Source organism: Streptomyces sp. NBC_01261 (assembly GCF_036226385.1).
Classification (GTDB): domain Bacteria; phylum Actinomycetota; class Actinomycetes; order Streptomycetales; family Streptomycetaceae; genus Streptomyces.
In genome coordinates, this window is record NZ_CP108463.1 from 461,374 (window position 1) to 519,044 (window position 57,671).

At 69.0% G+C, this 57,671-nt stretch carries 39 protein-coding genes and 5 pseudogenes (1 of these 44 running past the window's edge); 28 read left to right on the top strand and 16 right to left on the bottom strand.

Going from position 1 to position 57,671, the window contains the following annotated elements:
* Both OG226_RS01950 and OG226_RS01955 read right to left on the bottom strand, forming a co-directional pair.
* Positions 1 to 752, bottom strand: the 5' portion of a protein-coding gene (locus tag OG226_RS01950) for a LamG domain-containing protein (protein WP_329347534.1). 2,884 nt of this gene lie to the left of the window's left edge; 752 of the gene's 3,636 nt are visible here — the first part of the coding sequence; the start codon lies at positions 750 to 752; its stop codon lies off the left edge, out of view.
* Between the two features lie 454 nt (positions 753 to 1,206).
* Positions 1,207 to 1,518, bottom strand: a pseudogene (locus tag OG226_RS01955) (transposase family protein); the annotation flags it as partial.
* A gap of 246 nt (positions 1,519 to 1,764) precedes the next feature.
* Between OG226_RS01955 and OG226_RS01960 the strand changes: the two are divergent.
* Positions 1,765 to 2,135 (top strand): annotated as a pseudogene (locus tag OG226_RS01960) (transposase family protein); the annotation flags it as partial.
* Here OG226_RS01960 and OG226_RS01965 read toward each other — a convergent pair.
* Positions 2,126 to 2,599, bottom strand: a complete 474-nt coding sequence (locus tag OG226_RS01965) for a response regulator transcription factor (protein WP_329347535.1) — start codon at positions 2,597 to 2,599, stop codon at positions 2,126 to 2,128. The pseudogene OG226_RS01960 and the gene OG226_RS01965 sit on opposite strands and share 10 nt — an antisense overlap.
* Positions 2,600 to 3,679: 1,080 nt before the next feature.
* On the opposite strand from OG226_RS01965, the pseudogene OG226_RS01970 reads away from it, so the two are divergent.
* A pseudogene (locus OG226_RS01970) lies at positions 3,680 to 4,127 on the top strand (PP2C family protein-serine/threonine phosphatase); the annotation flags it as partial.
* Between the two features lie 389 nt (positions 4,128 to 4,516).
* On the opposite strand, the gene OG226_RS01975 reads toward OG226_RS01970, so the two are convergent.
* On the bottom strand, positions 4,517 to 4,753 hold the full coding sequence (locus OG226_RS01975) for a hypothetical protein (protein WP_329347536.1): 237 nt from the start codon (positions 4,751 to 4,753) through the stop codon (positions 4,517 to 4,519).
* 635 nt (positions 4,754 to 5,388) lie between these two features.
* Between OG226_RS01975 and OG226_RS01980 the strand changes: the two genes are divergently transcribed.
* From OG226_RS01980 to OG226_RS01990, 3 genes are all read left to right on the top strand, one after another.
* Positions 5,389 to 6,825 carry a carboxylesterase family protein gene (locus OG226_RS01980; protein ID WP_329347537.1) on the top strand — a complete coding sequence of 479 codons (1,437 nt, stop codon included), beginning with the start codon at positions 5,389 to 5,391 and terminating at the stop codon, positions 6,823 to 6,825.
* Positions 6,826 to 6,888: 63 nt separating this feature from the next.
* Positions 6,889 to 7,911, top strand: coding sequence for an alcohol dehydrogenase catalytic domain-containing protein (locus tag OG226_RS01985; RefSeq protein WP_329347538.1), 1,023 nt, complete (start codon positions 6,889 to 6,891; stop codon positions 7,909 to 7,911).
* Positions 7,912 to 8,045: 134 nt separating this feature from the next.
* The gene (locus tag OG226_RS01990; RefSeq protein WP_329347539.1) at positions 8,046 to 9,050 is read left to right on the top strand and encodes an alpha/beta hydrolase; all 1,005 of its coding nucleotides are present in this window, start codon (positions 8,046 to 8,048) and stop codon (positions 9,048 to 9,050) included.
* Positions 9,051 to 9,124: 74 nt separating this feature from the next.
* On the opposite strand, the gene OG226_RS01995 is transcribed toward OG226_RS01990, so the two are convergent.
* Entirely contained in the window at positions 9,125 to 10,060 is a 936-nt protein-coding gene (locus OG226_RS01995; RefSeq protein WP_329347540.1) for a helix-turn-helix domain-containing protein, read from the bottom strand.
* Positions 10,061 to 10,149: 89 nt separating this feature from the next.
* On the opposite strand from OG226_RS01995, the gene OG226_RS02000 reads away from it, so the two are divergent.
* From OG226_RS02000 to OG226_RS02020, 4 genes are all read left to right on the top strand, one after another.
* The gene (locus tag OG226_RS02000; protein WP_329347541.1) at positions 10,150 to 10,545 is read left to right on the top strand and encodes an MmcQ/YjbR family DNA-binding protein; all 396 of its coding nucleotides are present in this window, start codon (positions 10,150 to 10,152) and stop codon (positions 10,543 to 10,545) included.
* The gene (locus OG226_RS02005; RefSeq protein ID WP_329347542.1) at positions 10,542 to 10,910 is read left to right on the top strand and encodes an MmcQ/YjbR family DNA-binding protein; all 369 of its coding nucleotides are present in this window, start codon (positions 10,542 to 10,544) and stop codon (positions 10,908 to 10,910) included. The genes OG226_RS02000 and OG226_RS02005 overlap by 4 nt, the downstream gene beginning before the upstream one ends.
* 103 nt (positions 10,911 to 11,013) lie before the next feature.
* A complete protein-coding gene (locus OG226_RS02010) occupies positions 11,014 to 12,327 on the top strand; it encodes a replication-associated recombination protein A (RefSeq protein WP_329347543.1) in 1,314 nt (437 codons plus the stop codon).
* Positions 12,328 to 12,586: 259 nt separating this feature from the next.
* Positions 12,587 to 12,877 (top strand): hypothetical protein, encoded by a 291-nt coding sequence (locus OG226_RS02020; protein WP_329347544.1) that lies wholly within the window; start codon positions 12,587 to 12,589, stop codon positions 12,875 to 12,877.
* 13 nt (positions 12,878 to 12,890) lie between these two features.
* On the opposite strand, the gene OG226_RS02025 is transcribed toward OG226_RS02020, so the two are convergent.
* The 6 genes from OG226_RS02025 to OG226_RS02050 all read right to left on the bottom strand — a co-directional run bounded on the left by OG226_RS02025 (position 12,891) and on the right by OG226_RS02050 (position 19,482).
* Positions 12,891 to 13,247, bottom strand: a complete 357-nt coding sequence (locus OG226_RS02025) for a hypothetical protein (protein WP_329347545.1) — start codon at positions 13,245 to 13,247, stop codon at positions 12,891 to 12,893.
* A 140-nt stretch (positions 13,248 to 13,387) separates the two neighbouring features.
* Positions 13,388 to 14,446, bottom strand: a complete 1,059-nt coding sequence (locus tag OG226_RS02030) for an MsnO8 family LLM class oxidoreductase (RefSeq protein WP_329353296.1) — start codon at positions 14,444 to 14,446, stop codon at positions 13,388 to 13,390.
* A gap of 11 nt (positions 14,447 to 14,457) precedes the next feature.
* Positions 14,458 to 15,759, bottom strand: a complete 1,302-nt coding sequence (locus OG226_RS02035) for an MFS transporter (RefSeq protein ID WP_329347546.1) — start codon at positions 15,757 to 15,759, stop codon at positions 14,458 to 14,460.
* Positions 15,756 to 18,485 carry a class III lanthionine synthetase LanKC gene (lanKC, locus tag OG226_RS02040; protein WP_329347547.1) on the bottom strand — a complete coding sequence of 910 codons (2,730 nt, stop codon included), beginning with the start codon at positions 18,483 to 18,485 and terminating at the stop codon, positions 15,756 to 15,758. The genes OG226_RS02035 and lanKC overlap by 4 nt, the downstream gene beginning before the upstream one ends.
* 169 nt (positions 18,486 to 18,654) lie before the next feature.
* Complete coding sequence (locus OG226_RS02045; RefSeq protein WP_329347548.1) at positions 18,655 to 18,783, bottom strand: hypothetical protein; 129 nt, start codon at positions 18,781 to 18,783, stop codon at positions 18,655 to 18,657.
* A gap of 513 nt (positions 18,784 to 19,296) precedes the next feature.
* Complete coding sequence (locus tag OG226_RS02050; RefSeq protein ID WP_329347549.1) at positions 19,297 to 19,482, bottom strand: hypothetical protein; 186 nt, start codon at positions 19,480 to 19,482, stop codon at positions 19,297 to 19,299.
* A 215-nt stretch (positions 19,483 to 19,697) separates the two neighbouring features.
* On the opposite strand from OG226_RS02050, the gene OG226_RS02055 reads away from it, so the two are divergent.
* Together OG226_RS02055 and OG226_RS02060 are read left to right on the top strand one after the other, a co-directional pair.
* Entirely contained in the window at positions 19,698 to 21,176 is a 1,479-nt protein-coding gene (locus OG226_RS02055) for an Ig-like domain repeat protein (protein WP_329347550.1), read from the top strand.
* A 51-nt stretch (positions 21,177 to 21,227) separates the two neighbouring features.
* Positions 21,228 to 21,533: pseudogene (locus OG226_RS02060) on the top strand (GH12 family glycosyl hydrolase domain-containing protein); the annotation flags it as partial.
* Between the two features lie 959 nt (positions 21,534 to 22,492).
* Here the strand turns inward: OG226_RS02060 and OG226_RS02065 are convergent.
* The 3 genes from OG226_RS02065 to OG226_RS02075 form a co-directional block, all read right to left on the bottom strand.
* Complete coding sequence (locus OG226_RS02065; protein ID WP_329347551.1) at positions 22,493 to 26,728, bottom strand: carboxypeptidase regulatory-like domain-containing protein; 4,236 nt, start codon at positions 26,726 to 26,728, stop codon at positions 22,493 to 22,495.
* A gap of 80 nt (positions 26,729 to 26,808) precedes the next feature.
* Complete coding sequence (locus OG226_RS02070; protein WP_329347552.1) at positions 26,809 to 27,030, bottom strand: hypothetical protein; 222 nt, start codon at positions 27,028 to 27,030, stop codon at positions 26,809 to 26,811.
* Positions 27,031 to 27,139: 109 nt separating this feature from the next.
* On the bottom strand, positions 27,140 to 30,136 hold the full coding sequence (locus OG226_RS02075; RefSeq protein ID WP_329347553.1) for a helix-turn-helix transcriptional regulator: 2,997 nt from the start codon (positions 30,134 to 30,136) through the stop codon (positions 27,140 to 27,142).
* A gap of 154 nt (positions 30,137 to 30,290) precedes the next feature.
* On the opposite strand from OG226_RS02075, the gene OG226_RS02080 reads away from it, so the two are divergent.
* The 7 genes from OG226_RS02080 (at position 30,291) to OG226_RS02115 (ending at position 40,044) form a co-directional block, all read left to right on the top strand.
* Positions 30,291 to 30,431: a hypothetical protein gene (locus OG226_RS02080; protein WP_329347554.1), complete on the top strand. Its 141-nt coding sequence runs from the start codon at positions 30,291 to 30,293 to the stop codon at positions 30,429 to 30,431.
* A 1,077-nt stretch (positions 30,432 to 31,508) separates the two neighbouring features.
* Positions 31,509 to 33,503, top strand: a complete 1,995-nt coding sequence (locus tag OG226_RS02090; RefSeq protein ID WP_329347555.1) for a fibronectin type III domain-containing protein — start codon at positions 31,509 to 31,511, stop codon at positions 33,501 to 33,503.
* Positions 33,504 to 34,234: 731 nt separating this feature from the next.
* Positions 34,235 to 35,359 (top strand): capreomycidine synthase, encoded by a 1,125-nt coding sequence (gene vioD / locus OG226_RS02095; protein ID WP_329347556.1) that lies wholly within the window; start codon positions 34,235 to 34,237, stop codon positions 35,357 to 35,359.
* Complete coding sequence (locus OG226_RS02100) at positions 35,356 to 37,248, top strand: amino acid adenylation domain-containing protein (protein WP_329347557.1); 1,893 nt, start codon at positions 35,356 to 35,358, stop codon at positions 37,246 to 37,248. The genes vioD and OG226_RS02100 overlap by 4 nt, the downstream gene beginning before the upstream one ends.
* 41 nt (positions 37,249 to 37,289) lie before the next feature.
* Entirely contained in the window at positions 37,290 to 38,315 is a 1,026-nt protein-coding gene (vioC, locus tag OG226_RS02105; RefSeq protein ID WP_329347558.1) for an arginine beta-hydroxylase, Fe(II)/alpha-ketoglutarate-dependent, read from the top strand.
* 8 nt (positions 38,316 to 38,323) lie between these two features.
* Positions 38,324 to 39,382, top strand: coding sequence for a Gfo/Idh/MocA family oxidoreductase (locus tag OG226_RS02110; protein ID WP_329347559.1), 1,059 nt, complete (start codon positions 38,324 to 38,326; stop codon positions 39,380 to 39,382).
* Positions 39,379 to 40,044, top strand: coding sequence for a PIG-L deacetylase family protein (locus tag OG226_RS02115; RefSeq protein WP_329347560.1), 666 nt, complete (start codon positions 39,379 to 39,381; stop codon positions 40,042 to 40,044). Before OG226_RS02110 ends, OG226_RS02115 begins: the two co-directional genes overlap by 4 nt.
* 26 nt (positions 40,045 to 40,070) lie before the next feature.
* Here OG226_RS02115 and OG226_RS02120 read toward each other — a convergent pair whose 3' ends face one another.
* Positions 40,071 to 41,459, bottom strand: a complete 1,389-nt coding sequence (locus tag OG226_RS02120; RefSeq protein ID WP_329347561.1) for a condensation domain-containing protein — start codon at positions 41,457 to 41,459, stop codon at positions 40,071 to 40,073.
* A gap of 87 nt (positions 41,460 to 41,546) precedes the next feature.
* Here OG226_RS02120 and OG226_RS02125 point away from each other — a divergent pair, with 87 nt between their 5' ends.
* A complete protein-coding gene (locus OG226_RS02125; protein WP_329347562.1) occupies positions 41,547 to 42,308 on the top strand; it encodes a class I SAM-dependent DNA methyltransferase in 762 nt (253 codons plus the stop codon).
* A gap of 501 nt (positions 42,309 to 42,809) precedes the next feature.
* On the opposite strand, the gene OG226_RS02130 is transcribed toward OG226_RS02125, so the two are convergent.
* Positions 42,810 to 43,061 (bottom strand): hypothetical protein, encoded by a 252-nt coding sequence (locus OG226_RS02130; protein ID WP_329347563.1) that lies wholly within the window; start codon positions 43,059 to 43,061, stop codon positions 42,810 to 42,812.
* A gap of 138 nt (positions 43,062 to 43,199) precedes the next feature.
* On the opposite strand from OG226_RS02130, the gene OG226_RS02135 reads away from it, so the two are divergent.
* The 9 genes and pseudogenes from OG226_RS02135 to OG226_RS02175 all read left to right on the top strand — a co-directional run bounded on the left by OG226_RS02135 (position 43,200) and on the right by OG226_RS02175 (position 57,330).
* Complete coding sequence (locus OG226_RS02135) at positions 43,200 to 44,504, top strand: MFS transporter (protein ID WP_329347564.1); 1,305 nt, start codon at positions 43,200 to 43,202, stop codon at positions 44,502 to 44,504.
* Positions 44,501 to 47,698, top strand: a complete 3,198-nt coding sequence (locus OG226_RS02140; RefSeq protein ID WP_329347565.1) for an AMP-binding protein — start codon at positions 44,501 to 44,503, stop codon at positions 47,696 to 47,698. Before OG226_RS02135 ends, OG226_RS02140 begins: the two co-directional genes overlap by 4 nt.
* On the top strand, positions 47,695 to 48,432 hold the full coding sequence (locus tag OG226_RS02145; RefSeq protein WP_329347566.1) for a phosphopantetheine-binding protein: 738 nt from the start codon (positions 47,695 to 47,697) through the stop codon (positions 48,430 to 48,432). The genes OG226_RS02140 and OG226_RS02145 overlap by 4 nt, the downstream gene beginning before the upstream one ends.
* A 116-nt stretch (positions 48,433 to 48,548) precedes the next feature.
* Entirely contained in the window at positions 48,549 to 49,301 is a 753-nt protein-coding gene (locus tag OG226_RS02150) for a nucleoside 2-deoxyribosyltransferase domain-containing protein (protein WP_329347567.1), read from the top strand.
* A gap of 39 nt (positions 49,302 to 49,340) precedes the next feature.
* Positions 49,341 to 49,782 (top strand): annotated as a pseudogene (locus OG226_RS02155) (aminopeptidase N); the annotation flags it as partial.
* 467 nt (positions 49,783 to 50,249) lie between these two features.
* Positions 50,250 to 51,032, top strand: a complete 783-nt coding sequence (locus tag OG226_RS02160; protein ID WP_329347568.1) for an SAM-dependent chlorinase/fluorinase — start codon at positions 50,250 to 50,252, stop codon at positions 51,030 to 51,032.
* A gap of 2 nt (positions 51,033 to 51,034) precedes the next feature.
* The gene (locus tag OG226_RS02165) at positions 51,035 to 52,834 is read left to right on the top strand and encodes an asparagine synthetase B family protein (protein ID WP_329347569.1); all 1,800 of its coding nucleotides are present in this window, start codon (positions 51,035 to 51,037) and stop codon (positions 52,832 to 52,834) included.
* Between the two features lie 21 nt (positions 52,835 to 52,855).
* Positions 52,856 to 54,385 (top strand): amino acid adenylation domain-containing protein, encoded by a 1,530-nt coding sequence (locus tag OG226_RS02170; protein ID WP_329347570.1) that lies wholly within the window; start codon positions 52,856 to 52,858, stop codon positions 54,383 to 54,385.
* Positions 54,382 to 57,330, top strand: a complete 2,949-nt coding sequence (locus tag OG226_RS02175; protein WP_329347571.1) for a condensation domain-containing protein — start codon at positions 54,382 to 54,384, stop codon at positions 57,328 to 57,330. The genes OG226_RS02170 and OG226_RS02175 overlap by 4 nt, the downstream gene beginning before the upstream one ends.
* The last annotated feature ends 341 nt before the right edge of the window (positions 57,331 to 57,671 follow it).

A 57,671-nucleotide genomic window follows, 5' to 3' on the forward strand; every position in this document is an offset into this window, starting at 1 on the left:
GGCAGCGGCGTCCCGTCCGTCGGCTCCGGGTCCAGGGTTTCGGCTTCTGCCGAAGTGGCCACGCGGGAGAGCTGAGTGGTGACGTCGGTGGCCGGAGTGTCACCGGCCGAGTCCCACATCCGCCCCGCCGGGCTCTCGAAGACCGGGGTGCCATCGTTGTCGCGCGCAACGAACCCGCCGTCCGCCGTCGGCGCGATGTCCAGGCCACTGCCCGACACCGTCATCCTGATCGTCGCGAGCGCCGGGTTCTTTGCCGCCTCCGCGGTCTTGACCACGAGCACCGAGGTGTAACCGGAGTCCAGCGCCGTCAACTTCAGATCCACGTCCGGGAGAACGCTGGCATAGGTGGCGGTGGCGCCGTCGATCCGGGGCTCGGGGAGCCCGGTGGGCCAGCCAAGCCGCAGCGCGTGCCCCTCGTCCTTCAGCGTGACCAGCCCGTCGCCGCTGCCGCCCCCCGAGAAGGTGAGACCGGCTGTGGTGTTCGCCGCCCGTGCAGAGCCGTCGGCTTCGCGTACGAGGGTGGTGTCGATGGGGGCCCAGGTTCCGTCGTCCCTGCGGGCGCGGACCGGGGCCGCGTTCATCTCCTGGGTGAAGGTGCCGTCCGGGTTGGCGAACACCTGGGACGACTCGGTGGTCGCCGCGTCCACGGTGACCCGGTCGCCGGTCTTGGCAGCGAGGGAACTCGCCTGCGACTCCGGAGTCCTGTCAACCGCTGCCGAACCCGCCTTGTCATCGGCGAGCGCCGGAGTCACCCCGGCCACCGGAACCGCACACGCCAGGAGCAAGACGGCTATCGCCCCATTCCGCACCGCCTGACGCCAGCCATGGCGCTGTTGTTGTGAAAGCACACCCCACCCGTTTTCTTAACCTTTTCTTACAACTAGCTGTGAGGATCATGTGTTGATCGATCATCAAGGTCAAGAGTGTCGGGTATCACGTTGACCCTGCTCCATCTCGCCGGTAGATAGCCCTGGTTGGGCTGGTAGCCATTGATGAGGAAAATGCTGCTCATCGGTCTGCTGGCCAAGCTCCACCGGGTCCCTGCGCCGTCTTCCCTGCCAACTGGTGGCGCGTCGGGCGGAGATCGACTGCCGCTTGCAGTGCGGTGACATCTACCCAGGTCGGCACTACCCCGCAGCAGCACCGCCAGATGTCATGGTTCGCAGTGCCTGCCCTCGATGTGGGACGGGCTTTGACTGAGCGTTTTCAGCGTTGACGCTCCAAGGTGAGGACGGCGGCGATTGACGTCATTCGATTCGGGCTGCACCGGGATCTGCGGAAGATGCGCCACGACTTCAGCCGTGCAATGCCGCGCTCGACCGGTGCCCGTGCCGCCGACAGCACACTGTTGACGGTCTGTCGGGTGGGTGTGAGGTCTCGGCCGGGCGGGCGTCTGCGGGCTGTCGTCACCCATGGGCCGGCGCCCATGTAGGCACGGTCGGCGAGGACCGGGACGCCCTGCCCGTGCACGGCTCGCTGGAGGACGCGCCACCGGTGGTCGGGGTCAGCCAGAGCAGGCCGGCACGGGAGACACCTCGTACATGTACTTGTGAATTTGTCCGCCGCCTGGATGTCCGCTGCAGACCGATGCCGGAGAACCTTCAATGCCCGGAATAACCAGATCTGCCGCATGGACAGCGGGACGGGAACGACAATACGCGAACCCGATTTCGACCCAGATTCGACCCCAAGGTTTTGTTTAGTAATTATACATAGTCTCTGACCTGCGAAAATAAAGAGCGGCAGACGAGTCAGGCTGTACGCCGAGTCATCGCCCGCCCTGACGGCACACCGCTGTGGTTCTCCCGCGCGACACCCGGCCGCACACATGACCTGACCTCGACCCGCGCCCACGGCATCGTCCAGCCCTGCCTGACCCGGCAGATCCTCGTGCTGGCGGACGGCGCCTATCAGGGGACCGGTGCCACATTCCGCACCCCGTCTACCACCACAGCGAACAGCCCGAGCACTACCAGCAGTTCAACCGCGACCACGCCCAACTCCGAGCCCCCGGCGAACGCGCCTTCGCCCGGCTCAAGTCCTGGCGCACCATGCGCAGAGCACGCACCTCCACCCGCCGCATCAACCGCAGCGTCCAAGCCATCCACATACTACTGACATGCCACTATTCAGGACGAAAGAGACCCAATGGGAGGAACGTCGAGCTGGGCGGCGGCAGGGTCGATGGCTCCGCGCGTGACGCACTCTCGCGACTGTCGTCCGTCGCCCGTCCCGGCTGAGGACCGGGTCCTTCCGCCGCCCATTCGGTGTCAGCGTCCAGACGCAAGGCATACATGAGTAATTGCATGCGGCTGCGTGCACCGGTCTTGGCGCGAATTCGTCGGAAGTAGGTGTCGACGGTGTGCCGACTGATCTGCATGCGTTTCGCAATCGCGTAGTACGTCAGCCCGTTGGCCATATGCGCCAGCACCCGCCGTTCCTGCCGGCTGAGCGACGTCGAAACACCATCGGCGATTTCGTCCATTCGCATACCGCCTTCCTGGTCGTCGAGCGAGTGCCATCGCCCCTCGGCGGAGGGCTTACACACCGCACATCTCGCACGCAGAGGTAGGGGACCCGAGCCGGCCGTACGAAGCATCTCGTGCGTTCCGCGCGCTCTTCGCAAGTTGAATCCTCACAGAGGAACAGGTTGCGGGGTCTCGACCGCCCCCTCATCAAGCTGCCGGACAACAAGCGGACAAGCCACGTAACGGGAAAAGGGAACAAAGGGCTGCAGCTGTCGATGAAGTCATGCCTGACTCCGGCCTGGATGTCGTAGAAGCACCTACCGTTGCCGATCTCCCAGGCTCCGGACAGGGGGAGGCCGTCGAGACAACAACGCGGCTCCCCCAGCCTTCGGTCTCAACCACTTGAGCACCGCCACCAGATGCCCGCCCTACTCCGCGCCGACTTCCGTGCCATCAACTTCGACCACCGTCCGTCGCGACACTCATACCGGACCGCGGTCACTACGGTTACTTGGAGCAGTCGGCCAGGGCGAACCAGGCCCTACTGACGTTCTGCGGCTCCTTCGCCCGAGAAGGCGCTGCCACAGCCGTCACCGGACCTCGGCGGACTCGCGCAGCACCTCTCCGAGCGACCGGCGGGCCAGGGCGAGCCGAACGGACGACCCCACACCCGCAAGCGACTCCGGCTTCTCGGAAGGAGTAGGGCGCCTCAGTACGTCCGCCACCGAGGGGCCATCAGCAAGTCCTGCGACGAGTTCCCATCCATGGTCATGCACCGGCGAACTGACTGGACGGGTCGTGTCCAAAGCGGATCCGCCCAACTCGAAACAGCCACCGTTCCGGTCGTCCCGGCCAAGGAACGTACAGGCCATCTACTGCGCGACGACACCTATCAACGTCTCGCGGTTTGGTCCGGCCGCAGGTCAGAGTGATGCTGGGGCGCCGCTGGTCAGCAAACTCCCAGCATGAGTCAGGAGATCAGTACGTTGGCGACCCAACTCGTCCGCGGGATGGGCCGTCTCTTCAAGAACTGCGAGTGCACCCGTCAGAACCGGTGCCTCCACCCGTACGCCATTCGCTATCGCGACGCAACAGGCCGCCAGCGAGAGGAGACGGGGTACGCAAACCAGACAGCCGCCATCGACCGACTGAACCAGGTCTACGACGAAAAACGCAACGCCCCGCGCCAGAGGGCCGGTCTCAAGCGCGAGATCGGGAAGCAGTGCTTCGACTGCGTCATCGACCGGGACACCGTACGGATCTCCGTCACCCGCCATGGGCCACGATGTCGACGCCGCGCTGCTGGCCACCCTCCTGGTGGGCGCCCTGCGCCGGGCCCGGCAGGCCGGTGCCGACCTCGCCGAACAGGCCCGCCAGGCCGACCAGGCCATGCGTGAGCATGGCCGTCAGAGCTACGTCACCGGTCAGCTTCTCCGCATCAGCCTGATCGACGGCACAACCGAGTTCATCAACGCCGGCCACCCCTGGCCACTGCGCATGCGGAACGGCGAAGTCCAGGAGATCACTCCGAAGATCGACATGCCGTTCGGCTTCCACGACCCTCACACCTACCGGGTCCAGTCACTGGACCTGCAGCCGGGCGACCGGCTGGTGATGCTGACCGACGGCATGCTGGAGCGCAACGCGAACAGCCTCGACCGGGCACCTACGTGGTGGTCCCGGCCGCCGAGGATGTCGCCTCACGCCTGAGCGAGTCGATCATGCTGTGGTTCCGAGCCAGAGTGCAGAACTGGCGTCTGCTCCCACGGGTATCGGCCGCCGCCGGCCCGGGGGACCACTCCTGACGAACCAGCTCGTACGAGGGTGTCGGACCCAGTGACCCGGGTGGACCCAGCTCCCGGCGCGTTCCGTGTCCACCAGAGAAAACACGGGCCCAGGGACCCTGGTTCTGGGGCGATGGCCGGATCCGGCCGCGCGATGACACAGATGACATCAGGTCGGCCGGACTGTTCAGGCCGGGATACCCGGTACAACCTGACCGTTGGTGATCTGAACGATGGGACGGTCCACTGAGCAGCAGATCTGCTTCACAGGCCTCGGACCGAGATCATCCGGTCCACGGCTGTCTGAACCTTCGGCAGGAACGCCGCGATGGTCTCGCTGTTGGGTTCCTCGCCGAGCTGGTCCAGCGCGGTCGCGCGGGTGAGGACTACGTCGGGCTGGTGGACCAGGCCTGCCGCCCAGACGTCCAACTCCGCTTCGGTGCCCCCGTCGCCGGGACCGTAGTTGATGTACAGAACAGGGAGCTCAGCGGAAGAGTCCAAAAGGGTACGAATGTCCGTGACGGTTACCTGCGGCGCTGGCCGGTCGACGGTCGGTTCCATGGTGTGACGCTCCTCCGGCTGATAGTTGAGTCAGCCTATGTCAGCTGCGGTGATCAAACTTCGGTGTCACAAACCGGCGTTGGTCAACCTTCAGTGGCAACCGGTCAAGATCCGTGGCCGCACAGCCGACCGAACCGATGCCCTTTGTTATCCAATCGAGGTGTTTGACAACGAACCCGGCCGTTTCGGCTTTTTTGACAGTGAACCTGGTCGTGCGGGGTGAGCACGCTGGGCATGTTGGATGGCCGTACCGGCTGGGGCGGACGGGGCCGTGCCGTACGTCGAGGTGTCGTGCAGGGATGGTCGGCGCGAGCGTCGACGGCGTCCGCTGTTGGACTGCGTGTCGGTCAGGTTCTCAGCCCGCGTACGCAGGTTACGGCCGGCTTGGACGACGTCGCCACCGAGCCCGCATCGGGTGGCGAAGCAGAGGAGCGGCGAAGTGTCACCTGGTGACCATCAGGTGACCGCTGCTCGCCGGGCGATTTGTCGGATCCCACGGAACGATGGGCGACGTCACCAGGACCAGCCGCCGACACACCGAGCGAAGCATCCGAACCGCGCCGGAAGGACACACCATGACCGCCACCGCTCCCAAGGCCCCGACTGCACCAGGGGTGCGGTCCTGGTGGGGAATGCCGTACGCCACCGCCGAGCGGTACCGCCGCCCCGTGGTCGCGGACTTCGATCCGGGCCTCCGCTATGACCGCAAGGGCGTCGTCTCCGTCCAGCCCGACAGCGGCGACTGGCTCGAAGCGGACAGTGGGATGGGCGAGGACTGCCTGAACCTGAACGTGTGGGCCCCTGAGCAGCCCGCCGACAAGGCGCTCCCGGTGACCGTGTACATCCACGGCGGCGGATTCGAGTACGGCGCGAACACGCAGATCACCTCGAACGCCGCCGGTCTCGCCGCGTCGGGGCGCGTGGTGAGCGTGTCGGTCAACTACCGGCTCGGCGCACTGGGGGCGCTTTCGCTCTCGCAGTACGGCGGGCGACTCGCCGAGGCCAGCAACCTTTTCCTGCAGGACGTCATCGCCGCGCTGACCTGGGTCAAGCGGAACATCACCCACTTCGGCGGCGACCCCGACCAGGTCACGGTCTACGGCCACAGTGCCGGCGCCTACTCCACCTTCGGTCTGCTCGGGGCCTCCTCGGCCGACGGCCTGTACCGGCGGCTGGCCGGGTTCTCCGGCGGGCCCGCTCGTAGCGTCCCGGCCTGGTGGGCCGAGGAGCTCGCGCACCGGTTCGTCACCGATCTCGGCGTGGCGGACAACCCGGAGAAGCTGCTCGACCTCGACGCGGTCTCCCTGAGGGACGCCCTGCGCAAGGTCGCCCCGACGGACCTCGGAGTACGCGGCGGGGTGGACAACAAGGCCACCGGTGTCGTCCTGGACATCGGGCAGCCGGGCGCGGTGGTGCACGCCCATCCGATGGATGTCCTCGCCTCGGGCGCGCACCGCGATGTCGACGTGCTGCTGAGCATGGCGAGTGACGACATGGGTTGGTGGGTGGCGAACGACCTGGACCGTTTCGACCCGCACACCCTCGACCGCGTCGTCGACGAGGTCGCGGGGTGGCGTATTTCCCGCTCCCGCGCGAAGAAGATCGTCGACGCCCACGACCAAGGCGGCCGTACCCCGGCCGAGGTCCGCGCCGCGGTCATGGCGGACTACCTCTTCGCGCTCCCGGCCGTCCGCGGCGCCCTGGCGCACGCCGCCGCGGGCGGCAACGCCCATCTCCTGGTGATCGGGCCCGCCGAGGGCGCGCCTGCTGTGCACGGCAGCGAGATGTACGCCCTGGTCGGCCAGGAACAGCCGGGCCGCAGCGCCGAGCAGGCCGAGCGGGACACGCGGATCCGCGACATCGTCCTCGACTTCGCCACCGGCGAGCAGTCCCGTCTGTGGCCCGCCGTCACGGACAAACCCACCTCGGGAAGCGTCGGAAACCCGCCCTTCGAGGCCACCGCCCACTACCAGCAGGCCCTCGGCCTGTGGGAGGGCATCGACCGTCCCTGACGGCTGGCGGGACGCCATCCGCAATAGCGCACCAAGGGGGCGAAACAGAGTGAGGAACTCGGTATGAGCCAACGAACAGCAGCCGGCGGCGCCGCACCGGCGACGATGCGGGCCGTCGTCGTCACCCGGCCCGGCGGCCTGGACGCACTTCAGATCAAAGATGTGCCGGTGCCGGTACGCAGGCCCGGCTGGGTGCGGATCAGGGTGAAGGCGTTCGGCGTCAACGAGTCCGAAGTCACCACCCGCAAGGGCGAGTCGGACGCGGAGGTCACCTACCCGCGGGTGCCCGGGATCGAGGGCGTCGGCCTGGTCGATGACGCCGACGAGGACAGCGGACTGCGCCCGGGCCGGCAGGTGGCGACCATGATGGGCAACATGGGCCGCTCGTACGACGGCGCGTACGCCCAGTACGTCACCGTCCCCGCGGCGCAGGTCATCCCGTTCGAGACCACCCTGCCGTGGGACGTGGTCGGCGCCCTGCCCGAGATGTTCCAGACCGCCTACGGATCCCTGACCCGCGGCCTGGACCTCAAGGCCGGACAGACGCTGCTGATCCGCGGCGGTACCTCCACGGTCGGGCTGAGCGCGGCGGCGATGGCCAAGGACATCGGCGCCACCGTCATCTCCACCACGCGTCACGCCGGGCGTGCCGACGAACTGCGGGCCATGGGCGTCGACCATCCGATCGTGGACGACGGACACATCGCCGAGAAGGTTCAGGGCCTCGCACCGCAGGGCGTGGACGCCGCGCTGGAACTGGTGGGCTGCACGGCCCTGCCGGACACCTTCGGATGCGTGCGCGTGCACGGCACCGTCTGCTTCACCGGTGCCCTGGGCGGCGCGTGGGCCATCCCCGGCTTCACCCCGTTCATGATCCCCAGCGGGGTGCGGCTGACCAGCTATGCGGGCGAGGCCGCCGATCTCCCGGCCGACGTCTTCGCCCATCAACTTCAGGCCATCGCGGAGGGACGCCTCAAGGTCCCGGTCGCGAAGGTCTACCACGGCCTGGAGCAGGTCCGGGACGCCCAGGCCGACCTCGAATCCGGTACCACGCCGGGCAAGCACGTCGTCGTCCTGGACGACTGAGAACTGATCATGGGAAGCGACAAGGCCATCGCACACGTCGGCTCGATCGCCTCGATCAGCACATCGTGCGCGGTGAGTGCCCCAGCCCGGTGGTGAGTGTCGCCGCACCCTGTCGTTTCCGAAGGAGAGAACAGATGGCAGACCAGGCACCAGCAGACGACTTTGGCGCCGTGACCACCCGGCCTCCGTTGGACCCGGAACTCGCGCCCGTCGAGGAGGCGCGGGGGGCCGTCTTTCCGGCCCTGTCGGACGAGACCCTGCCAGAAATTCGACGGCAGATCGCCCAGGGTTCCCCCGGGCTGGATTCGGAGGCTCTGACGGCGGGCGGCAGAGTGCGGGTGGAGGAGCGCCAGGTACCGGGGCCGGAAGGCGAGCCGGACATCACTGTGCTGATTCTCAGCCCCGTCGAGGACCGGGGCCCCAAGGGAGGCATCCTCAGCCTCCACGGCGGCGGGATGATCATGGGGGGCCGCCGGGACCACGTGAGTCATCTCCTTCCCCATGTGATCGAGGGGAGTGCGGTCGTCGTGTCGGTCGAATACCGGCTGGCGCCGGACCACCCCGATCCCGCGCCGGTCGAGGACTGCTACGCGGGGCTGGTGTGGATGGCGAAGAACGCGGACGAGCTCGGTATCGACCCGGAGCGGCTCCTGATCGCCGGAGTCAGTGGCGGCGGCGGCCTCGCGGCGGGGACCGCGCTGCTCGCCCGTGACCGCGCCTTTCCCGCGCTCAGCCACCAGGTTCTGATCTGCCCCATGCTCGACGACCGCTTCGAGACGCACAGCAGTCGCATGGTGGACCGCGAAGGCGTATGGGACCGCTACAGCAACCTGTACGCGTGGACCTCCGTACTGGGCGGGCGGCGCGGCGGGCCGGACGTGTCGCAGTACGCCGCGCCGGCCCGCGCCGAGAACCTCAGCCGGCTGCCGCGCACCTACATCGACACCGGCTCGGCGGAGGGGTTCCGCGACGAGATCCTGATCTACGCCGGCCGCTTGTCGGAGGCGGGCGTGAGCGTCGATTTCCACATGTGGGGCGGAGCCTTCCACGGGTTCGACATGTCGGTGGGTCATGCGGCTGTGTCGCGTGCCTCCAGCGCGACCCGCGAGGAGTTCATCCGGCGGGCTCTCGCCAGGTGAGCGGTGCGACAACGCACAGACCGCGAAGACAGCCATTGCCTCCTGACGGGCAAGGGGCGTCCGCCGCGTTTCCGTCAAGCGTCGGACCTCGCTTCGCCGGCGGCGAAGGCGGCCGGGGTGAGGCCGGTGCGGTCGCGGAAGAAGCGGCCGAAGTTCGCGGGGTCGGTGAAGCCGAGGTGGACGGCCACGGTCCGGGCGTCCCACCGGGCGCCTCCCAGCAGGCGCCGGGCTTCCAGGAGGCGCCGCTCGTCGATGAGTTCACGTACCCCCTTGCCGGTGGCGTCCCGGGCGGCACGGCTGAGGGTGCGGACCGAGCAGCCGAGCAGCTCGGCGTAGTCCGCGGCGTGGTGCAGTTCGCGGAAGTGCAGCTCCAAGGCGTCCAGGAAACGCCCGTACCGGTCGGCGCGGCCGGTGCCGGCCGTGGCCGTGCCGATGGGGGCGATGCCCGGGGAGTTGGCCAGGCGCAGCAGCAGCGATTCGAGCAGGCTGCGCCGCAGGGCGTGGTGGAGGTCGAGGGGGCGGCGCCCCAGTGCGCGGTGTTCGTCCAGGAGCTGGAGTGCCGTCTGCTGGAGCCAGGCGGTGTCGTCGGGGTGCGGGCTGAGCACCGCAGGGGCCTCGTGCGCGGTGAGCGGGGCCAGGAGACGGGCGAGGTCGGGCCGCAGCACGTCGGGTTCGAACAGGATGAACGGGCCGCGGGCCGCGCCGGGCGGATGCCAGCACTGCGCGTGCCCGGGACGCACCCACAGCCACTGGCCGGGAGCGACGGTCCGCGTGATGTAGTCGACGTCGTGCCGCAACTCGCCCTCGGTGACGGCGATGAGGTAGTGGAAGGTGGCACGGCCCGGACGGGGCGGGTTCCACGGCCAGTCATTGTGCTGGGCGAAGAATTCCTCGACGGTATGCACCTCAAGGCCGTACGGAGTACCGACCGGGGGCTGGAAACCGTACAGCGGAACCGCAGCCGGTCCGGCCTGCCCGCTCGGCCCGGGGTGTCGCTTGTCGACCATCACGTGTCCGCAGCCTACCGCCCTTCCAGTCGGCTTCGACGGAAGGATGGGACGTGCCGCCGCGACCACCCGCTTGAGGAAGGCACCGCCCCATGAACGGAACGGACCTGCACAAGACCGCCGCCGACTGCGCGGAGGAACTCCCCGGAGCCCAGCTGGAGCATCCCTTCGGCCCGGACTGGGAGGTCTTCAAGGTGCGCGGCAGGGTGTTCATGCTGATGACCGAGGTCCCGGGGCGTCCCGTCGTGATCCTGAAGGCGGACCCCGGCGAGGCCGACGCCCTGCGGGAGCAGTACAGCCACATCACCCCCGGCTACCACATGAACAAGAAGCACTGGATCACCCTGGAGGGCGGGGCAGGCGTCGACAAGGAGCTCGTCGGGGAGCTCGTCACCGAGTCCTACCGGCTCGTCGTCGCTCACCTGCCCAAGGCGGAGCAGCCCGTCGACCCGCACACCTACGGCAGCGGAAGGCGGGCGGCCCGATGAGCGCGGCCGGCGACCGGCTCCAGGACACCGCCCGCCAGGCGGCACTGAGCCTCCCCGACGTCAGCCACGGATACCCCTTCACGCCCGGACTCGACGTGTACAAGGTCGCGGGCAAGGTGTTCCTGATCGTCACCGACGACCCGGACGATCAGATCATCACGGTCAAGTGCGAGCCCGAACACGCCCGCGCTCACGTACGCGGCCAGGCCTCGATCACACCGGGCCGCTACCTCGACAAACGCCACTGGATCTCCCTCGGTCCTGGTCCCGGCATCACCGAGGGGCTGATCACCGACGTGGTCGAGGACTCCTACGACCTGGTCACCAAGCGGCTGCCGCGACGCGACCGCCCCGGTGCCCGATGAGCGCCGCGAGCTTCCCCGCGAGCGGCTGAGCCGACGCCTGTCAGTGTCCCGTGCAAGGCTCGTCACATCCGCAGACGCCCGCCTCCCACCACCCGAGAGACCGATGGAACCGACCGAAGCGACCCTGCCGCTCTTCGGCGAGGAGCCCACCCGGCCCCTCGCCGACCGTCTGCGCCCCACCCGCCTGGAAGAGGTCGTCGGGCAGCACCACCTCCTTGCCCCGGAGGCTCCACTGGGCCGCATGGTCGCCCAACAGCGCCTCAGCTCCGCCATCCTGTGGGGCCCGCCCGGCGTCGGGAAGACCACCATCGCCCGGCTCCTCGCCGACGGCAGCAACCTGGCCTTCGAACCGGTGTCGGCCACCTTCTCCGGCGTGGCCGAGCTGCGGAAAGTGTTCGCCGCCGCACGCAGCCGGCGGGGCATCGGCCAGGGCACCCTGCTGTTCGTCGACGAGATCCACCGCTTCAACCGTGCCCAGCAGGACAGCTTCCTTCCCTACGTCGAGGACGGCACCGTCACCCTGATCGGCGCCACCACGGAGAACCCGAGCTTCGAACTCAACGGCGCCCTCCTCTCCCGCACCCAGGTCCTCGTCCTCAAACGCCTCGACGAAGCCGCACTGTCCACGCTCCTCGACCGCGCCGAGCAGCTCACCGGCCACCATCTGCCCCTGGACGACGACGCCCGCCGCGCCCTGCTCGCCATGGCGGACGGCGACGGCCGCTACCTCCTCAACATGGCCGAACAGCTCCAGGCCCTCCCGGACACCGGAACCACCCTGGACACCGCCGGGCTCGCCCAGCACATCCAGCAGCGGGCCCCGCTGTACGACAAGGCACAGGAGGGCCACTACAACCTGATCTCCGCGCTGCACAAGTCGATGCGCGGCTCCGACCCGGACGCGGCCCTGTACTGGCTCGCCCGCATGCTCGACGGCGGCGAGGACCCGCTGTTCGTAGCCCGCCGCCTGGTCCGCTTCGCGAACGAGGACATCGGCATGGCCGACCCGCACGCCGTCCAGCAGGCCCTCGCCGCCTGGGACGTGTACGAGCGACTCGGCTCCCCCGAGGGCGAGTTGGCGATCGCCCAGGCCGTCGTCTACCTCGCCACCGCCCCCAAGTCCATCGCCGTCCACCGCGGCTTCAACGCCGCACACCGATCCGCCCGCCGCACCGGCTCACTCATGCCGCCCGCCCACATCCTCAACGCCCCGACCCGGCTGATGAAGGACCTCGGCTACGGCAAGGACTACCAATACGACCCGGACACCACCGAGGGCTTTTCCGGAGACGACTACTTCCCCGAAGACATGGACAACGAGACGTACTACCAGCCCACCCGCAACGGCTACGAAGCCCAGATCAGCGAACGGCTACGGCACTGGAACGCATTGCGCGCCCGCCGACGCAGCGGCTGACGCGGACACGTGGGCAGCGTCCAGAGCCAACCCACGGCAGATGTCATGCACCGTCCTCATCGAGCATCTCCTCCGACCCAATGATCCGCGCTATCGACCGCCGTGTTGACATCCAACCCGGTAGCGCCCCCCTGTGCGGCGCGAGACGCCCAGGCGGTCCGCCAAGGCTTTGGTCGACCCCTTCGCCCGCGTGAGGAGGAATTTCACCTGAGCCTTCGCAGATTTCGGCGCGGGCCGGTGAAGACCTTCTGCTCCGCCCGTGGCCCGGGCCGTGCTGCGCCGTATCGCCGACCTGGGCGGCACCGCCACCTACGACGAGATACAGCACTACTTCGCCGGCCACCCGGACACACCGATCCCGCCGAAGGCGATCGGTGGGACCCTGACCAGCATCCGGGCAGTTCGTAGGCGGATCGGCCCTGACAGTCCGTCCATGCTGCTGGAGCGCGACGACCGCGCACGCCGCTACCGCATCACGCCGGTCCTCGTAGACGGACTCCAGCGGGTCTTCACGCTCGCCGACGCCCGCCCGGACCTGCTCCGCAGCTGACCGGCCGGCCACCTCAGCGGACGTTGCCGCGCCACCGGTAGAAGAATGTCTCGCCCGACCCCGCACCGAGCTGGACCGGCACCGCGGTGAGCAGAGTGCCGACGTCGATGGTCTCCCCCGGCCGCATCACCGTGAAGCCCTGGCGCCTGTAGTACGGCCCGAGGTCGCGCTCGGTGGCGAACTCGCCGAACAGCAGCATGTAGTCCAGCTGCCAGTACACCTGCACGCACCGCTTCAGCATCGACAGCAGTGCGTGCTGCTGGTAGCCCGGCAGCTGGGCGACCGTGCCGCCGACTGTGCCGGACGGGACGCCAAGCAGTGTCCCGACGACCTGTCCGTCGCGGTCCTGGGCGACCAGGGGCAGGGACACTGGGGCGGCAGACCGAGGCGTTCGCCGTATACGAGGAGTACCGGCAATTCCCGGCAGCTGAGTTCGGTCCGGGCCCCAGCCCGGTACTCGAAACTCAGTATCGCTCGATGCCGGCATGAGTCCGGTCCGAACTGGGCGGATCAGGTCGCCGCCGCTACGGCCAGGGTCGGCGCTTGACGTCCCGTGAGCATGCGCAGTGTCCGACCGCGCCCGGTGCCGGTGAGGTCGAAGGGGACGAGCATGATCTCGTCGACGTCCAGAGTTTTCGCGACCCGCTCGATGCCCTCCATCACCGTGGACCGGCCGCCGTGGACCACCTGCTGGTCCTCCAGGACCTTGCGGGTGAGGAACTCCTCCCGGGCCTTGTCCGGGGACTCTCCCAGAGCGGTCCAGGTGCGGCGCCGCACGGCGTTGCACGCGGTGTGCAGAGCCAGTTGCTCGGCCTCGTCGTCACTCCCCGCGCACAGTACGTTCAGCGAGGCGATGACGTAGGGCAGGGCATCTCGCGGGCCGGGGTCGAAGGTCGCACGGTAGCGCTCCACCGCCGCCGGGCGGCACTTGGACTGGCCCAGGTGGAGCCCGTAGACGAACGGCAGCGACCGCTCGGCCGCCGTTCGGGCGCCGTTCTCGCTGGTCCCCAGGACATACACCGGAGCCGGCGAGGCGACCCGTGGAGACAGGTGCAGGGTCGGGCGGTCCGGCTCGATCGGCGTCTGCGCACGGGTGGGCGCGTCCAGGAAGCCCATCAACTCGTCGATCAGGGCGGGGAATTCGAGCGCCGCCCTGGGGTCACGCCTGAGCGCCGCCTCAAGTAACTTGCTATGGGCCCCGGTGCCGCCCGAGGAGCGGCCTACGCCCAGGTCGATTCGGCCGGGGTGCAGTGCGCCCAGCGTGGCGAACTGCTCGGCCACAGCGTAGGGAGCATAGTTGGGCAGCATTACCCCGCCTGCACCCACCCGGATGCGCTCGGTGCAGGCGGCGACGTGCGCGATGAGTACCGCTGGTGCACTGCTGACGGCGTCGAGCGAGGCGTGGTGTTCGGCGACCCAGAAGCGGTGGAACCCGCATTCCTCAGCGGTCTGTGCGACGCCAACCACCTCCCGGATTGCCTGTTCGGCAGGCATCCGCCTGTCCGTTGCACCCAGTTCGAGCACGGACTGCAAGACGGCGGGACGGGCGCTACCGGCGCCAACGGGCATCTGTGGAGTGATCACGAGGGACTCCTGGCCGGTGCTGGTGTGCTTGTCTGCGGCGGCTTGGGCAAAGCGACGGGGACGGCTGCAAGCAGGGCGAACGCCATCGCGAAGGCGGCGGCAGTCGTCCCCAGTGACAGCCGGGCCAGCAGCAGCCCGGCAGCCAGCGGCCCACAGGGCTGGACGATCTGAGCGAGCAAGCCGCTCGTGGTGATGACCCGGCCGTAGATCTCCTCCGGCACGGCGACCGCCATGATCGTGCCGAACGTCGCCGAAATCACCGGGATGAGCAGGCACAGGGCGCAGAACCCGGCGACGAACGCGATGGTGCTCCCGCTGGTCCAGGCGACGGCCAGCAGCACGGCCCCGGTGGCGGGACCCGCGACAAGGGTCACTTTCAGGGAAACGTGTCGCTGGACGTACGGGGTGAGCAGGGAGCCGGCCAGTCCGGCCACCGCTGCCGCGCTCATGGCCGTTCCCACCGCGACCGCGCCGTCGGGCCTGCTGCCCACGCCGAGGATCAGGGCGAACGTGAGGGCGGAGAAAGCCAGGTTCAGCCCGGCGCCGTACAGCACGCACCAGCGCATGAACCGGTCTCTCGCCAGGTACCGCCACCCTGCGGTGAACCTCGTCAGGAACCGCTCAGCGACCGGCTGCGCACCCGCTGCTTCCGCGTCCCTGCCGCCTGGCGCCCCGTCGGGGCCACGGCCACGGCGCGGCGCGCGGACCGCCACGGCCACGCACAGCGCGGAGACGCCGAAGGTCAGCGCGTCCACCGCGAGCGGTACGGAGGGTTCGAGCGCCAGCAGCAGCCCGGCCGCCGCCGGCGCGGCGATGTCTGCGCCGTACGCCCGCGCCTGGTTCAACGACAGCGCCGCACCCAACTGCTCGGTCGGCACGATCCGTCGGATCACCTTGCTCTGGGCCGGGCGGAACACTTCCAGTGCCACGACCGACACGACCACCGTCACCAGAGCCAGCGCGATCGGCACAGGCCGTAGGAGCACGTACACCGCCAGCGACCCGACGGCGACCAGCCGGGCCAGGTCGGACCCGAGCATCAGCGCACGCTGGTCGCAGCGGTCGCTCAGGTAGCCGGCCGGCAGCCGTGCCACCAGCCCGACGGCCAGCGAGACCGTGCCGACGGTCGCGGCGACCGTGGTGGAGTTGCCCGCCGCAAGCAGCACCAGCGGCAGCACGATGTACGTCATCGAGGAGCCGAAGTCCGACAACGCCTGGCCGATCCAAAGCAGTTGGAAGTCCCGGTTACGGCTGAGCCGTGGCGCGGCGGCTGTGATCGGGGGGACGGTGGCGGTCATCCACGGCTCCCGGAAGCCGTCGGTGGCTCCTTCAGCAGGTCGTCCAGCAGGAAGTTCGTGTTGGTGCGCGCCCCGGGGCGCGCCCTGCGGAACCGGTCCAGGAAGAGCGCGACACCGGCCGAGCCGCTCGCCAGGTCGCAGCACTCCCGTACCGACTGTTCGCCGGGGAACACCACACCCTCCGGCCGCCGCACCGCACAGCACAGCACTGCCTCGGCTGCCCGCTGCGCGTCGCCCAGGAACTCCGGGTCGCCCAGGAACTCGTAGGCGTCCAACAGGGTGTTGCCGATACCGCTGATCCCGTGGAACAGCTGGGGAAACGTCGTGTACTTGCGCCGCACGTCCGGCAGTAGTTCATCGATGTGCTTACGCAGGCTTCCGTCCCCGGTCACGTAGTGGTAACGCAGCAGGGTGGTCAAGATGCCCGCGGTGCCCTCGTCCCAGTACTGGCGCAGTACCGGGGACGGTTTGTCGTCGGTGCGTGCGACGGCCGGGAAGGACAGCCGTCCTGTGGGTGAGTACTCGCCGCAGGCCAGATCGAACTCCAGCCCCGCGCGGCCCAGTTCCAGCACATGCACGTCACCGGTGGCCGCGTGCAGGGCCAGCAGGAACATGGCCACGCCGGACGCGCCCTCTCCGTAGCCGACGGGGACGTGCTTGCCGGAGCCGGTCCAGTGGGCCCGCACGTCCTCATGCCGCGCGCTCCGCGCGAAGTGCTCGCCGATCTCGCGGGCGCGGTCCAGGAACTCCGTGCGGCCGGTGTCGCGCCACAGCCGAAGGCAGGCCATGCCATGCCCGGCCGCCCCGGTCAGCACGCCCGGCTCGGCGTACAGCAGCCGATGCCCCGCGGCGTCGCGCAGCACCCGGGCCGCCACCTCGCGATGGCCCATCGCCGACAGCACCCAGGCGACACCTGCTGAACCGTAGTAAAGGCCCGGTGGCAGCGCCTCATGACCTGTCGGCTTGCGCAGCGCCCAGGCGAGGAAGGTGTCCGGCACCTCGCCACCCACGGTGTGGAGTGCGTAGAGGCAGCCGTAGGCACCGTGCGCGACGAACAGCGGGTTGGTCTCGAAGACCAGCGGGTCCGCTGGGAAGAGCCGGTCCTCCCGCTGCAGATCGGCAGTACCGTGCAGAAACTTCACCACGCCGTCCAGCGTGGTCTCGATCCGCCGTCTCAGGTCGGCCGCGGACTCCGGTTCGGGTGTCACCGGGTGTGCCAGCGGCGGGGGCTGCTGCCAGGCGGTGGTGAAGGGCAGGTCGGTGAGACGCCGGCGCAGCACAACCGGGTCGGGCAGCGGCGCGTTCTCGTCGTACAGGTCCCGGATCAGTGCGACCAGTTCTCCCGGCAGAGCCAGATCGGCTGCTACCTCGTCGAGGAGCCGCAGCGGGATGTCGTGGTCGACCAGGTCGTTCGAGTGGCAGGCCAGGACGCAGCACAGCAGCAGCCCGCCCAGCGCGTAGTAGTCGGTGCGCCGGTCGCCGCGCCCGGCGGCCATCGCCCGCCGGGTTACCGCACCCGGGGTGCTGAGCCCCGCGCCGCCGTCGGTCCCCTCGTGGAAGGCGGATTCCAGATCGATGACGCGGATCCGGTCGTCCGCGGTGACCATGATGTTGGTCATCGACAGGTCGCCCAGTACGATGCCGCGCTCATGGCAGGCCGCGATCGCGTCCGCCGTCTGCACCCACAGCAGACGGAACCGGTCGTAGTAGTCGGCCAGCCGGGCCGGGGTCAGGTCCAAGCCGTACAGGGGGTTGTGGGCGATGCTCAGGTGGCCCAGATGGCTGCCGTCGATGTAGTCCTCGGCGATGAACGCGTGCTCCCACTGCTCGAAGAACGCGATGGGGCGCACGAACAGACCGGTGTCGGCCAGTTCGGTCAGTAGCTGGTACTCATGGCGCAGCAGGTCCACCGCGTCGATGCCTCTGGGGCCCACCTCGACATACGGCCGGGCCTCGCGCAGTACCACGTCCGCGCCGGTCTCGGTGTCCACGCCGCGGTAGATGCCACCGCGGTTGCTGAACGCCAGCGCACTCCCTACCTTGAACCGGCCGCCCAGCAACCCCTTGCCCGCGCCCCCACCCGCGGCTCCGTCCTTGTCCGTTTCTGTTCCCCGGTCCGCACCCGCGTACGGATCCTGCGCCCAGTCCGGGACGAGCCAGTAGGGGGTGCGCACATCCGGGACCAGCGAGCCGTCGGGGGCCTGGATCATCAGATCCCGCAGGCCCAGGGGCTTGAGCTCGAAGCGGCTGACGAACCCGCCGTAGCGGTAGGACACCACCCGCGATCCCGGACAGCGCCGGTCGGTGAGGACATAGGGTCCGTCCAGCCCCGCCAAGGCCTGAGTCAGCGCTGCCGCGATGGCGCGGAACTGCGTGTCGTCGTCCGGGTAGACGGTGATGAACTTCCCACTCGATGCGCGGGGGAACGACTTTCCGTTGGCCTCACCCACTGCCGAGGGGTCCATCAGGAACTTAAAGCGCACCCCTGCATCCCGCATGACCGGCAATGCCCGCCGTAAGGTCTCGGTGCTGTTGCGTGAGGTCGACGAGACGTGCAGCTTCCAGCCCTGGCCGACTACGGGCGCGCCCGGCGGTTCGGCGATGATCCAGTAGCCACGACGCCAGGTGTGCCAGTCGTCCGGCAGCGCCGCCCGGTATTCGCGCATGTGCTCGCTGCTCGGCATGCGCCGGCTGAAGTTCTCGAACCACCGCGGATGGTGACTCATGTAGGACAGCATTGTTTCCCACGGCCGCTGCATTTCAGCCCGCCCCTTTTCGCGCTGGTGGTTGTGGTCCGGAGCCTGTGGGCCCGAGGATCTGACGCTGCGAGCGGTCCCGGATGGGACGAGGGAGCTTTGTCCGATGCAGTCCGGGACCGCAAGCGCTAAGTCGCTGTCAGCAGCTCAAGAGGTAGCAGGAGCTGCAACTGTCGACGATGACGCTGGTCTGGCTGTCGTCCTCAAGGTCGAGGCTCTGCAGCGACAGCACGAAATCCGCGTCGGTGAATCCGGTTTGCTCAGTCATGGGATCTCCACTTCCGATCGAAGGTGAATTTTTTCGCCACGACGACGCCCGATAAACGCCCTGGCGGGTTCGGAAACTCCGCCCGGCGTTTAAACGGGATTCGCTGACATCCTCGATACTGGGCGGGCCCGCTTCGAAAACGGTATGCCAATGGTATGGATTCAGTATTTCCCCAGGCCCGGAGCCGCGGACCTCGGTGCCATCAGTACCGAGCCAACTGGACAGGGCTCGCCCCGGAGACCGCAGAAGAGGGTGGGACTTGAGCAAGGACAGCGAGAACCTCGCCTTTGGCCAGAAGGTCGTTGGCGGGAGTTTGCGAGCCGCTCACGGTGCACGGTGGACCGTTCCTGCACGCGGACGCCGATCAGGATGCCCAGTGGGCCGATCACACCGGTCGCGATGGACGACGTCAGTTCCATGGTCATGTCTCCGTGTCTCGGGGTGAGTTGGGCGACAGAACGCTCAACCCCCGCCCTGTGGAAGGGGGTTGGCGGGGCTACCAGGTACTCGGGTTTACTGCTCGATCAGTCCCGTGAGCCACGCGGGCGTGGCGTCCACGTCGAAGGGGTTCGTGCTGCGCAGGGTGATGCTGGCGGTGTCCGTGTCGACGACGCCGTTGCTCAGGACGCGGTTACCGGAGACGACGGCCTCCCAGGTGGTCTCCGTGGCGCCCGCCTCCAGGCGGTACGTGATCGACACGCAGTACGGGGCGATCGTCTCCCAGCGGTCGCTCAGGTACCGACAAGATCGTCGCCTTCGACACGGCGACGCTCACGCAGAGCGCCGAGTACCCGACCGGCGCCGGAACGGCGCCGCGCCACATCGCGCTCACGCAGGGCCGGATCTGGTTCGGCTACGGCGACCAGTGGGATTCCGGGCTCGGCGAGGTCGACCTGACCGCGAGTCCGGCCACCGTGACACTCGACCTCGCCGGCGGCCACGACTTCGCCAGCCCGCCGATGCTGTACGCCGACCCGGCCAACCCGGACACCCTGGTCGCCCTGGACGGCGGAATCAGCTCCGGGCCGATCGTCGTCTACGACGTCTCCTCCGACACCCCCGTCATCCGCGTCACGAAGGACGAGGGCGGCTTCTACGGGGACGCCGCGCTCACTCCGGGCGCCCAGTCGATCGTGGTGGTCGGGCAGGGGGCCCGGGCGGTCACCGAATACCGGCTCTCCGACCTCGCGGAGGTGCACGAGTACCCGGTCAAGGACGAGCCGGAGACCGTCACGGTCGCCCCGGACGGCACCATCGCGACGACCACGCTGGACACCGAGAACACCGGCGACACCTACGGCTTCCCCGGCGGCACCGATGCCCCGGCCAGCGTCCGCAACCTGTCGTACGACTGGATGCCCTGGGGCGGTCATTCCACATCCTGGTCCGCGGACGGCACCAAGCTGTTCGTGCTGACCGGATCATCCGGCTCCATGCAGTTCCAGACGGTGAACCAACCACGCACGTACGTCACCACACTCGCCGTCAACGCCCCGCGCGCCAAGACCCTCAGCGTCAAGGGCACCCTCAGCGCCGGTCTCAGACCGCCCGCCGGGACACCGGTGAACATCGTGCGCACCGACCTGCTCTCCCCCGCAGGCAAGTCCCTGGGCACCACGGCGCTGAGTGCCGGCGGCGCGTTCTCGTTCACCGACGTGCCCCCGGCCGGCGGCACGGTCCGCTACACCGTGACGTATCCCGGGGACGCCGCGCACACCCCGGCGTCCGCCTCGGACACCGTCGCCGTCTCCCGCGCCACACCGGCCCTGACGCTCACCAACAACAAGAAGACGTACGACTACGGCAAGAACGTCGTCTTCACCGCCCACCTCGGCACCACCTACACCAACCGCACGGTGGAGATCTGGGCCGACCCCTACGGCCCGGACAGGCCCAACAAGCTGATCAAGAGCGGCAAGGTGGACGCGCACGGCAACCTGACGGCGGCCGTCACCATGTCCCGCGACACCGCGGTGAGCGCCGTCTTCAAGGGCGATCCCCGCTACAGCCCGCGGACCGTCAAATCCACCGCGTACGCACACGTCAAGACCGCCAGCTCGCTGTCCAAGTACTACCGCACCGGCACGATCGGCTCGACCCGCTACCGCTACTACCACAAGAACACCGACGCGATCCTGACCACCACGATGACGTACTACAAGAGCCGCAAGGAACGCCTGGACCTCCAGGTCCACTCCAGCGGCACGTGGCAGACGACCGACTCGGAGTACTTCGCCCTCGGCACGAACGGCAAGAGCATCGTCAACCTCGGCCACCCCGGAACCGCGGGCGTCCGCGCCCGGGTCCGCACGTCCTACGTCGATCCCGCCTCCGGCGACAACGTGAACACCACGACCTACGGCACCTGGCAGTACCTCTACTTCACCAACTGACCGGCGCAGCCCCACGACGAGATGATGATCTGACTCAACCACCAAGGCGGAGCAGGCCCGTTGGGCACGAAACGGGAGCGTGCCACCGTCGGTGGTACGGCCTGGGACCTGTACGTCGGGAAGATCGTCAACAAGGACCAGGCGGGCAGGGTAGTCAGCAGCTGGAACGTCTACTCCTACGTCCGCGTAGCCAACACCACCTCAGCGAACACAGACATCACCGCCATGGCCGACGCCCTCGTCCAGCGCAGGCTGCTGGCCAACAACGCGTATCTGACCAGCGTCGAGGCCGGGACCGAGGTCTTCCGCGGGCGGGGCAAGCTGAGCAGCAGCTCATACACCGTGAAAGTGGGCTGACCCCCTCATCTACTACTCCAGCAGCGTTTCACTATTCCTGCTGGTCAGGGGTGTCGCCGGGGTGCAGTTGGCTGATGACGTGTCAGGGGCGGTCTTGCCGGACCGCCCCTCCAACGAGTCGCCTTCGTCGGCGGTACTGAGGAGTGCCCGCCTGGTGTCTGCGCCGCTACTGCTACCAGCCCTTGGTGTGGCAGGTCCTCTGCCCGCAGCGTGTCCTCACCAACCCGTCTCTCTGACCAGACTCGTACGCCGCGCGCGAAGTTCGGTTCCGGGCCGTGAGCCAGGGAAGGCCCCGCCGCGGTACGCGGACATGACAACCCGTCAGGTTCCGGTGGGTCGGGCTGAACCGTGCCACCGACGTCGACGCCGAGGCCGTCAACCACGACGAACACGCCTGGCAGAACGTGCTGTTCAAGGAATTCGAGGTGCGGGTCGCCACAGCGGTGCACGGTGCGTGCGGGATGGTGGTGAGGCTCAGCGTCCGCCGTGACGCGGGCTCGTGTCCGGCTTGCGAGACCCGGCTCTCTGCCGTGCGGATACGCCGCCCATGGGGTGGCGAATGGTGTCGCCGGGAACATGCCGGTCGGCTTGGTGCCCGCAACGACGGCATGTGTGCGACTCGAAGCCGCGCCCTCGCTGCCGGCGGACCAGTCGTGCGGTTGCGCGGCCGGGGTTCATGAAGCCGTTGACGGGGAGGGCCAATGCCGGAGCAAATACCCTGATCGGGTCAAAAGCGTTCGCCACTTTCATGGGCGCAGCCGAGGCGGCGGGACGCCCCTGTGCTCCAGCCGCGTGCAGTAGGGCCGGCTCACCCCGGCCGGCGGCGTCAGTTCCTCGCGGCGCGAACCAGCCATACCCACCGAGGGATACCCGTCTCGGATGTGCTCAGAGGAGAAGCGAAGCCGCGCCCACCAAGACCGAGTGTCCTGGTGGGCGCGGGGTGAGCGGGGGACGTGGGATCAGGTCGCGGTCAGCGAAAGGTCGGCCGTCGTGACGCGGCCCGGCACCAGGGTCACCTCCTTGGATGCCGCATGGTGCCCGGCGGCCGAAGCCGTGATCCGCAGCGGGCTCGGGCGGGCGTCCAGCCAGAGGTCGTAGTGGCCGTCGGAGTCGGTGCGCACGGTGTGTGCGAGGTGGTCGCAGCCGGTCGTTCTGGCGTGCGCCACCGGGCAGATCAGGACAGTTGCTCCGGCGAGCGGTGCTCCCGTGTGCTTGTCGGTGATCGTTCCGGAGAGGTGTCCCCAGGTCCGCGGGATCGTGACCTTGAGGCTGACCTTGACCGATGCTCCGGCGTAGGGGGCGTCGGTGCTGTAGGTGAGCCGCGCGGTGTAGGTGCCGGCCGTGGCCACGGCCGAGGCGTCCGCGCGGACGGTGACCGTGGTGGACCGGCCGGGGGCGAGGTCGAACGAGGTCTTGTCCGCCGACAGCCAGGTGACGTCGTCGCCGTCGCATTGGTCGTGCCCGGGTAGGACCTCGGCCGAGGAGGCGGTGCCCAGGGACGTGGTCATGCCGCCGATGCGGTAGATCCCGCAGCCGCCGCCGGCCCGGAGGAGAGCGGAGCCGGCGTTGGGCAGTTTGGACCAGGTGTTGGACACCGGGTCGTATTCGACGACGGTGTTGACTGCGTCCACTCCGATGATGCCGCCGACGACCTGGAGTTTGCCGTCATTGCCGCTGGCGGTGGCGCCCCAGCTCGCCTGGGGCATGTCGGCCGCACGGGTCCAGGTGTCGGCGGAAGGGCTGTAGCGGTAGGTCTGTCCCTTGCGGGGGTCGACCCCTCCAGCGACGGCCGTGATGCCGCCGGCGCAGACCAGTTCACCGGTGATGCCGGTGCAGGCCCCGCGTTCCATGGTGAACGGGTAGTCGGCACGCCGGGTCCAGGTGTCGGTGGCCGGGGTGTAGCGGTAGACGGTGCTGACACTGTCTCCACAGCCGGATCCGGTGCAGCCTCCGATGACATAGAGGCTGCCGTCGAGGGTGGTCACGTCGGGCATGCCGATCGCCTGGGGCAGATCGGCGAGGCGGGTCCAGGTGTCGGTGGTGGGGTGGTACGCGTAGAGCGTGGCGCGGGCACCGTCGGCGGTCCAGCCGCCGGCGACGTACATGGTCCCGTTGACGAAGGCCCCACCCGGTGACTCCAGGGCCTCCGGGAGGTCGGCGATGGGTGTCCAGGCGTCGGTGGACGGGTCGTGCACATAGCCGCGGCTGAGGTACTCCCCTCCGAAGAGTCCGGAGATTCCGGCAACGGAGTAGACCTTGCCCTGGTAGGTGCCCACGGCGTTGTCCATGACGGGCTCGGGGTAGTCGGCGATGCCGGTCCAGGGCCCCGTCGATGCCGTGGCCGACGAGGCGCTCGACGTGCTCGTCGCGGCCTGGGAGGTAGAACTCATCGGTCCGGGTGAGTAGTTGCCCTTGACGCGCAGCGTCGGGGCGCCTGCCGAGGAGTCCGACGTGGACGTGGAGGTGCCGTCCGGTGAGGTGTAACCGGTGCTCTGCTCACCGAGGTTGACGTGCAGCGGCGCCTGCCCCCTGTTGGTGAAGGTGACCTTCTTGCTGCCTGATCCGCCGAGTGTCTCGCTGACGGACAGGGCGTTTGAACTCACCGCCAGGCGGCCTGCCTTGAGCGTGCGGTCGAACCGGTTGATCTTGTCCGGCCGTGTGGTGAGGGTGCCGGTCGAGGTGGTGTAGCGGGCGGCGACCGTCCGGTACGTGTGCCGTCCGGCGGGGGCGCTGAACAGCCAGTAGTAGCCGTCGGCCAACGCCAGGTCGTCGGGGGTCGCCACGGTGGTCGCCGTCGCGTAGCTGTCGGCGGTGTCGGTGACGGTGGCGGGTGTGATGGCGTCACCGGTGTTGCCGTCGACGACCTTTCCGGCGACGATGCCTCCGCTCACGGCTGCGCAGGAGCCGACGGTGACGGTGTCGAGCTGCCAGATCGACAGGCCGCTGCCGGAGTAGTGGAAGCGCACCTTCACGTGCTTGGCGTTTGCCGCCTGGGGCAGGGGGACCGCGACGTGGCCCAGGTACTCGGCCGTGTCCCGGTGCCACACCGTGGTCCACGTCGCGCCCGAGTCGAGGCTGAGGTCGACGTCGGCCACCGAGTCCTTGCTGGGGGCGTAGAGGGCGTCGAAGCCGAGGACGGGTGAGCCCTGGCCTGCCAGGCTGAAGGCGGGCGAGACGAGTTCGGTGTCCTCGGGAGCACCGCCCCGGCCGTAGGGATCGGCGGCGGCCCAGTTCCCGGTTCCGCCCGTCCAGTTGGACAGAAATTTGTCGGCGAAGTCCCAGGTGGCGCCGCTCGTCCCATGATCGACGACCGTCCAGCCATGCTCCGGAGTGGTGCCGGTCCAGCCTTCGAAGCCGGTCTCGGCCGGATAGGCGTGGCCGGGTGCGACGCAGGCCGTCGGGTCCACGTCCGGGGCCACGTCGGTCCGTGCGTCGGCCGTGCCCACCGGGACACTCAGGTCCGTGCTGCGGTAGCCGGGGTAGACGGGGGCCACATGGACGTCGTAGGTGGCCTTCTCGGGAAGCTCCACGCTGTACTTGCCGGTGTAGGGGTCGGTGTAGACGGCGCCGTTCGGATAGCCGTCGATGGTGATCTTCGAGTACAGGGGCCAGCCGTGGCCGCTGCCGTCCTTCACCGTGCCGGACACCGTGCGGGTGGGCAGTTTCACCAGCGTCAGGTCGGCGGTGGTGCTCTGGTTCTCGGCGACACTCACTGCGGAGCTGGTGTTCTCCTGGTAGCCGAAGTCGGTGGCGGCGATCCGGTAGTCGCCCACCGCGACGGGGAGGTTGTACGCGCCTTCGGCGTCGGTGGTGACGTGGTACTCCCTGCCACCTGTCGCTTCTTCGGAGATGGCCAGCGCCACGCCGGCGAGCGGGGCGCCGGATGTGCTGTCGGTGACGTGTCCGGACAGCGTTCCATGGGCGCCGAAGGCGAGCGCGGACACGCCGACCGGGGTGCCGAGACCGGTCGGGCCGTCCCAGCCGACGCCGGCGGTGCACACCACCGTGCCGCAGTCGTCGTTGGACCCTTCGGTGACATCGGTCATCCCGGAGGCGTTGATGTACGGGTAGGTCACCGGGTAGGTGCCCTCGACCGGGGTGCCCGCCAGTGCGTACATCGCCGTGATCAGCGGCGCGGAGAGGCTGGTGCCACCGACCTGCAGCCAGCCGTCTCTGCCCACCGTGTCGTACACGGCCAGGCCGGTCGCGGGGTCGGCGACCGCGGAGACGTCAGCCGTCGCCCGGGTGTCGCAGCCGGTGGTGAGGCCCCTCTGGTAGGCGGGCTGGGCCTCGTACAGCGAGCAGCCCGATCCTCCGGAGGTCCAGGCGGATTCCGTCCAGCCGCGCTGGGTGTCCTCGGTGCGGGTCAGCCGGGTGCCGCCGGCGGCCACCACGTTGGGGTTGGTGGCGGGCCAGTTCTGGACATGGCCGGTGTCGCCGGTGGACGCGACCACGGCCACCCCGGGATGGTCGTAGTGGTGGTCGTACCCGGTCTCGGAGGAGCTCTCGCTGGGCAGGCCGTACGAATTGGAGACGTACTTGGCGCCCAGGCGTACGGCGGTGTCGACCGCGGTGCCCAGGTTGTCCAGGCTTGCCGAATCACCCTGCACGAGAAGGATGTTGCACGCCGGACAGGCGGCGGACACGGCGTCGAGGTCGAGCGCGGTCTCCAGTGCCCAGCCCGCGTCGTCGGCGGGATAGTCCGTGCCGCCGTGCTGATCGACCTTGCGGAAGCAGCCGTTGGCGGTGGTGCACTCGGGCAGCCCGTAGTGCTCGCGGTACGCGGCCAGGTCGGCCTCGGCGTGCGAGTTGCCGTACGCGTCGACGATCGCGACCGTCCTGCCCCCACCTCCGGCGGGGAGGCTGTAGGCCGCCTGGATGTCGGCCGGGCCCAGCGCAGCGGACGGGGGTGCGCTCGCCTGCGGCCGGACGATGTGGTCGGAGTTGGTGCGCACGTCGGCGAAGCACTGGGCCACGCCGTCCTTGAGGCTCGGGTTGTTGCAGGCGGCCGGGACGTAGTTCTGCGGGACGTTGTCCTGCGGCACGGCGTTGAGCAGGTCGGAGGCCTTGGAGGAGTCGGCGTCGGATGACGAGGCCGGGGAACTGGGGGTGGCCGCGGCGGCGGCCGGGGATATCGCGGCGAGAACTCCGACGCCGAGACAGCCGGCCATGAGAAGGGAGAGGGGAGCGCGCACACGCGCACGTCTTGAGGACAGCAAGAAGGACAGCAAGGAGGCACCCTATTCATCACGTTCAGGACCCGGTCGGGCCGAGCTCAGAGGGGTTCGTAACCGCTGTACAAGTCGTCCGCGCAGGCGGGCTCTGCCGATGCGTCGTCGGCAACACCCGGTACAGCGGGCGTCGGTTCGGGGTGTCGTTCTCCGGCGGGCGGCACGTCGGTGTGCTGCGGTCCGGTGACGGCATCGGCGGGACTGTCGGCGCCGTCCGTACGGGCGTTCGGTGCGCCGGACTTCGGTTCGGGGGGTGTACTGCTCATCCGATGGATGGACGCCCTTCCGGTCATGTCCGGGTGCAGGTCGGCTCGGGGACCCTGCGCGCACTGAGTATCGACGGTTGCCGCGTGTCCTCGCGATGGGGCGGATGACCTAAAGATCGGAGCGCGTGCCGGTGGCGTGGTCTTCCGACGGGGTGATTCCGGCCTGCGTCAGGCTGACCGCCAGTGCGGTACGCGAGGTCACTCCGTATTTGCGCATCGCTGAGTTCAGTTGTGCGGCAATGGTCTTCGGGGAACGGGAAAGTGCTCGTGCGATGGCCGGGTTGGTCAGACCGGTGAGCATCAGGCGGACCACTTCCAGCTCACGCGGGGACAGTTGGTCGCCGTAGCCGCGGCGCCCACCGCGCCACATCTGACGTACCGGCTCCCCTGCCGCACGGCGCGCGACGTGCACCCGGTCGGCATCCGTCCGGGCTCCCAGAGCCGTGAATCCGGCCTGCGCGTGGGCGAGTTCGGCCAGTCCGGTATCCCTGTCCCCCGCTGCCAGCAGGCAGCCGGCCCGACGTTCGGCCGCGAGCAGTGCCTCATACGGTCGGGGCAGGCCCTTCCAGGCGGTGGCGGCCCGGCCGAACGCGGCGGCTGCCTCGACGCTGCGGCCCTCTCCCTCCGCCAGCAGTCCGCGGCACGTCTCCAGGGCGGCGTCCGCTGCCGGCAGGTTCCTGCCGGCGAGCCCTTCGGCCAGGTCCGCGACGAACTGCCGCGCCTGGTCCGGCCGTTCGACCGCGAGAAGCGCGCCGGTCCGCACCGGTGCGAACTCGGTGGCCCACAGCCAGATGTTCTTGCGGGCCACGACGGCGGCCGGTCCTTCCGTCAACTCCAGCGCCTCGGCGGCCGACCCCTCTGCGAGCCGGATCCGCGCCAGGGCGGCAGCGGGCTCCAGCGGCAGATCCACGATGCCGCGCCGCAGACCCGCGTCGAGCACCTGGCGCAGCCGCTCCTCGACGGTCCCTGTCCCGCCCTCGGTCACCGCCGCGCGGCCGGGATCCGCTGCGCTGCCGCCGACCGCCCCGTCCAGCAGAGCCGTGATCAGCAGGGCGTCCAGCTGGACCACGGGTTCCTCTTCCACCCCGGCCAGGACGGCGGCTCGCTCGGCCAGTCCGTCCCAGGCACCGGTGAACCAGTCCAGGTGCACCAGCGTTACCAGGATCATGTCGTGGAGCCGCTGGTACCGGTGTTCTTCGGCCCTGGCCAGCCCGGTCGTCAGCAGCGCTCTGGCCTCGTCGTAGCGGCCCCAACGCATGGCGGAGTTGCCGATGTTGAGTCCGGCGCGGGCCAGTTGCATCATTCCTTCCGGGGTCGTCGCGGTGTCGGGCAGTTCCGCGGCCACGGCCCAGCCGGCCTCGTCGCCCATGTCCAGCAGGGAAGTCGCCCGGTCCACCGCCAGAGCCAGCCGCTGGTCCGCCGTCATCGGCAGCCGGGCCGCGTCGGCCGCCCGGTCCAGCCAACGGCGGTGCTCCCCGGCGGACATCAGGGTGCTCGGCGGGCTGCCGAGCGTGTTCATCGCCCAGGCCGCCTGGAACGGTTCGTCGGCCAGATCCGGCAGCGCCTTTTCCAGTTCCGCCGCAGCGGCCGCGTACTCGCCCGTGTGCAGCAGCATCCTCCCCAGTTGGGTGCGGACGGCCGCGCGCTCGTGCGGGGAGAGCGTCTCCGCGTCCAGCACCTCGCGCAGCGCGCGGGTCAGGTCGGCTCGGCCGACGAGCCCGGTGAATGCCATGACCGGCATCTTCTGGGCCCACCGGGCCACCGAGGCGGCGGGCGGATCGCTCTCGGTGAGGAGTTCGTGCAGCAGTCCGACGGCGGTGCGGTGGTCCCCGGAGGCCAGCGCGAGGTCGGCGGTCCGTTCGGCGTACTGCCGCCACTGCCCGGTGTCCCCCGCCTCCCGGTAGTGGTGGGCGAGCCGTGCCACCGGCTGCGGTGTCATGGCCTGCAGGGAGCGGCCCGCTTCCCGGTGCAGGGCCCGGCGGTCGGGCGCGGGCGTCATGTCGTAGACCGCACGAGCCGCCAGCGCGTGCCGGAAACTGACCCGGCCTACACGGTCCTCACCTAACAGTCCACCGCGTACGGCGGCGTCCACGGCCCGGCTGACAACGTTGTGCGGGAGCCCGCTCAACGTCGCGAGAACGGGCAGGCCGACCGGTTCGGCCAGCACGGAGGCGGCCTGCAGCACGCGTTGTGCGACCGGGGTGAGATGCGAGGCGCGCTCGGCGACGGCGTCCCGGATGGTGGGCGGCACAGCGATGTCCGCCAGTGTCCTGCGTACCCACTCTCCGTCGCGCCGGACCAGATCGGCCCGGTCGCGCAGCAGCCGGACGGACTCCTCGATCGCCAGCGGCACGCCGTCGGTCCGCTCCTGGAGGAACGACGCGAAAGCCTCGGAGACGTGTTCCCCGTCGAGCATCGACGACATCAACTCGGCGGTCTGGGGCACGTTCAGCGCGCCAAGGCAGATCCGTACGTACCCGGTGCCTGCCGGGGGTCGGGAGGTCAGCCGCATCAGCACGGAGTCCGGCGCCACGTCCTCGGGACGGTAGGTCAGCACCAGGCTCATCCGGCGGGACCGACGGGAGGCGAGGAACAGCAGGAAGTCCAGGGTGGCTTCGTCGGCCCAGTGGACGTCCTCCAGGATCAGCACGCCGACGCCCATGGCGTCCAGCAGTTCGGCCAGTGCGCGGAAGAGTCGGTGCCGAGCGGCGCCCGCGTCCGACAGCGCCTCGGGGGCCGGCGGCAGATCCTGCCCCCACTCGGGGAACAGCGGCCGCAGCACCCCGGCGAGGGGGGTGAGGGTCAGCTCCGCCACATCGGGCCGGGCATCGCGGGCGGCATCGACGATCGGGCCCAGGGTGAGTGCCTCCCGGAACGGGGGGCACATGGCGGCCAGCGGCCGTCGGGCGGCGATACCGGGCTCGTCCAGCGCTTCCTGAACGAGTCGGCTCTTGCCGATTCCTGCCTCACCCTCGACGAGAACGGCGGCCGACGGCCGCGCCAAGGCCTGCCTCAGCCGGTGCAGTTCGACCGCTCGGCCGACGAATCGCGGCGCGCTGACGCTGGGTAGCACGCGCGGAAGGCCGCTGTCCGCCGAGTGCTCCATCAGACCGCCTTCCCCACCCCGCCCCGGGTTTGCGCGACCCAAGCGCCGACCGCATGTGCGAGCCTCGACACCGCAGCATGCCACGATGCCCGTACCAACCGCGCCCGGCTATGCCAACTACGGTTGCCTCAAGTATTTCTGATGCTGCGTCAGTATGAGCCAATCGCTAGACAGGCTCGTCGCCGCGCTGCGGGACACGCACAAGGACCCCTGGGGTGAGGGCGTGCGTGACTGCGGGACCGGCATGCCGTTCTTCCCGCTTCACGACTCGGCGACGACTGTGACGGATGGGTAGTGCCTGCGTACGTTGGCGACCAGTTCCTGGCCAGGAGTCCCCTGCGACCGTTCCGGTCGGGTAGGGCTCGCCAAGGTTTGAGTGTGTCCCTCCACGTCAACGCCGTTGCACGGCAAGGGACTCGACCCAGAGTTACTGCCTGCTGACCGGTCGTCGGCCGTTCGGCGACACCCCGTGAACGCGTGCTGCGCGGCTCAGGGCCCGGCAACACGGTCCGGTCCGTCCGGGGCCCCCGACGGTCCGGACCGATCACGACGCCCAGGAGAGATGTGGGAACAGCGACGATCCCAGCAGCCACACCGTCGGCCGCCTGACGGCGGAATACGCACAGCCAGGTGCGCACCGTGGTCCACGGCCCCACGGATCTGATGCGCCGGGCACGGGACCGGCTCGCGCCGCGCTCATCGCCAGGCAGACAGACTGCCAGGCGAGCTCCGTTCGAGGGCTCGTCCCCCAGCACGGCCACCGTCGGCGACGAGCACGGTTTCAACGAGCTCTACGGCCATCGCCGACTGACACCGGTACGGCTCGCCCTGCTCCTGGTGGACGATCTCCCGACGGCAGAGGACGTGGTGCAGGATGCTTTCACAACGCTCCTCCTCCGCCACGGCCGTCGGCGCGTGGATCTGGACGACCCCCAGGCATGTCTGCGGACAGCCTGGTCAATGCGGCCCTCTCGGCCCTACGCGGGCGTCGCACGTCACGTTCCTACGTCACTTCAAGAACGGTGTGTACGACCACGGTTCCGGCCGTGCCGAGGCACGCTTCCGCAACCTCCAATACTCCACGAGGCAACCGGACGGTGCGCAGACGACAGGCTCTCGCGGTGCTCGACGGCACCGTCCTGGCAGGCACGGCCGTGGTGCCCCCCCCAGCGACGCCGCACCACTACATGTGACACACCGACCAGGACCGGATGCGAGGGGTCAACACCCGCGTCACTGAGGCCTCAACACAGCCCGACAGCTTGAACAATTGATCCGATGTTTCATCGCCACAGTCATTGACGTCTCATCTCCACACCCCTACCTTCCCAGCATGTTTCCCACAAGAGAGCATGCGCACATCACGAGAACCGTGAACCCATTTCGGTTATTCATCGGGTCTTACCGTGTCATCGCGGCCTTCGTCTGTGCCCTTCTGCCCATCGCAGCGCTGACCCTCCCCGCACACGCGGCAACCGCGGTCACCTACTTCGTCTCGCCCACCGGCAACGACGACAACACGGGGACCAGCGCCGCCGCCCCCTTCCGGACGCTCACCAAGGCACAGACCGCGGTCCGGGCGATCGACACATCGACGTCCGGACCGATCACCGTGACCCTGGCCGGCGGCGTCTACCGGCTGACCGAGACGCTGACCTTCACCGCCGCGGACTCAGGCGGCGGTGCGGCTGGCACCGTCTGGTGGAAGGCGGCGGCCGGACAGACCCCGGTCATCAGCGGCGGCGCCCACATCACCGGCTGGGCCAGAACCAGTACGGGCAGCGACATCTGGTCCGCCCCAGCCCCCACCGGCCTGGACACCCGGCAGCTGTACGTGGACGGAGTGCGCGCCCAGCGCGCGACGGGCGCCCTGCCGGTGCCGGTGACGCAGACGGCAACCGGGTACACCACGGCATCCGGTGACCCCATGGCCGGCTGGCGCAACCCGTCGGCGATCGAGTTCGTCTACCGCGGCGGCCTGGGACTGTGGACCGAGCCGCGCTGCCCGGTCGCCTCGGTGACGAGCACGGCCATCACCATGGCCCAGCCCTGCTGGAACAACTCCACCCAACGGGTCATGCGCACCGACGACTCCGGCCGCACCTACAACCTGGTCGGCCGCAAGTCGATCACCGAGGCACCCACAGCAGTGGAGAACTCCTACGAACTCCTCGACAAAACGGGCGAGTTCTACCTGGACAAGAGCGAGCACCGGTTCTACTACATCCCGCGTGCCGGGGAGAACCTGGCCACGGCGGACGTCGAGGCACCCTCACTCGACACGCTGGTGGCGTCCTCCGGCAAGGCCTCGGACGAACCCAGCCATGTCGGCTTCCAGGGCATCCAGTTCAGCTACGCGAACTACACCACCTCCAACACCGGCACCGGCTTCTCCGAGATCCAGGCGACCTACCAGGTCACCGGCACCAAGGGCTACGCCACCCAGGGACTGTGCGACTTCGTCTCCGGCGGCACCTGCCCCTACGGCAACTGGACCAAGATGCCCGGCGCGGTGCGCTTCACCTACGACAAGAGCATCCACTTCGACCACGACTACTTCGTCCACCTCGGCGCGGCCGGACTGGACCTCGGCGACGGCTCGCAGAACGCCACCGTCACCGCCTGCGTGTTCACCGACATCTCCGGCAACGGCCTCGACCTGGGCGGCGTGGACATCCCCCAGCCCACCAGCGCCGCCCAGCACACCAGCGGGATCACCGTCAAAGACAGCCACTTCTACAACACCGCAGCCGAATACCGCGGCGGGATCGCCATCGACGCCGGCTACATCGAAACGTCGACCATCACCCACAACCAGATCGACCATGTCCCCTACACGGCGATCTCCATCGGCTGGGGCGGCTGGCCCGACAAGGTGAGCCTGCCCGCACAGCCCAACTACTCCCACAACAACACCATCTCGAACAACCTGATCTACGACCACATGTCGCTCCTCGGCGACGGCGGAGCCGTCTACACGAACGGGATCACCGGCACCTCCATGGCCACCGGTGAGCACGTAAGCGGCAACGTGGTCCACGACCAGCTCAACACCTCCGGCGGCCACGTCCTGTACACCGACAACGGCGCCACCTACGTGTCGATCCTCGGCAACGCCGTATGGAACATCAACGTCTCCCCCTGGGGCAGCAAACACGGCAACTACACCGCAGGCGACGGGACATACGATCCGACGGACATCGAGGGCAACTACTGGCCGAGCGGTCCCTCCGACTACAACAGCAAGGGCGTCCTGATCCAGGGCAACCACAACATCACCGCAGCGGACCAGATTCCGTCGAGCATCATCGCGGCCGACGGCATCGAGGCGCAGTACCAGACGATCCTCTCCTGGCAGCCGGCCTGACACGAAAGCGTCCCGGCGTGCGCCGCTCTCCGCGGATGAGGGAGCGGCGCCGCTCTCGCGGTTGCGTCCACGCGCGTGCCCGAACTCGGCATTGGTCACCGGCGGTTCGACCAGCGGTAGGAGGGCTGGCGGGCAAGTTGCAGGACCCTGCACGTGACCGGGACGGGAATCCCTTCCATCGCCAACTCTTTCACGACCGGACCGGGCGGCATCCGGTCCACTCACACCCCGGCCGGAACACTCACCAACAGGTAGGGAAAGCGTGAGCGCCTGCGTGCCGAACTGACTGATGGATATGCCGAAGATCGCCCGCCCGAAGAATACGATCGATCGGAATCATCAGACCCATGACGGCAATAGCGCCATGAAAGTATCGATCGGTCACCACACGCAATGGATGCGACCGGCGCCCCGCCTCAACGGAGTCGCGCGTCCCTGAAAGTAGGGATCGATGCCACGCCAGCGAGACAGATTCAGCTCGCTCACCAGGCACGACGTGGTTCGGCGTCCGCTGTGTCACGTACTCGCGTTACTTGCGCCAGCCACCCGGATGCGGATCTAATCAATCCGGTCAACTCGGTCCGTTCCATGTCGGCTTCACCCACCGAATGCATCACTCGCACCAATACCGGAATCGCCCTTCACTCATTCCACCACTCTTCCATTCTTCCGAAGCCTTATACCCCGGGGTTTTCGTCGTGCCGCAGACTCGAATGTATTCCAACTCAGCCTTGTCCGAGAAACCACCGGTGCTTGAGGAGTGGTACCGGCGTCACCTCGACCGAGCGAAACGGGACATCAGCTCCAGCGGAGTGCTTCCCTATACGTACGCCGAGATGCGTCGGCTGACCGGTCTCGGTGCGACAGACCTCGACGACATACTGGTCGACGACAGCACCTCTCAGGGATCGCCCGAACTGCGCCAGGCCATCGCCGACCGTTATCTGTCGGGCCGGGCCGAACGGGTCATGGTCACCCATGGCTCCAGTGAGGCGATCGCCCTCACCCTGGCGACACTCTTACGGCCGGGCGACCTCGTGGTACTGCCGGACATGCTCTACCACGCACTGGTCCACTATCCCGAACTGGCCGACTGCCGGCTGCGTCCCCTGCCCCTGGACCACTTCACCGCTGCCGGGACCGACCCCGGAGCCATGGACCGGGCGATCCCGCCGGACACCCGGGCCGTCATCGTCAACTTCCCGCACAACCCCACCGGCACCACGCTGACTCCGGCCGCGTACCGACGGCTCATCGACCGGGTGCGGGAGGTGGGAGCGGTCCTGGTGTGGGACGCGGCGACCGCGGAGATCTCCTGGAGCGGCCCTGTCCTGCCGGACCCGGGTCTGGAACATCCGGACACCATCAGCTACGGCACGTTCTCCAAGGCCTTCGGGCTGCCGGGCCTGCGGGTGGGATGGTGCACCGCCCCTCCCGAACTGATCGAGCGCAGTTTCGCCCTGCGTGACCGCAGCACCCTGTTCCTGTCCCCGATCGTGGAGGCGATCGCCACGGCGGCCATGCGCTCGGCGGACGCCCTCGTCGAGCCGGGGCGCGACCGGGCTCGTGCCAACCTCGCCTTACTGGAGCGATGGGTCGCGGAACACGAGGGGCTGGTCTCCTGGAAACCGCCGCAGGGCGGGGTCTGCTGTCTGCTGGAACTGACCGGCGTCACGGACTCGGAGCGGTTCTGCCTCGAACTCCTGGAGCTGGACGGGACATTGCTGGTTCCCGGTACCGCGTTCGGGCGTGAGGGCACTGTCCGGCTCGGCTTCGGCGGTGGTGAAAAGGACTTCGCCGACGGACTGGCGTCCCTCTCCCGGCTGTTGCGAGCCGGAGGAGGACCGCGTCGATGACCGCACCTGGCCCCGTCGTCGAGTCCGACGCGCTGCTTGAGTTGTGGCGTACCGTCGTGGCCCGCCACGGTGGACGTATCGCCCTCAGCGACGGGCAGCGCACCCTGACCTATCATCAACTGGCCGTGGTCGCGCAGCGGATCGCCGGCCGACTGGCCACCGCCGGTGCTGCCCCGGGGCAGCAGGTGATTCTCCAGGTGAACGCTCCCGTCGATGCCGTCATGTGCATGTTGGGTGTGCTGGAAACGGGTGCGGCCTTCGTCCTGCTGGAGGACGGGTTGCCTCGGGCGGCTCAGGCGGCACGGGTCGACCGGGTCAGCGCCGTGCTGTCGGCCGGGCGCGGACAGCCCGTGGACGCGTTGCCCCTTCCGTGGGTGGACCTGACTCCGGACCTGGACGGCGTCGAACCGCACGAGCCCGTGCCCGACGGCACCGCACGCCCGGGTCCGGCGGCGTATGTGATGTTCACCTCCGGATCCACCGGTCGACCCAAGGCGGTCGAGATCGGACGCGCCGCGCTGCACGGCTTCTCACTCGCCGCTGCGGACCGCCTCGCGCTCCGTCCCGGGGACCGGTGGCTGCAGCTGGCCTCCCTGGGCTTCGACGTGCTCATCGAGGAGGTCTTCCCGGCCCTGATGACCGGGAGCACGGTGGTCTGTCGCCCCGACAGCACGGCGCCGGATCCGCAGGAACTGCACGCCATGCTGAGCGACTTGGGTGTCACGATCGTGGAGTTGTCCACCCAGTACTGGCGCGAGTACGCCCGTTGGCTCGACGTCCGGGACGAGACGACGCCACCTGGACTGCGTCGTGTGCTCGTCGGGGGTGAACGAATGGATCCCGACGACTGGCGCCGCTGGGAGCGCTCCGGACGCGCTCCCCTGGTGCACGTCTACGGGCTCACCGAGTGCACCGTCACCTCGACCATGTACGACGGCCGGCTGCCTGCGGACGCCCCGGAAGTGCCCATCGGCACCCCGCTCGCCAACGCCGAGGTCACCGTACGTGGCGCCGACGGGCTACCGGTCGTGGCCGGCGAGCTCGGTGAGATCCACATCGGCGGCCCCTCGCTGGCGTCGGGCTACGTAGGCGATCCGGAACAGACCGCCCGGCGGTTCGTCCAGGATCCCCGTTCACCGGGACAGCGCCTGTACGCCACCGGGGACCTTGGACGGATCCTGCCGGACGGCAACCTGGAATTCAGGGGCCGCCTGGACGACCAGCTCAAGGTACGGGGGCACCGGCTGGAGCCCGCGTCGGTGGAACGACTGCTCACCGCGGACCCCGAGGTGGCCCAGGCCGTGGTCCTCCTCGACCTGAACACCCGGACCACCCTGTCGGCCTGCCTCGTCCCGGCCGGCCCCGTTCCGGAAGTGACCCGGGACCGTGCGCTGCCCGTCACCGGGGAGCGGCGCGAGGAACTGCTGGCCGGTCTCGCCGCGGAGCTGCCCGACTGGGCCATTCCCCGTCGGCTGTTCTGGACGGCCGAGCTGCCGAAGAACGCACACGGCAAGCTCGACCGCCCTTCCCTCGACACCATGCTCGCCACCGCGTCCCGCCCCGCTACCGAAGCCACCGCTCCGGTAGCCGGCGCCGACGCGTCCAGCGAGCAGCACCAGGCGACCGGGGAGGAACCAGCCCAGCTCGCCGCCGTTCTCCGCCTCTTCCGAGTACTGCTGGACGATCCCGGCTTCGGGCCCGACTCCAACTTCTTCGAAGGTGGCGGCCAGTCGATTCTCGCCATGCGCCTGGTCACCGAACTGCGCGCGGCCCTCCCCCGCACGCCCGGACTGCGGGCAAGCACCGTTTTCGACCATCCCACCCCTCGCCGACTGGCTCACTGGGTGGCCACGGAGACCGGCCGGAGCCGGAACGCTCCCGAGCGGTAGGGCCTCCACCTCCCCCGACGGCAGCGAAGGAGTCATCTGCAATGGCCACCGATCACAACCAGGTCCTGACCCTTACTCCTGACGAAGCGCGGCAGACGGCCGACCTGACAATCCGCCTCGCGGAGCGGTATGCCGGTGACGACGACCCGGAGCTGCTCCTCGACCTGCCCCGGCTCGCCGTCGGGCTCCCGGTACGTACCCAGCGCTTCCTGCGTACTTTCGCGACCGCGGAGCCCACCGGTTTCGGTGTCGTCAGCGGACACCTCTTCGATCAGGACCGCATCGGCCCCACCCCCGAGGACTGGCACGAACGGCCGCGCCCCAACAAGGAGTTCCCTGAAGAGATCCTCGTACTCCTGTACGCGGGACTGCTCGGGGAGCCCTTCGGGTGGACGACCCAGCAGGACGGCCGACTGGTGCACGACGTCTTCCCCGTCCGCAAGCACGAGCACGATCAGCTGGGCCTGGGCAGCAAGGAACTGCTCACCTGGCACACCGAGGACGCCTTCCATCCCTATCGCGGGGACTATCTGGTGCTCGCGTCCCTGCGCAACCCGGACCGCGTCGCCACCACCGTGGGCGAGTACGTTCCCGACGCCCTTTCGCCGGCGGATCTGGAGGTGCTGTTCGAGGAGCGCTTCCACATCGCTCCCGACGAATCGCACCTGCCCAAGAACAACTCGCACGCGTCCGACGGGGACACCGGACAATTCGCCGCACTGGAGGAGTTCATACACGAGCGCAGGCCTGTGGCCGTCCTGTTCGGTCTTCGACAGGAACCGTACCTACGACTGGACCCCTATTTCATGGAGGTCTCGGAGGACGACCCTGAGGCGCGACAGGCACTGGACAAACTGATCGCCGTCATCGACGCGGGCCTGCGCGAGGTCGCGCTGGAGCAGGGTGACTGCCTGGTGATCAACAACCACCGCGTCGTGCACGGCCGGGTGCCCTTCACCGCCCGTTTCGACGGAACGGACCGGTGGCTGAAGCGCATCAACGTCACGCACGATTTACGCAAGTCCCGGACCATGCGGGCCACCTCGTCCACCCGGCTCATCGGCTGACGACGGCCATGACCGACCTCCGTCCGTTCTCGGCGACCACCCTGGACCGACGGCCGGAGCTGGAACCGGCCGTCGACCGGCTGATCACGGGTAACGTGCCCGAGTTCATGACCTGGGAGTCGCCGGGAAACTGGCGCCGATACCGGCTCTACGACACCTTTCCCACCCACCAGTACCGCGTCCTGGACGAGCGAGAACAGCTGGTCGCCGCAGCCAACAGGCTTCCGGTCCACTGGGATGGCACGGTGGACGGGCTCCCCGAGGGGTCGGACGGCGTCCTCGTCTCCGCACTCTCCCGCACCGGCCACGACTCCCCCAACACGCTGTGCATGCTGTCGGTCAGTGTGGCCCCCCGCCTGCGCGGCACCGGCACAGCGGAGCGGCTGCTCGGCCCGGTGATCCGTCAGCCGAAGGACACCGCCCCCACCGACACACCAGAGGAATCACCCATGCCACCTCTACGTCCGGCTGCGGTCGGCTGCGGAGCCGCCGCGCGTTCCTGCCACCTGACCGCCCTGATCGACCCAGACCCGGAACAGGCCGAGGCAGCCCTCGATCGGTACCGGGAGCTGGGCGGCACGTCCCGGAACGTACGCGTCGCCCGGTGCGCGGACGAGTCGTCCGACGCCTCCAACGCGGCCGTAGTAGCTGTGCCGCACACCTCACACGCCACCGCCGCCCGCGATCTGCCTGCCCGCGGCAAGCATGTGCTGCTGGAGAAACCGATGGCGACGAGCGCCTCGGACGCCGAAGCCCTCGCCGGGGCCCTTCCGGTCACCGGTGGTCCGGGCGTCTGCAACGCCGTGTACGTGGACGACGTGGCCGACGCCCCTGTCGCCGCGCTCACGGCTTCCCATGTGACCGAGAAACGCTTCCTTCTCAACGGGCCAGGCACGGTGGGCCGGGGCGACTTCTTCGACCGCGTACGTGACCTGCGCGGGCTGACCGCTCCAGCGGGCACGGCACCCGGGCCCCCTCGTGTGACCTTCCAGGACGGCATGGACCTGACGGCTCGGTGGGCGCGCTGGGCCGGGTACGCCGCCGGAGCGGGCGGGGTCGGCCGGTGACCCGGGTCCTGGTGATCGCTCCGCATCCGGACGACGAGGTCATCGGGTGCGGGGGCTCCATCGCCAAGCTGGCGCAGTCCGGCGCGGAGGTCACCGTGGCCATCGTGATCCGCCGGGAACGGGGCACGCAGGACAGCGGGGTCACCGACGAGGAGTTCGCCGCCGAGACGGCCGACGCGTGCCAGGTGCTGGGCGTGAAGCGGTACATCTCCCTGGAGGAACCGTCCCGTGACTTCGCCGTGGACCGTCGTCTGCACCTTGCCGTGGTGAAGCTGCTGCGCGAGGTCCGCCCTGACCGCGTGTACCTGCCGCACCGCGCCGACGGCGACGCGGAGCACCGGGCGGTCCACCGGCTGGCCCTCGAAGCGCTCTGGATGGCGGAGTCCGACTTCTTCCAGGAGGCCGGGCCGCCCGCGCCGCCGCCGTCCCTCGTACTCGGCTACGAGATCTGGGCCCCGCTGGGAGAAGTCCAGTACACCGAGGACGTCACCGACCAGATCGAGCTGAAGGTCGAGGCCATGCGCTGCTACCGCTCCCAACTGCGGCACGCCGCCTGGGACGAGGCAGTACGCGGACTCGCGTCCTACCGGGCCGTCACGAGCACCGGACGGGGCCACAGCGAGGCCTTCGAGGTCATCCGGATGGCCGGCTCCCCGGCCTGAGCCGCGGAGCCGCTCACCCTGCCCGCTCAGTCCACTTGGGCCGCCGACGGGAGCAGTTCCTCGACCGCGGCGTCCGGAGAGCTCAGGAACCTGTGCACCAAGGAGGTGAAGACATGAACCAGTTCCCGTACCCCTTCCTCACCGAAGACGTCCGCGGGGAACAGCACGGTGAAGTCCACGCTCTCGTCATCGGCCGAGGCGAACAGCTCCAGGCTCTCTATCTGCTGCAGCTGTCCGGGGACCTCGGCCGGCTCCACCGCGAGGCCGGCGGCCTCGCGGTTGCCGCCGGTCCAGCCTCCGGGTGCCACGTCGAAGAACGTGCAGGGTCGCTCCAACAGTCTGCCGAGCATGTGCGGAGCGAGGGCCGACGTCACCTCGGGCGCCGGGACCTGCCCCAACCGCTGGCTCTCCATGACGGCCGAACGGACCTGGCGCGTCAGCTGACGAAACGACACGGAGGTGTCCAGCTTCACTCGCACGGTGACGTAGGTGGACAGGAAGCACACCAGGTTGAGCAGATGCTCCTGAGTACGGCGGGTCACCGGGATGAGCGCCGTGAGGTCGGCGCGACCGTTGCGGGCGTGCAGTGCGCACAGGTACGAGGAGAACAGCACGATGAACGGGGTGGTCCGGGCCGACCGGCAGTACTCCGTGAGCAGTTGGAACGTCTCCGGCGGCAGCGAGACGTCGAAGGTGCCGACCTCGTAGCGGTCGTTGGTCTCGCGCCGCATCTCCGGCAGGGAAACGGGGGCGTTGGTCCCGATCCCGTCGAGCAGCTCGGCGAAGCGAGCGATCAGCTGCCTGGGCTCGGGATCGCGGCCGAGCCACTCGGCCTCCCAGCGGACGAAGTCGGAGTAGGTGAAGGGCTGGTCGGGCAGCTTCGCCTCCCGGCCCTCCACCTCCGCGGCGTACAGCTCCCACAGCTCGTTCGCGAGGATCTCGAACGACTGGCCGTCGGCCACGAGATGGTCGACGGCGACGCCGAGCAGGTGGTCCTCGTCCCCGAGCCGGTATACGACGGAGCTGAACAGCAGCCCGCCGTCGAGGTCGGGGTTGCGGCTGAGGTACACACCTGCCCGGCGCAGGGCCTCGTCCAGCCGCTCCGCCTCGGGCAGGTCCCGCAGGTCCTCCTCGTCCGGTACGAAGGACCGGGCCGGCCTGATCTCCTGGAGTCCGGCTTTGCCGCGCTCCGGGAACGCCACGCGCAGTGCCTCGTGGCGGGCGACGAGCGCGGTCAGCGCCGAGCGCAGCGCGTCGGGCCGCAGCGATCCGGTGAGCCTGAACACCCTGCTGATCATGCGGACCTCGACGCCCAGGCCGCGCTGCTCCACCCACTCCTGAATCGCCAGGCGGTCCGCCTGGTCGGACAGCAGCGGAAGCCCTTCGAAAGGGCCTCCTTCGTTCACGGGGTGCATGTGAATTCTCCCTCCGGAAAAATCAGGACACGCCGGATGCGAAGGCACCCGGAACGAGATCCGAGACTACTGAATGGAATGCCGTCGATGCAATACGATCCACGCGATAATTTCTTCGGTGATTACGCCGACATTTACGCGGAGGCGCCTTACAATGATTTCACCGAGGGGGTAGCGAAAGACCTCCCCGAACTGCTTTCCTTCTACGGGGCGGGCACCGGGTCGTACCTGGACCTCGGCTGCGGCACCGGCACTCTGCTGATCGCGCTGGCCGACCGGTTCGGCCGGCTGGCGGGGGTGGACCAGTCGGCGGACATGCTGCGGCACGCCGGGGCCGCGGCGCTGCGGGCCGGCGTCCAGATCGACTTCACCCGAGCCGACCTGCGCGAATTCCGCTCCGAGCGGTCCCACTCGCTGGTGACCTGTACCTACAACACCCTCAACTACCTGACCGCGCCGGGCGATCTGCGCCGGGCCGCCGAGACACTGCGGGCAGCCACCGAGCCAGGCGGCCTGGTGGTACTGGACGCCCATCCCACCTGGTTCGTCGAACGCGCCTGGGCGGGGCGGGTGTTCGTGGAGCAGAACACCCCCGATCGCCTGGAGGTTTGGGAGAACCCCTACGACGCCGACACCGGCAGAGTGGACACCACGGTCACCGTCGTGAGTCGTACGGAGGACGGCCGCTTCGAGCGGGTACACGAGGTGCACCCGCAGCGCGGGCACGATCCGGGCGCGGTGACCGATGCCCTGGTGGGAGCCGGTTTCACGACCGTGGATACCTACGCGGGGCTCGGCCGGACCCCGATGGACGAAAACACTTCACGAGTCTGGTATGTGGCCCGGTGACCGAGACACTCGCCATCTGCGGAATCGGCCCCGGAATGGACAGATCACTCATCCACATAAAGAACATGGGGGATCAGCGCGGTGGCCGTGACCGAGCAGATCAGCGCACCCGCGGAAAAGGCAGTGGATTTAGTCGCGCGAGGCGCACCTGATCACCATGAAGACGCGATTTCCGTAATTGCACGGGACCGGCCGGGTAATATTTCGGAAGTCACGTCCCCCGAATATGACGATCGCCCCGTCGTGGCGCGCCCTGCAGCCGCGCTGGGGCTCCTAGGGGTGCCCGCGGAGATGGCCGACGTGACCAACACACTGGACGTGTGGGGCACCACGCGCTCCACCCTCGAACGGGCTCCGGCCCTCAGTCCGACAGGGCACGCGGTGGCCGGGTTCGCCCTCGACGGCGAGGGGCAGGATGCGCCACGCCTCGCGGTACAACTCGTCGATGCCGTCCAGCGACCGCGTCACCGCGCGGGCGTCGGCGCGACAGACCCAGAGGTGTTAGGCCTGACCGTGCAGCAGGTCCGCCGGCACCCGGTACGGACAGAAGCCGAGCCGGAATGCTCCACCCGGGTAGGTCCAGGCTCCGTAGGGGTCTGCCGCGGCGACGTGCCACTGCGCGGCTCCTTCGCAGGAACGTCCGAGCACTCCCATCGCGCCGCCGCACCAGGGCTGCCGCGCGGGCTCGTTCGACGGCTGCGACGAACCGGTGGCGCGGACGCCCGGCGATGCGCCGGCAACCTTCGCCCGCACCCCCCTCAACGCCCTGCCCTTTGGGCCGTTCCTCCTCAACCAGGTTGACCCGTAAGCGAGTTGAGCAACATCTGTTAACGTCCTCCTATGCCTCCTTAGGTCAAGATGCCGCACTCATCATCATCCAGTTCCTTCCGCGTGGGCTTCGTGTACCTGTACACCGGCCTCACCGAACTCCTCCCGCTGCACGCCGTCTACGCCCTGCTGATGGCTTCACACGGGATCTCGACCTCGCAGTTGTCACTCCTGTTCGCCCTGTGGACGGTGACCACCTTCCTCTGCGAGATCCCTTCAGGAGCGGTGGCCGACCGCTTTCCCCGTCATCGGGTCCTGGCGTGCGCGGCGCTCGCACAGTGCACGGGCTTCGCCCTGTGGATCGCGCTGCCTTCGCTGAGCTCGTTCGCCGCGGGCTTCGTCCTCTGGGGCCTCTCCAGCGCCCTCACGTCCGGAACCCTGCAGTCCCTGATCTACGACGGGCTGGCCTCCGACGGCAGATCCGACGAGTACACGCGTGTCAGCAGCCGGATGGCGACCGTCCAGGCCTGCTCGATCGCCGTGAGTTCGGTCGTTGCCTCGCCGGTGGTGCTGTTGGGCGGCTACAGCGCAGCCGGCTGGATCTCGGTACTGCTCACCCTGCTCGCGGTCCCCACCGCGCTGAGCTTGGGCCGCGGCCGACAACGCGTCCCCGCCACGGACGCCCCTGCCACGGACGGCACCGGCACCGACGACGTTCCGACAGAGGGCTGGCTGTTCCTGCTGCGCGCCGGTCTGGCCGAAGCACGCCACACACCCCAGGTGCGATCGTGCCTGCTGATGATCTCGGTCCTGGCCGGAGTCAGTGTCGTGGACGAGTACCTTCCCGTGCTCGCCAAGGAGGGGGGCGCTCCGTCGGCCGTCATCCCGCTGCTCCTGCTGCTTCCCTGGGGTGCGATGGCCCTCGGCAGCTTCATGGGATGGAGGCTGTCCGGGGCGGGGAACCGCGCACTGGCGGGTCTGCTGATCGTCGGCGGCTCGGCCCTGGCACTCGGCGCGCTCAGCCGCCACCCCGGTGGGTTCCTGGGCATCGCCGTCTTCTACTGGATCCTGCGCATGATCCAGGTCGTCATGGGCGCCCGGCTGCAGCACGCCATCACCGGCCCGGCCCGGGCGACGGTCTCCTCGGTCGCGGGACTGGGCGCGCAGTCAGTGGCGCTCATGATCTTCCTCGGCTCCTCCGTCTCCGCCCGGTGGGCCTCCGCCTCCGTGCTGGTCGCCGCCACGTCCATCCCGGTGTTCCTGACCGCGATGCTGCTCCTCCTGGCTCCACGCCGCCTTCCCCCACCCGTCGCACCGAGCGCGAAGGACGACGTGGACGACATTCAGCCTGTCGCCGTTTCCGGACCGACGCTCCAGGCCGATACCGGTGAGGACCGATCGGCGTCCACCAAGGAGGGCGACACATGACGGGCAGGACGATCACCGCCGTCGTCGAGAGCCTGGCTGACGACGTACGGCAGGCCCTCGGCCTCGCTCCCCAGGAACCGCTCGACAAGTCGTTCACGGGTCTGGGCGGCAGCTCCATGGAAGCCGCACAGCTCACCGTCCGCCTGCGCCGAGCTCAGGGACTCGCCATCGGCGCACATGAACTGCTCAACGCGGCCGACGTACAGCGGCTGCTGGACGAACTCGTCACCCGCCCCCGCGCCGAGCCGGCGGAGCACGCGGTCGACGCGGCGGCCACCGGCCGGGCACCGCTCACCTGGCAGCAGCGGGTGATCTGGTACGAGTCCGTTCTGGACCCCGGTTCCTCCCGACACGTCTTCCACGCCCTGTTCCACTTCGCCGGGGCACCCCGGCCGCCCGCCCTGCGCGCGGAACTGCGTCGGCTGCTGCGCCGGCACCCCGTTCTGCGCACCCGGATCGTCTTCGACGACGGCAACCCCTGGCAGGTGGTGCCGCCCGCCGACATCACGGACGCCGAGGTCGACCTGACCGTGGTGGACCTGCCGGGCGAAGCCGTCTCCCCGGAAGAACTGGTCCGGCTCAGTGGTGCCGACCGTCCTTTCGACCTCGCCACGGGCCCGCTGCTGCGCTGGGTGCTGGTACGGCTGCCGGACGGCCGGGCCGTGCTCGTGCACACCGCGCACCACCTCATCCACGACGGCACGTCCTTCGCCGCCCTGCTGGACAGCCTGGGCGACGGCGGCACCGACCCGGATCCGCGCTACTTCGCCTATGCCTCGTCCCAGTCGCCCGCGGACCCGGACGAGGTCCGCAAGGCCGCCGCCCGGGCCGCGCGGATCACCAGTCCGATCCTGGGCGCTGAAACCCCCGGAGCCGTCCAGGACACCTTCCTGCGCCTGCCCGTACCCGCCGCTCTCCTGCAAGCGGTCAGGGACGCGTCTCGGCGAACGTCGGTGTCGCTGTTCACGACGCTGTTCACGGCCTTCTCCCAAGCGCTGACGCGGTACGAAGGCGTGAACGCCGTCGTCCTGGGCAGCGCCGTGGAGAACCGCCCACCGGGCCACGAGGACACGGTCGGGACGTTCGTCTCGATCATCCCGGTGGTGGTCGAGCGGCGTCCTGGCGAACTGCCCGAGGCCACCCTGCGCCGTACCAACGGGGCCCTGCGCGAGGCGATGGACCACTCCGCGGTCCCCCTGCCGGACATCGTCCGGGCCGTCGGCGGAACGGCCGGACGCGGTGACGGTGCCGTGGTGCGGGCCGCCTTCAGCATGCACCAGCAGGCCGAGCGCGAGGTCCGGCTCGGCGGTGCCACCGCCCGCATCCAGCTCGGCGTGTTCAACGGGGCCGCCACGTTCCCGGTCAACGTGGTGGCCGTCACGTCGGGAACGGGCGACGACACCCAGGTCGAACTGCTGATGGAGGCCCAGGACGGCGCGGTCGACCGGGACGATCTGTGGGCCCTGTGGACCCACACCCTGGACTGGCTGCGCACCTGGGTCCAACTCCTGCCCAAGATGCGAACCCCAGCAGTGCCCACACTGGTCCAGCGGGTGCGAACCCGGGCCACGACCGACCCGAACGCGGTGGCCCTCGACAACGGCACACACCAGGTGACGTACGGGCGGCTGACGGCTCTCGGGGAATCCGTCCGGCACATCGTGGGCCGGCCCGGGGAGGTCGTCGGTCTTCTGGGGTCGGCGTCCCCGGACTTCTTCGCCTGCGCCTACGCCGTCCTGCACGCCGGCGGGACCTATCTTCCGCTGGAGGCCGGACAGCCCGCCGCACGGCTCGCCTCCATGGCGGATCAGGCGCGCTGCGGGACGATCGTCCGGCTCCCCGGTGTGCCGGACACGCTCGCCGACGCCCTCGACAGCCCTGACGGCCCACCGCGGCGGCTGCTGGACTGGGCGGAGCTGTCGGCCGAACGGCCGCCCGGACCCGCCAGGACCAGTGCCGGCCACGGCCTGGAGGGCGCGGCGCCCGCCTGCGTGATGTTCACCTCCGGAAGCACCGGCGACCACAAGGGCGTCATGGTGCCGCGCCCCGCTCTGGACCGGCTCGCCGACTGGGCCGTACGCGAACTGCGCCTGGGCCCGGCCACTGTTGTCGGCCAGTTGACCAACGCGGCTTTCGACGCCTCCGCCTTCGAGGTGTGGTCCGCCCTGTACGCCGGCGCCCGGGTCCGCTTCGCCCCCGCCGAAGTCCGCCCCGATCCACAGCGATTGGCGGCCTGGCTCGCCGAGGCCGGCGTCGAGTACGCCTTCGTGCCCACCCCGTTCGCCGAGCTCCTGGTGCGAGTGCCGAAGCCGGCAGGCAGCCGACTGACCCGTATCTCCACCGGCGGGGACAGGCTGCACGCCCTTCCCGACGATGTGCCGTTCGAGGTACTGAACATGTACGGCCGGACCGAGACGACGGTGGTCGCCACGGCTGGCTGGATCAAACCGGGCGGCACCGCGCTCCTCCCGATCGGCCGGCCTCTGCCGTACGGCTACGTCCGGGTGATGACCGCCTCCGGCGCTCCGGCGGCCCCCGGCGAGCGGGGCGAACTGTGGGTCGGCGGCGACGGTGTGGCCGTCGGTTACACGGATGCCCCCCGGCAGACCGCCGCCGCCTTCGTCGCCGACCCGCACACCGAGGACGGTGCGCTCGTCCACCGCACCGGCGACATCGTCCAGGTCGACAGCGGTGGCCGACTGCATTACTGCGGCCGTCGGGACCGGCAGTTCAAGCCGGCCGGCGTGCGGTGCGAAGTGGGTGAGGTCGAAGCGACCGCACTGCGGCAGCTCGGTGTCGTGCAGGCCGTGGCACTGATCTCGGAGTCGAGGACGGGCCCGCGGCCGCACCTCTTCCTGGTCCTCGCCACCGACGCCGATCCGGACCGGGCCGCCCGAGCGGTACGCGCCGATCTCCCCGCACAGCTGGGCCACCTGACGATCCATCATCTCGATGTGCTGCCCTGCACCGCCGGCGGAAAGGTCGACCGGCGGCTGCTCGCCGACCTCGCCGAGTACGGACGGCCGCACACCACCGGTCCTCCGCGGGCCATGGCACCGCGCCCCGTGAACGGCACCGGGAGCACGAACCTGAACCTGTGGCTCCCCATGATCGCCCCGCTGTCCCGGGACGAACGCCTGAGCCTCGTACACCAACTGATCGGCTCTGTACTCAGCGACAAGGAGACACGATGAAATCCACCCCGGCACCGGCCCCGGCACAGACACTGGAGGCCACCGCGCATCAGGCGGCCCAGCTGACCGCCTCGGCGAAGTCCGAGCACCACCACGTCGGCACACTGTCCGTGCGTATCGCCCTGGACGAGTCCGGGCTCGGGGAAGCGGGCCCGGCGGTGAGCCCGTCCACGGTCCAGCAAGCCTGGTCGGCCGTACTGCGCTCGTCGGCGGCACTGCGCGTGCGTTTTCACGACGCCCCCGGCCGGCTGTTGCAGGAACCGCGTGACTACGACGACCTGCCCCAGGAGACCACCCACGTGAGCGTGGGCGACACCGACGACGACACCGATGGTTTCGCCCCCTTCGGGCCGGTGCTGTTGACGGCCCGTCTCGACCTGGGCGGACAACACCCCGAGCTGGTCGTGCGGATCCATCAAGCACTGACGGACGAGCATTCCGTGCCGCTGATCGAGCACTCGTTCCGGCATGCGCTGACGCACCTCGACGCCGACCCGGCGGAACGGAATGTGGCCCTCTCCGCCATCCTGGCGGCGGCGGAGAAGATCTTCAACCGACCGATCGAGGCCGCCGAGAACTTCTTCGACCTGGGTGGAAACTCTCTCGCGGCGCTCCGGTTGATAGCTCTGGCCCAGGCTGAGGGCTTCCACCTCATGGTGGATGACGTGTTCGATCTCCCCGACATGCGGGCCCTCGCCGCAAGCGCCGTGCCCACATCCGACAGCCTCGACTGACCGGTGCCCAGGCCAGAACGCACGGCTGCGTGCATCCAGGACCATGTCCCCGATCCCGGCGCTCCCACCCAACCTGCCGACCCCACAGGACCCACCGGTCCGGCCGAGGAGTCTCCATGACACGCGACGTCACCGTCATCCGTGCGGGCCGGCCCTGGCCCGCACACTGGTCGGTGTCCATCTACCTGTGCGGCCCCACCCCCCGCGATCCACTGACTCCCTCCTGGCGTCCACACGCCGAGTCCTTGTTGCGCGAGCGGTGGGACGGAGACGGCCGCCTCGCCGTGTTCCTGCCCGAAGCCCCCGAGGGCGAGTCCGAACCGCCCTACGCGCAGCAGGTCGCGTGGGAAGAGGCCGCCATGCACGCGGCCGACGCCATTCTGTTTCATGTGCCGCGTGACCTCACCACGCTGCCCGGTCTCGTAAGCAACGTGAAGTGGGGTGCCTGGCACGACTGTGGCCGAGTCGTTCTCGACTCTCCGCCGACAGCGCAACGCAACGAGTACCTGCTGCACTTCGCGAACGCGCTGGCGATTCCCGTGACGGACAACCTGCCCGACGCCGTGACGGAGGCACTCAGGCTGGCCGGACCGAGTACCCGGCGCGCGGGCGCCGAGCGTCAGATACCCCTGGCTCTCTGGCTGTCACCGGAGTTCCAGCGTTGGTTCAACGGGCTGGTCGTACACGGTGACACCCTCTTGGCGGGACGCCTCCTGTGGAGCCGGGGCAACCCTGTCACCCACTGGGTCCTGGAGGCCACGCTGCGTTCGATGGATTCCGGGGTGGAACGGGTCGAGCTGGTGTCGCGCGGAGCAGGACTCGATCGCCCCCTCACGCCGTCCCGGGAGCCGGACGGCCTCGGCGTGTGACAGGGCGTGCCGTATGACGCCTTTCCGCCAGGCGCCTTCCTGAGAAGTTCCGGCGGTTCTCTTCGTGGTCTCCTCCGCGTTGACTCGTACGAGATCGATCCCCATCTCGCCGACGCGGCGGAGGTCGTCCTCAGCGGTGCCCATCTGGCTCCCTCGGAGGTCTGCCAGGACTCACCGATCGCACTGGCGCACATGCTGGAGGGCCGCAACAACGTCCTGCGGGTCGTGGCCGACTGCGCGTACACGAACACGAGTGCAGGGATTCAAAGTGCCGTATGCCCGCCGTGCCTTCGCGAATTTCGAGCAGCCGGAACGGAATGACGACGTCTGGGAGTTCGAGCCGACGCCGCGGATATCGACGCACATCGCGGCTCTGATCCTGGGCCCGTACCACTCGGTGCACGGCGCGTACGAGAAGGACGGCCAGTCGGTGCCACTGGGCATCTACTGCCGGCCCTCGCTCGCCGATTACCTCGACACTCTCGAATGCGTCGGGCGCCCTCGCGTAAAAACTCCCCGGCCGATCCGGCGTCCCGACGGGGCACTCGTACCGAACGGACGAGATTCCTGGTTCCACGTTCCCGACTGGGTGCCGATCCCGGGATCGATCGTACGAATGATGGAAACCCGCGCCGCGACAGCCGGCACCTGTACTGGCCGACAGTTCGCCCTGCGCGAGCAAGGTCTCACGCAGGACTTGACGGGAGCGGACAGGACGCGGTGACGCGACTCCATGCCGAGGCCGAGACGGTGAAGACCCTGAGGTCAGTTGGTTACGCGCGAGGATCGCGGCGCTGTGGTCGCCCTCTGCGCCTATGGCCGCACATGACCGATATGCGGAGCAATGAACCCCTGTCCTCATGATGCCAGACAGCTTGGTGAAGACCGCGGAATCTGGAGTGATGATCTATCCGCTGACATAATCGGACTCGACAGAGGAGGTATTCAATGACTCGGATTGTCATCGTTACCGATTGCAGGGATGTCGCTTTCAGTGAAATTTGCGGCGCCATCCATAAAGAAGCGGACGAGATAGGGCACCCGATTACGATCGAGCCGATCGTGGCCGTGGAGAACTTCTCAGAATTCAATGCGGCCTTTCTGACCCGCTTGGTGGCGGAGAGCTATCCGGCGGGGACGGTGATCTACACGCTGGTCTCGAAGTCCTCGAATATGCGGCAGCTGCATGACGTCATCTGGGGCGAGACGCGCACGGGGCACATCTTCGTCGGTTCCAACTTCGGCTATTTCGGCTGGCTTGCGCGAGACCTCGGCATCAAGCATGTGTACGAGATCCGGGACGTGCCGCAGATGAGTTTCTCCGGGAAAACCTTCATCCCTCCGATCGTGGCGCGGATCGCGGCTGACGACACGGAGAGTCTCACCGCATACCCGTACGAGGAATCGAAGATCGACGACACCCCGTTCGTCGAGGGCACCGTCGCGCACGTCGACAACTTCGGCAACGTGAAAGTCACGACGGAGATCGACGAACTGCCGCACGGGCAGACGCTCGCACTCGCCTTGAACGGGACCGCGCTGTGCGAGGCGGTTCACATCACGAACCAGATCTATCTACAGCCCGAACTCGGCAAGATCGTGGCCTATCGCTCCACCTCTTTCCCGGACATGACCGACATCGGCATGGTGCGCGGGAACTTCGCCGAGAGCCACGGAATCCGCGTGGGGGATCGTCTGACCTGGACCACCGAGCCGTCGGACAAGGACTGACCGTGGCCGCAATCACTGGCTGGACGGACCCGACGCGCGATCTGCGCGAGGCCGATGCCACTGTCGCTCAGCTGATCGCGGATCTCACCCCGCGCGCGCGAGGCGCCGCCTCGCTGTGGTCGGACCGGGAGGCAATGCTCGCCCATCGCGCCGACCCGACGTGTCTCCAAGGCACCGGACTCGCCGAGCTCCGGGACAACGACCGCACCATCGCGGTCGCGGTTCTCGACGGCTACCTCCAGAACACCGAGGAACTGGCCTCCGCCCTCGGGGCGGAACGCGGTGCGGGACCGGCTGACGTACTGCTGCACGGATACCTCGCCTGGGGGCCGGCCGTGGCCGAGCGTCTTGAGGGCAACTTCGCATTCGCCGTGTGGGACGCACGCGCCCGGCGGCTCGTCCTGGGCCGCGACCGCATCGGCATCACGCCGCTGCACTACGCGCGCGCAGGTGACGGCACGTTGTTCTCCTCGGATCTCGCCGCGCTGGTCGCCCATCCGTTGCTCCGGGCCGAGACAGACGACGAGGGCCTGTGCGCTCTCATCACGCAGATCCGTCCCCCCGGCCGATCGGCCCTGCGCGGAGTACGGGAGGTTCCGGCCGGCTGCGTCGTCGTGCTCTCCGGAACGAACGAGGAGGTGCGCCGCTACTGGACGCTGGAGGCCCGCCCCCACGAGGACGACCTCGACGTCACCTTGACGCGTGTGCGGGAACTGGTGGAGGACGCCATCACCCGCGATGTTCGCGGCATCCACCCAGCGGTGCTCCTCTCCGGCGGCCTCGACTCCAGTTCGCTGACGGGCTGGGCCACGAAGCTGACCGCTCAGCCGCCGCTCACGTTCACCGTGGCCTTCGGAGACGGCGCGTCGGCGGTACCCGACCGTCCCTACTCCCAGGACGTGGCCCGGATGTGGCAGACCGATCACCGTGAGGTCCTCGTCCGTCCTCAGGAGCTCTCGGACCCGGTTGTGCTCGCCACCGTGCTCGCGGCGAAGGACTACCCGTCCCCGTTCGGCGACAAGAACATCACCCCCTTCCTGTTCAGCAGGCGCGTCGCCGAGCACACCGAGGTGGCGCTCAGCGGTGAAGCGGCCGACACCGTCTTCGGCAGCCTCGGCGGCCAGATCAAGACCGGATACGAGCTGAGCACCTTCCCCTGGGTCGAGAAGGCCTGGAAATGGGGTGCGCGCAGCGGACTCGGTACCCGGCTGTTCGATCCGAAACTGCTGGCCGAGATCGGTGCGGAGTCCTATCTCAACCTCAGATTCCGCGAGGCGCTCGACGAGGTGCCGCACCTGCCCGGCGACCCTCAGCGCAACCGGCTGGGCCGGCAGTACGACTACCTCACCGTCACCCGCATGCTCGACCAGGCCATCAACCACTCCGAGCGCCTCGCCGCCGCCGCCGGGCTGCAACTGCGCTACCCGTTCAGCGACCACCGGCTCTTCTCCTATCTCTACAACGTGCCCGTGGAGATGAAGTGGTACGACGGGCGAGGCAAGAGCCTGCTGCGTACCCTCGCGAAGACCCTCGTCCCGGAATCGGTGCTCACCCGGCCCAAAGTGCCCTATCCGATCACCTACGCGCCGCAGTACAAGGCCGCGCTGGCGGCGCGGCTGCGCGGCCTGCTCGACGACTCGGACGCCCCCGTACGGCCGTTGCTCGACATCGCCGCGGCACGCCGGATCGCCGCCGATCCCGACCTGCTCGACCGCGGCGGCTGGTTCGGCCGGGCGGACGTCGAGTTCGCCCTGAACCTCGACGCCTGGCTGCGCCGCCTCCGTGTGCACCTGCGCCTATGAACCGCGACGAATGGATGTGCGATGTACTCCCTCTTTCGTGACCAGGCAGCCAGGCACGGCACGCATCCCGCCGTCCGCGACGAGCAACGGGCGCTGAGCTACGCCGAGTTGGCCGACCGTGCCGAAGCGCTCGCCGGTTCACTGCGCGAGCTCTTCGGCGACGACGACGTGCGGATCGGGCTCTACTGCGGGCGCACGGTCGACCTGGTGATCGCGGTGCTCGGGGTCGCCGCGGCCGGATACACCTATGTGCCGCTCGATCCCGCCTACCCGGAGTCCCGCCTGGACTTCATGGCCGAGGACAGCGGTCTCGCCGCGGTCGTCTCCGACCGTGTCCTGCCCGGAGCGCTGGCCGGGATCGACGTCCTGCGGATCGACGAGTACGACCAGGACGCCGCGGCACAGCCGCGGGAGAAGCTTCCGGAGCCGTCCCCGGACTCCACCGCGTACATCATCTACACGTCGGGCTCGACCGGCAGGCCCAAGGGCGTGGCGGTCCGCCGCCGGTCGGTCTCCGCGTTGGTCCGCGGCGTGCTGGACCAGTACGACTTCGACACCGAGGACGTCTGGACGCTTCTGCACTCCTACTGCTTCGACGTCTCCGTCTGGGAGATGTGGGGCGCGCTGGCCAGCGGCGCCACCCTGGTGGTGGTTCCCACCGAGGTGGTGCGCTCACCGCGGGCGACGATCGACCTGATGAGGCGTCACCGCGTCACGGTCATGAGCGTGGTACCCACGGTGTTCCGGTATCTGGCCGCCCATGTACGCACGTCCGGACACTGGCCGAGCACGCTACGGCGCGTCGTCTTCGGTGGCGAGATGGTCGACGCGGCCGATGTCAGAATCTGGCGCGCGACCGCCGGGAGTCACTGCGAGTTCATGAACACGTACGGCATCACCGAGACCACCATCTACGTCAGCACCCGGACCTTCACCGACGCCGAGCTCGATGCGGCCGGCGACGAGCGGGGGTTCGCCGCCGAACTCGGCCGCCCGATTCCCGGATGGGAGGTCGCGGTGCTCGACGACGAGGGCATACCCGTCGCGGTCGGGGAGACCGGCGAGATCTGGGTCGCGGGCGTCGGAGTCGCGGTGGGCTATGTCAACCGACCCGACCTCACCGCAGAGCGTTTCCGCATGCTGGAGGTCGAGGGAGGGCCGTCGCGCCTGTTCTACCGCAGCGGCGACCTCGCCGTCCGGGCCGCGGAGGAGACGTACCACATCGTCGGCCGGGCAGATCTCCAGGTCAAGATCAACGGTTTCCGCATCGAACCGGGAGAGATCGAGGTGGCGTTGCGAGGGATCCCTGGAGTGCTCGACGCCATCGTCACCGCGGGCAGCAGCCGCCGCGGTGAACCGATGCTCACCGCGCACTACACCAGCGAGTCCGGACTGAGCCCTGAGCGGCTGCGCGAACTCTTCGCCGCCGAGGTGCCCGCCCATCTCGTGCCCGGCGCGTTCGTCCGCATGACCGATCTCCCCCGCACCGCGTCAGGCAAGAGCGATCGCAGGGCACTGAGTGAGGACCTCACCGAAAGCAGGCTCGCATGACCGACGAGACCGAACGCCTTCCGCTTTCCGTCAATCAGGAGGCGGTGTGGATCGCGTGGCAGCGCGACCCCGAGCAGCGGTCGCACATCATCCCGCTCCCGTTCGAGGTGGAGGGGCAGCTCGACCTGCCCCGGCTGCGCCGGGCCGTGGAGGCTCTCGCCATCAGGTATCCGCAGCTCCGTGGACGAGTCGTCGCCACCCCGGACGGTCCCGCGCTGGACTGGTCGGACGCTCCCGCAATACCGGTGCGCGAGAGCGAACAGGACGGCAGTCGGAAAGAGGCTCTGCGACAGCTGTGGCAGCAGCCCTTCGACCTGCGCAGCGGTCCGCTGCTGCGGATCGATGTCCTGCGCCACGGTGACTCGCAGACCCTGCTGGTGGCGGCGCACCACCTGGTCAACGACGGCGCGGGCGTCCTGATCATGATGGACGCGCTGCGCGCCGCGTACAACGAGGGATCGATCGCCGACGGGACGGTGGCCGATCTCGCGGCGGCGCGCCACCACGCCGAACATTCCAGGGAACTCGCCGACGGGGACTCGGGACAGGCGCACCGCGCCTACTGGCGCGCGATCCTCGGCGACGGCGGCCCCGACTTCGAGCTGCCGAAGAGCACCGAGCCGAGCGGCTTCACGATGCTCGGCGACTACATCCCCCACCAACTTGAGACCCGGCTGCGGGCGTCTGCCGTGGAGCACGGCGTCTCCTACGTCACGGTCCTGCTCGCCGGCTACTTCGCGCTGCTGCGCCGGTACTCCGGCTCCGACGACCTCCTGGCCTTCCTTCCCTTCCACGGCAGGACGGCTCCCGAACTCGCCGACCAGGTGGGCTATTTCGTCAATCCGCTCCCTGTCCGGCACCGGATCCGCGCTTCCGACCGGTACCGCGATCTGGTGACTCGGGTGCGTCTGGAGGTCAAGGACGCCCTGCGGTTCGGCGAGCTGCCGTTGCCCAGCATCATGCGCGCGGCCGGGCTCTCCGGCCCGCAGGCCCACGCCCGGACCCATCAGGCGCTGTTCCAGTACTGGCATGCGGGACTGCGCTCCGGCACAGACCTGCAACATCTGGAATTCGACGGTGCCGTGCTGCGGCTGATCGACGTGGAGAGCAGCGCCGGGTTCAAACTCGCGGTCATGGTACGGGAGGACAGCTCCGGCACCCATGTGATGTGGAAGGACCCGGAGGGTGTCCTCGGGCTCACCCAGGTGCAGGCCATGGCGTCGGACTACCTGAACGTGCTCGGGGACATCGCGGACCGCCCGGGCTCGACCGTCGCTCCGCTCGCCTCGTCCGCCGCTCCGCCGGCCGGCCACCCGGTGGCCGGACCGCAGCCGGAATCCGGGCCGGAGGCCGCGCCCGGTGCCACCGTCGAGCGGGCACGGATGATCGAGGTCTGGCAGGAGGTACTGGGCGTGCCCGACATCGACTGGCAGGATTCGTTCTTCGAACTCGGCGGGCACTCACTGCTGGCGGAGTCACTGATCTACGCCGTAGGTGAACGTTTCGGCGTCGAGGTGTCGCTCAACACGTTGTTCGACTACCCGCGGCTGTCGGATTTCACCGAGCAGGTGCTCGGTGCCCCCCAGGCCGAGTCCGTGGACAGTGAGCCCGCGGCGGGTCCGGTCCGCACGGAGGACGCGGATCCGCAGTGGCGGCCCTTGCCGCACCGGATGGCCCTGGGACTGAGCCGAGAGCAGCGGCCGGACGGCGTCATTCCTGCGGAGAGCATCATCTGCAAGGTCTTCGAGTTCCCCGGCATCCGTGTCGACTCGCCCCGGCTGGACCGTGCGGTGCGATGGGCCGCGGCGGTGAACCCCTCGCTGACAGCCGAGTACCACATCGACGCGTCACACGGCCCGTTGTATCGAACCCGCCCGCCCCGCCCCGGACTGGTGGAAATGGTACGGGCGGCGTCGGACGACTGGGAGGCGGTACGGCGCGTCGCGGACAAGATCGCCAGTGAGGAGATCGTGCGCGACCTGGACGTACGTGAGGGCCAAGCGCTCTACGTGGCCTGTGTGCACGGACCCGAAGCCGGCTTCGCGCTCGTGGTCAGGATCGACCACTCGGTCTGCGACGGCCTGTCCTTCAACCGCTTCCTCAAAGACGTGAGCGACGCCTACGCGACGGACGACGAACGGGAGTTCCAGGCCGGGCACAGTCGTACCGACCTCGCGGACGTCGCCGTTGCGGAGCGCATCGCGCTCGAAGACACACGTACCGAGGCACTGCGCGCAGCCTGGCGCGCCCGCCTCCCTCGGGGTGTACCGGAAATGTTCATCAACGACACGACACCGTGGTCGGAGTGCCCGCCCCACGGGAGCAACGTCCAGGTCGTGCTGCGCGGCGAGGAGTACCAGCGGCACCTGGCGGAGGCACGGCAGCACCGAGCGACCGGGTTCATGGTCGCCACCACGAAGATCCTGCGCGCCCTGCGGCCCGTGCTGCTCAATGACGAACTCGCCTTCTTCTGCCCGTTCCCCGGGCGTTTCGTGCCGGAGGCCGCAGGTACCGTCGGAAACTTCGTCAACCTGCTGCCGGTGTTGGTCGACGCACCGCGCGGCACGGACGCGCCGAGCACGCTCAAAGCGGTCCGTAACGCGATGCTCTGGACCCTCCAACATCAGGGGCTGCCCTTCGCCACGGTGCTCGACGAGGTGCGCGAGGTCGACCCGACGGGCGAGCAGTACCCGAAGAAGCGCCGCTCCATCTTCATCGCGGGCAACGAGCCCGACCGCTTCACGCTCGACGGCGTCTCCGCCACCGCGCGGGTGCCCGACCTCACCTCCGCCATGTTCGATCTCAGTGTCTGGGTCACCGACACCGGCTCAGAGCTGGTCTGCTCCGCGGTCTTCCGCCGCTCGCTGCTGGATCACGAGGCGGTACACAAGCTGCTCACCGCGATCGGTGCACCGTTGGAGTCCCTCCCGGACAGTGGTGTGTGACCGAACCGGTCGGAACGCGGGCATGGGGCGGAGTCTGTACAGGACCCGGGTCGTCGGCAGTCGCAGAAGATCTGTAGTTCCTCCTCGGCCGACGACGTGCCCCCCGCGGGGCGCGGAGTTCGCGTCGAGGGTGCTGGTGGTGCGGGGTGACCGTGCCGCCCTCCCAGGCGTGCGCGATCGCCAGGCGGGTGTCGGCGTCCGCGACGACCTGCACGTTCGCTGACAACCGGTGGGTGCGGCTGGTCGGCACGCTCATCCCGGTCCCGGACCGGGATGAGCTGCCGCATCGTCAGGTCGGTGCGGCAGCGGACCGCCACGATCAGGACCCGCCGGCCAGCGGC

Excerpts from the sequence above, each read along its gene's own strand:
- OG226_RS02005 (WP_329347542.1), top strand. The coding sequence starts at position 10,542 with ATGAGCGCGGCCGGCGACCGGCTCCAGGACACCGCCCGCCAGGCGGCA.
- OG226_RS02175 (WP_329347571.1), top strand. The coding sequence starts at position 54,382 with ATGACCGACGAGACCGAACGCCTTCCGCTTTCCGTCAATCAGGAGGCG.
- OG226_RS02045 (WP_329347548.1), bottom strand. The coding sequence starts at position 18,783 with ATGACTGAGCAAACCGGATTCACCGACGCGGATTTCGTGCTGTCGCTG.
- OG226_RS02080 (WP_329347554.1), top strand. The coding sequence starts at position 30,291 with ATGAGCCAATCGCTAGACAGGCTCGTCGCCGCGCTGCGGGACACGCAC.
- OG226_RS01980 (WP_329347537.1), top strand. The coding sequence starts at position 5,389 with ATGACCGCCACCGCTCCCAAGGCCCCGACTGCACCAGGGGTGCGGTCC.
- OG226_RS02170 (WP_329347570.1), top strand. The coding sequence starts at position 52,856 with ATGTACTCCCTCTTTCGTGACCAGGCAGCCAGGCACGGCACGCATCCC.
- OG226_RS02075 (WP_329347553.1), bottom strand. The coding sequence starts at position 30,136 with ATGGAGCACTCGGCGGACAGCGGCCTTCCGCGCGTGCTACCCAGCGTC.
- OG226_RS02035 (WP_329347546.1), bottom strand. The coding sequence starts at position 15,759 with ATGACCGCCACCGTCCCCCCGATCACAGCCGCCGCGCCACGGCTCAGC.
- OG226_RS02125 (WP_329347562.1), top strand. The coding sequence starts at position 41,547 with ATGCAATACGATCCACGCGATAATTTCTTCGGTGATTACGCCGACATT.
- OG226_RS02070 (WP_329347552.1), bottom strand. The coding sequence starts at position 27,030 with ATGAGCAGTACACCCCCCGAACCGAAGTCCGGCGCACCGAACGCCCGT.
- OG226_RS02030 (WP_329353296.1), bottom strand. The coding sequence starts at position 14,446 with ATGCCCGTTGGCGCCGGTAGCGCCCGTCCCGCCGTCTTGCAGTCCGTG.
- OG226_RS02100 (WP_329347557.1), top strand. The coding sequence starts at position 35,356 with ATGACCGCACCTGGCCCCGTCGTCGAGTCCGACGCGCTGCTTGAGTTG.
- lanKC (WP_329347547.1), bottom strand. The coding sequence starts at position 18,485 with ATGAGTCACCATCCGCGGTGGTTCGAGAACTTCAGCCGGCGCATGCCG.
- OG226_RS02160 (WP_329347568.1), top strand. The coding sequence starts at position 50,250 with ATGACTCGGATTGTCATCGTTACCGATTGCAGGGATGTCGCTTTCAGT.
- OG226_RS01990 (WP_329347539.1), top strand. The coding sequence starts at position 8,046 with ATGGCAGACCAGGCACCAGCAGACGACTTTGGCGCCGTGACCACCCGG.
- OG226_RS02120 (WP_329347561.1), bottom strand. The coding sequence starts at position 41,459 with ATGCACCCCGTGAACGAAGGAGGCCCTTTCGAAGGGCTTCCGCTGCTG.
- OG226_RS02110 (WP_329347559.1), top strand. The coding sequence starts at position 38,324 with ATGACCGACCTCCGTCCGTTCTCGGCGACCACCCTGGACCGACGGCCG.
- OG226_RS01985 (WP_329347538.1), top strand. The coding sequence starts at position 6,889 with ATGAGCCAACGAACAGCAGCCGGCGGCGCCGCACCGGCGACGATGCGG.
- OG226_RS02140 (WP_329347565.1), top strand. The coding sequence starts at position 44,501 with ATGACGGGCAGGACGATCACCGCCGTCGTCGAGAGCCTGGCTGACGAC.
- OG226_RS01965 (WP_329347535.1), bottom strand. The coding sequence starts at position 2,599 with ATGCTTCGTACGGCCGGCTCGGGTCCCCTACCTCTGCGTGCGAGATGT.
- OG226_RS02150 (WP_329347567.1), top strand. The coding sequence starts at position 48,549 with ATGACACGCGACGTCACCGTCATCCGTGCGGGCCGGCCCTGGCCCGCA.
- OG226_RS02010 (WP_329347543.1), top strand. The coding sequence starts at position 11,014 with ATGGAACCGACCGAAGCGACCCTGCCGCTCTTCGGCGAGGAGCCCACC.
- OG226_RS02000 (WP_329347541.1), top strand. The coding sequence starts at position 10,150 with ATGAACGGAACGGACCTGCACAAGACCGCCGCCGACTGCGCGGAGGAA.
- vioC (WP_329347558.1), top strand. The coding sequence starts at position 37,290 with ATGGCCACCGATCACAACCAGGTCCTGACCCTTACTCCTGACGAAGCG.
- OG226_RS02145 (WP_329347566.1), top strand. The coding sequence starts at position 47,695 with ATGAAATCCACCCCGGCACCGGCCCCGGCACAGACACTGGAGGCCACC.